This window comes from Rhodospirillaceae bacterium, from assembly GCA_002746255.1.
Classification (GTDB): Bacteria; Pseudomonadota; Alphaproteobacteria.
Genome location: NVWO01000002.1, coordinates 115,343 through 173,013, shown reverse-complemented (window position 1 = coordinate 173,013; position 57,671 = coordinate 115,343). Strand labels below are relative to the sequence as shown.

General features: G+C 59.0%; 49 protein-coding genes (2 of these 49 running past the window's edge). 27 read left to right on the top strand and 22 right to left on the bottom strand.

Features of this window, described 5'->3' with window-relative positions:
- Positions 1 to 989, top strand: partial view of a metalloprotease TldD gene (locus COA65_02740; protein ID PCJ61146.1) — the 3' portion only. 559 nt of this gene lie to the left of the window's left edge; 989 of the gene's 1,548 nt are visible here — the last part of the coding sequence; its start codon lies beyond the left edge, outside the window; the stop codon is at positions 987 to 989.
- A gap of 19 nt (positions 990 to 1,008) precedes the next feature.
- On the opposite strand, the gene COA65_02735 is transcribed toward COA65_02740, so the two are convergent.
- Entirely contained in the window at positions 1,009 to 2,376 is a 1,368-nt protein-coding gene (locus tag COA65_02735) for a glutamate--cysteine ligase (GenBank protein ID PCJ61188.1), read from the bottom strand.
- A 136-nt stretch (positions 2,377 to 2,512) separates the two neighbouring features.
- On the opposite strand from COA65_02735, the gene COA65_02730 reads away from it, so the two are divergent.
- Positions 2,513 to 3,433 (top strand): 4-hydroxybenzoate octaprenyltransferase, encoded by a 921-nt coding sequence (locus COA65_02730; GenBank protein PCJ61145.1) that lies wholly within the window; start codon positions 2,513 to 2,515, stop codon positions 3,431 to 3,433.
- Between the two features lie 4 nt (positions 3,434 to 3,437).
- Here COA65_02730 and COA65_02725 read toward each other — a convergent pair whose 3' ends face one another.
- Together COA65_02725 and COA65_02720 are read right to left on the bottom strand one after the other, a co-directional pair.
- Entirely contained in the window at positions 3,438 to 4,607 is a 1,170-nt protein-coding gene (locus COA65_02725; GenBank protein PCJ61187.1) for a cyclohexanecarboxyl-CoA dehydrogenase, read from the bottom strand.
- 22 nt (positions 4,608 to 4,629) lie between these two features.
- Positions 4,630 to 5,784 (bottom strand): acyl-CoA dehydrogenase, encoded by a 1,155-nt coding sequence (locus COA65_02720; GenBank protein ID PCJ61144.1) that lies wholly within the window; start codon positions 5,782 to 5,784, stop codon positions 4,630 to 4,632.
- A gap of 263 nt (positions 5,785 to 6,047) precedes the next feature.
- On the opposite strand from COA65_02720, the gene COA65_02715 reads away from it, so the two are divergent.
- The 6 genes from COA65_02715 to COA65_02690 all read left to right on the top strand — a co-directional run bounded on the left by COA65_02715 (position 6,048) and on the right by COA65_02690 (position 13,376).
- Positions 6,048 to 7,466 (top strand): hypothetical protein, encoded by a 1,419-nt coding sequence (locus COA65_02715; GenBank protein ID PCJ61143.1) that lies wholly within the window; start codon positions 6,048 to 6,050, stop codon positions 7,464 to 7,466.
- Between the two features lie 33 nt (positions 7,467 to 7,499).
- Complete coding sequence (gene fadH / locus COA65_02710; protein ID PCJ61142.1) at positions 7,500 to 9,533, top strand: NADPH-dependent 2,4-dienoyl-CoA reductase; 2,034 nt, start codon at positions 7,500 to 7,502, stop codon at positions 9,531 to 9,533.
- A gap of 137 nt (positions 9,534 to 9,670) precedes the next feature.
- The gene (locus COA65_02705) at positions 9,671 to 10,189 is read left to right on the top strand and encodes a dehydratase (GenBank protein ID PCJ61186.1); all 519 of its coding nucleotides are present in this window, start codon (positions 9,671 to 9,673) and stop codon (positions 10,187 to 10,189) included.
- A gap of 15 nt (positions 10,190 to 10,204) precedes the next feature.
- Positions 10,205 to 11,359: an acyl-CoA dehydrogenase gene (locus COA65_02700; protein PCJ61141.1), complete on the top strand. Its 1,155-nt coding sequence runs from the start codon at positions 10,205 to 10,207 to the stop codon at positions 11,357 to 11,359.
- 11 nt (positions 11,360 to 11,370) lie between these two features.
- Positions 11,371 to 12,561: a CoA transferase gene (locus COA65_02695; protein ID PCJ61140.1), complete on the top strand. Its 1,191-nt coding sequence runs from the start codon at positions 11,371 to 11,373 to the stop codon at positions 12,559 to 12,561.
- 8 nt (positions 12,562 to 12,569) lie between these two features.
- Positions 12,570 to 13,376, top strand: a complete 807-nt coding sequence (locus tag COA65_02690) for a GntR family transcriptional regulator (protein PCJ61139.1) — start codon at positions 12,570 to 12,572, stop codon at positions 13,374 to 13,376.
- Positions 13,377 to 13,400: 24 nt separating this feature from the next.
- Here COA65_02690 and COA65_02685 read toward each other — a convergent pair whose 3' ends face one another.
- The 3 genes from COA65_02685 to COA65_02675 are packed head-to-tail and all read right to left on the bottom strand — an operon-like array spanning position 13,401 to position 18,435.
- The gene (locus tag COA65_02685) at positions 13,401 to 15,569 is read right to left on the bottom strand and encodes a hydantoinase (protein PCJ61138.1); all 2,169 of its coding nucleotides are present in this window, start codon (positions 15,567 to 15,569) and stop codon (positions 13,401 to 13,403) included.
- Positions 15,570 to 15,626: 57 nt separating this feature from the next.
- The gene (locus tag COA65_02680) at positions 15,627 to 16,193 is read right to left on the bottom strand and encodes an acetone carboxylase subunit gamma (protein PCJ61137.1); all 567 of its coding nucleotides are present in this window, start codon (positions 16,191 to 16,193) and stop codon (positions 15,627 to 15,629) included.
- Between the two features lie 10 nt (positions 16,194 to 16,203).
- The gene (locus COA65_02675; GenBank protein PCJ61136.1) at positions 16,204 to 18,435 is read right to left on the bottom strand and encodes a hydantoinase; all 2,232 of its coding nucleotides are present in this window, start codon (positions 18,433 to 18,435) and stop codon (positions 16,204 to 16,206) included.
- 266 nt (positions 18,436 to 18,701) lie between these two features.
- On the opposite strand from COA65_02675, the gene COA65_02670 reads away from it, so the two are divergent.
- Positions 18,702 to 19,850, top strand: coding sequence for an NADH:flavin oxidoreductase / NADH oxidase (locus tag COA65_02670; GenBank protein ID PCJ61135.1), 1,149 nt, complete (start codon positions 18,702 to 18,704; stop codon positions 19,848 to 19,850).
- 15 nt (positions 19,851 to 19,865) lie between these two features.
- Here the strand turns inward: COA65_02670 and COA65_02665 are convergent, their stop codons facing one another.
- Both COA65_02665 and COA65_02660 read right to left on the bottom strand, forming a co-directional pair.
- Complete coding sequence (locus COA65_02665; protein PCJ61134.1) at positions 19,866 to 21,839, bottom strand: AMP-dependent synthetase; 1,974 nt, start codon at positions 21,837 to 21,839, stop codon at positions 19,866 to 19,868.
- A 59-nt stretch (positions 21,840 to 21,898) separates the two neighbouring features.
- On the bottom strand, positions 21,899 to 22,681 hold the full coding sequence (locus COA65_02660; GenBank protein ID PCJ61185.1) for a 1,4-dihydroxy-2-naphthoyl-CoA synthase: 783 nt from the start codon (positions 22,679 to 22,681) through the stop codon (positions 21,899 to 21,901).
- Positions 22,682 to 22,867: 186 nt separating this feature from the next.
- On the opposite strand from COA65_02660, the gene COA65_02655 reads away from it, so the two are divergent.
- The 10 genes from COA65_02655 (at position 22,868) to COA65_02610 (ending at position 33,863) form a co-directional block, all read left to right on the top strand.
- The gene (locus tag COA65_02655) at positions 22,868 to 23,491 is read left to right on the top strand and encodes a TetR family transcriptional regulator (protein PCJ61133.1); all 624 of its coding nucleotides are present in this window, start codon (positions 22,868 to 22,870) and stop codon (positions 23,489 to 23,491) included.
- Between the two features lie 70 nt (positions 23,492 to 23,561).
- On the top strand, positions 23,562 to 25,163 hold the full coding sequence (locus COA65_02650) for a methylcrotonoyl-CoA carboxylase (GenBank protein ID PCJ61132.1): 1,602 nt from the start codon (positions 23,562 to 23,564) through the stop codon (positions 25,161 to 25,163).
- Between the two features lie 6 nt (positions 25,164 to 25,169).
- Positions 25,170 to 25,967 carry an enoyl-CoA hydratase gene (locus COA65_02645; protein ID PCJ61131.1) on the top strand — a complete coding sequence of 266 codons (798 nt, stop codon included), beginning with the start codon at positions 25,170 to 25,172 and terminating at the stop codon, positions 25,965 to 25,967.
- Entirely contained in the window at positions 25,964 to 27,976 is a 2,013-nt protein-coding gene (locus COA65_02640) for a hypothetical protein (GenBank protein PCJ61130.1), read from the top strand. Before COA65_02645 ends, COA65_02640 begins: the two co-directional genes overlap by 4 nt.
- A gap of 21 nt (positions 27,977 to 27,997) precedes the next feature.
- Positions 27,998 to 29,149, top strand: a complete 1,152-nt coding sequence (locus tag COA65_02635) for an acyl-CoA dehydrogenase (protein PCJ61129.1) — start codon at positions 27,998 to 28,000, stop codon at positions 29,147 to 29,149.
- 54 nt (positions 29,150 to 29,203) lie between these two features.
- The gene (locus COA65_02630; protein ID PCJ61184.1) at positions 29,204 to 30,046 is read left to right on the top strand and encodes a short-chain dehydrogenase; all 843 of its coding nucleotides are present in this window, start codon (positions 29,204 to 29,206) and stop codon (positions 30,044 to 30,046) included.
- Complete coding sequence (locus COA65_02625) at positions 29,970 to 30,461, top strand: hypothetical protein (protein PCJ61128.1); 492 nt, start codon at positions 29,970 to 29,972, stop codon at positions 30,459 to 30,461. Before COA65_02630 ends, COA65_02625 begins: the two co-directional genes overlap by 77 nt.
- Positions 30,451 to 31,584 carry a carnitine dehydratase gene (locus tag COA65_02620; GenBank protein PCJ61127.1) on the top strand — a complete coding sequence of 378 codons (1,134 nt, stop codon included), beginning with the start codon at positions 30,451 to 30,453 and terminating at the stop codon, positions 31,582 to 31,584. The genes COA65_02625 and COA65_02620 overlap by 11 nt, the downstream gene beginning before the upstream one ends.
- Before the next feature lie 114 nt (positions 31,585 to 31,698).
- Entirely contained in the window at positions 31,699 to 32,895 is a 1,197-nt protein-coding gene (locus COA65_02615; protein ID PCJ61126.1) for a diguanylate phosphodiesterase, read from the top strand.
- 74 nt (positions 32,896 to 32,969) lie between these two features.
- Positions 32,970 to 33,863 (top strand): TIGR01459 family HAD-type hydrolase, encoded by an 894-nt coding sequence (locus COA65_02610; GenBank protein PCJ61125.1) that lies wholly within the window; start codon positions 32,970 to 32,972, stop codon positions 33,861 to 33,863.
- A 37-nt stretch (positions 33,864 to 33,900) separates the two neighbouring features.
- On the opposite strand, the gene COA65_02605 is transcribed toward COA65_02610, so the two are convergent.
- The 3 genes from COA65_02605 to COA65_02595 form a co-directional block, all read right to left on the bottom strand.
- Entirely contained in the window at positions 33,901 to 34,329 is a 429-nt protein-coding gene (locus COA65_02605; GenBank protein ID PCJ61124.1) for a hypothetical protein, read from the bottom strand.
- A gap of 194 nt (positions 34,330 to 34,523) precedes the next feature.
- Positions 34,524 to 34,964, bottom strand: a complete 441-nt coding sequence (locus tag COA65_02600; GenBank protein ID PCJ61123.1) for an 8-oxo-dGTP diphosphatase MutT — start codon at positions 34,962 to 34,964, stop codon at positions 34,524 to 34,526.
- Entirely contained in the window at positions 34,927 to 36,168 is a 1,242-nt protein-coding gene (locus COA65_02595; GenBank protein ID PCJ61122.1) for a bifunctional ornithine acetyltransferase/N-acetylglutamate synthase, read from the bottom strand. Before COA65_02595 ends, COA65_02600 begins: the two co-directional genes overlap by 38 nt.
- A gap of 251 nt (positions 36,169 to 36,419) precedes the next feature.
- Between COA65_02595 and COA65_02590 the strand changes: the two genes are divergently transcribed.
- Complete coding sequence (locus COA65_02590; protein PCJ61121.1) at positions 36,420 to 39,179, top strand: preprotein translocase subunit SecA; 2,760 nt, start codon at positions 36,420 to 36,422, stop codon at positions 39,177 to 39,179.
- 74 nt (positions 39,180 to 39,253) lie between these two features.
- On the opposite strand, the gene COA65_02585 is transcribed toward COA65_02590, so the two are convergent.
- The 4 genes from COA65_02585 to COA65_02570 form a co-directional block, all read right to left on the bottom strand.
- A complete protein-coding gene (locus tag COA65_02585; GenBank protein PCJ61120.1) occupies positions 39,254 to 40,210 on the bottom strand; it encodes an acetyl-CoA carboxylase carboxyl transferase subunit alpha in 957 nt (318 codons plus the stop codon).
- A gap of 86 nt (positions 40,211 to 40,296) precedes the next feature.
- Positions 40,297 to 41,274, bottom strand: a complete 978-nt coding sequence (locus tag COA65_02580; GenBank protein ID PCJ61119.1) for a CoA ester lyase — start codon at positions 41,272 to 41,274, stop codon at positions 40,297 to 40,299.
- 70 nt (positions 41,275 to 41,344) lie between these two features.
- Entirely contained in the window at positions 41,345 to 42,337 is a 993-nt protein-coding gene (locus tag COA65_02575; GenBank protein PCJ61118.1) for a recombinase XerD, read from the bottom strand.
- 5 nt (positions 42,338 to 42,342) lie between these two features.
- Entirely contained in the window at positions 42,343 to 44,193 is a 1,851-nt protein-coding gene (locus COA65_02570) for a hypothetical protein (protein PCJ61117.1), read from the bottom strand.
- A gap of 355 nt (positions 44,194 to 44,548) precedes the next feature.
- Here COA65_02570 and COA65_02565 point away from each other — a divergent pair, with 355 nt between their 5' ends.
- Genes COA65_02565 through COA65_02550 form a run of 4 tightly spaced genes read left to right on the top strand, consistent with a single transcriptional unit; the run spans position 44,549 to position 48,137 of the window.
- Positions 44,549 to 45,133, top strand: coding sequence for a shikimate kinase (locus COA65_02565; protein ID PCJ61116.1), 585 nt, complete (start codon positions 44,549 to 44,551; stop codon positions 45,131 to 45,133).
- On the top strand, positions 45,130 to 46,248 hold the full coding sequence (locus COA65_02560) for a 3-dehydroquinate synthase (protein ID PCJ61115.1): 1,119 nt from the start codon (positions 45,130 to 45,132) through the stop codon (positions 46,246 to 46,248). The genes COA65_02565 and COA65_02560 overlap by 4 nt, the downstream gene beginning before the upstream one ends.
- Positions 46,249 to 47,535, top strand: coding sequence for a hypothetical protein (locus COA65_02555; protein ID PCJ61114.1), 1,287 nt, complete (start codon positions 46,249 to 46,251; stop codon positions 47,533 to 47,535). It abuts the gene before it with no gap.
- 53 nt (positions 47,536 to 47,588) lie between these two features.
- Positions 47,589 to 48,137 (top strand): hypothetical protein, encoded by a 549-nt coding sequence (locus COA65_02550; GenBank protein PCJ61113.1) that lies wholly within the window; start codon positions 47,589 to 47,591, stop codon positions 48,135 to 48,137.
- Here the strand turns inward: COA65_02550 and COA65_02545 are convergent.
- A complete protein-coding gene (locus tag COA65_02545; GenBank protein ID PCJ61112.1) occupies positions 48,100 to 48,450 on the bottom strand; it encodes a hypothetical protein in 351 nt (116 codons plus the stop codon). The genes COA65_02550 and COA65_02545 overlap by 38 nt on opposite strands.
- Positions 48,451 to 48,639: 189 nt before the next feature.
- On the bottom strand, positions 48,640 to 48,924 hold the full coding sequence (locus COA65_02540; GenBank protein PCJ61111.1) for a BolA family transcriptional regulator: 285 nt from the start codon (positions 48,922 to 48,924) through the stop codon (positions 48,640 to 48,642).
- Between the two features lie 186 nt (positions 48,925 to 49,110).
- Between COA65_02540 and COA65_02535 the strand changes: the two genes are divergently transcribed.
- The 3 genes from COA65_02535 to COA65_02525 are packed head-to-tail and all read left to right on the top strand — an operon-like array spanning position 49,111 to position 52,659.
- Positions 49,111 to 49,674 (top strand): molecular chaperone DnaJ, encoded by a 564-nt coding sequence (locus tag COA65_02535; protein PCJ61183.1) that lies wholly within the window; start codon positions 49,111 to 49,113, stop codon positions 49,672 to 49,674.
- A 39-nt stretch (positions 49,675 to 49,713) separates the two neighbouring features.
- Positions 49,714 to 50,691 carry a cobaltochelatase subunit CobS gene (gene cobS / locus COA65_02530; GenBank protein PCJ61110.1) on the top strand — a complete coding sequence of 326 codons (978 nt, stop codon included), beginning with the start codon at positions 49,714 to 49,716 and terminating at the stop codon, positions 50,689 to 50,691.
- A gap of 33 nt (positions 50,692 to 50,724) precedes the next feature.
- Entirely contained in the window at positions 50,725 to 52,659 is a 1,935-nt protein-coding gene (locus COA65_02525; GenBank protein PCJ61109.1) for a cobaltochelatase subunit CobT, read from the top strand.
- A gap of 81 nt (positions 52,660 to 52,740) precedes the next feature.
- On the opposite strand, the gene COA65_02520 is transcribed toward COA65_02525, so the two are convergent.
- The 5 genes from COA65_02520 to COA65_02500 all read right to left on the bottom strand — a co-directional run.
- A complete protein-coding gene (locus COA65_02520; protein ID PCJ61108.1) occupies positions 52,741 to 53,034 on the bottom strand; it encodes a 50S ribosomal protein L28 in 294 nt (97 codons plus the stop codon).
- Positions 53,035 to 53,157: 123 nt separating this feature from the next.
- On the bottom strand, positions 53,158 to 55,305 hold the full coding sequence (locus tag COA65_02515; GenBank protein PCJ61107.1) for a methylmalonyl-CoA mutase: 2,148 nt from the start codon (positions 55,303 to 55,305) through the stop codon (positions 53,158 to 53,160).
- 59 nt (positions 55,306 to 55,364) lie between these two features.
- Positions 55,365 to 55,958 carry a recombination protein RecR gene (locus COA65_02510; protein PCJ61106.1) on the bottom strand — a complete coding sequence of 198 codons (594 nt, stop codon included), beginning with the start codon at positions 55,956 to 55,958 and terminating at the stop codon, positions 55,365 to 55,367.
- Positions 55,959 to 55,994: 36 nt separating this feature from the next.
- Entirely contained in the window at positions 55,995 to 56,318 is a 324-nt protein-coding gene (locus tag COA65_02505) for a YbaB/EbfC family nucleoid-associated protein (GenBank protein PCJ61105.1), read from the bottom strand.
- Positions 56,315 to 57,671: the 3' portion of a DNA polymerase III subunit gamma/tau gene (locus tag COA65_02500; protein PCJ61104.1), read on the bottom strand. Its footprint extends 395 nt past the window's final position; 1,357 of the gene's 1,752 nt are visible here — the last part of the coding sequence; its start codon lies beyond the right edge, outside the window — the gene reads right to left on this strand; it ends in the stop codon at positions 56,315 to 56,317. The genes COA65_02505 and COA65_02500 overlap by 4 nt, the downstream gene beginning before the upstream one ends.

The following is a 57,671-nucleotide window of genomic DNA, read 5'->3' as shown; positions in this document are numbered from 1 at the left end:
GCGTTCGCCAGGTCACGGTCTCGCTTACCGGCGAATGGCAGGCCATCCAGATCTTGCGCGCCGGTGGCGAGCGGGCCAGCGATTTGCGCCCGCTTGTGCGCCTGAACGTCAGCGTCGTTGTCGGCAAGGGCGACCGCATGGAGGCCGGCAGTTACGGCGTCGGGGGCCGAAGCGCCTATGACGCCTGGCTTGCCCCGGAGAACTGGCAGCATCAGGTGGACGAAGCCCTGCGCCAGGCGCTGGTGAACCTGGACTCCATCCCGGCACCCGCCGGTGAGATGGCGGTGGTTCTGGGGCCGGGCTGGCCCGGTATTCTTCTGCATGAAGCCATCGGCCATGGCCTTGAGGGTGACTTCAACCGCAAAAAAACGTCCGCCTTTTCAGGCCTGATCGGCGAGCGCGTTGCGAAGGAAGGCGTCACCATTGTTGACGACGGCACCATGGCGAACCGGCGCGGCTCGCTCACCATCGACGACGAAGGCACACCCACCGAGCGCACCGTTCTGATTGAGGACGGCATCCTTAAAGGCTACATGCAGGACCGTCAAAATGCCCGGCTGATGGGCGTGAAACCAACCGGCAATGGGCGGCGGGAAAGCTTTGCCCACCAACCCATGCCACGCATGACGAACACGTACATGCTGGCCGGCACCACGCCTCCGGAGGACATTCTCCGCTCGGTAAAAAAAGGCCTTTTTGCTGTCAATTTCGGCGGCGGTCAGGTGGACATCACGTCGGGAAAATTCGTCTTTTCGGCGACCGAGGCCTATCTGATCGAAGACGGCCGCATCACGGCGCCGGTCAAGGGCGCAACGCTGATCGGCAACGGCCCCGATGTGCTGAAACAGGTTTCAAAGATCGGCAATGATTTAAAACTCGACCCCGGCATCGGCACCTGCGGCAAGGAGGGCCAGGGCGTGCCCGTCGGCGTCGGTCAGCCAAGCCTGTTGATCGACAAGCTTACGGTCGGCGGCACGGCGTCCCAGTAAAAAAAGCACCCGCATTCTTCTAATAAGCGCATTCCTCATAGATTGATTCGATGCGCCCGCCCCAGCGATTGGCGTAACGGTCCAGCAGATCTTCGGCCAACGTCACGCCCCCTGCCACCGTCGCGTCCAGCACGTCGAGGAAATGGCTTTCGTCCCGGCCCTTGTGATCGCATCGCGCCCGGCGGCAAAGACCGGCGCGCGCAATTTTCAGCGCTTCGCCTGCCACGTCCCGCACTGCACGCCCATGGATGCGCGCAGCCATCGCCTTGCGCGCAACGTCTTCGCGAAGGTTTGCCTGTTCGTCCATCCCCCATCCGGAAACAAGGTCAAGCGCCGCGCGTTGTGCCTCCGCGTCGTAAAGCAGCCCCACCCAGAAAGCCGGAAGGGCGCAAAGATAAGGGCCGCCCCCGGCACCGGCACCGCGCATTTCAAGAAAGCGTTTCATGCGCACATCTGGAAACGCGGTTGTCAGATGGTCTTCCCAATCGTCAAGGGTTGGCGCTTCGCCCGGCAGGGCCGGCAATTTACGCGCCAGAAAATCGCGAAAGCTTTGCCCGGCGGCGTCGATGTATTTGCCCTGACGGCGAACAAAATACATCGGCACGTCGAGCATGTAATCGACGTAGCGCGCAAAGCCCATGTCCGCATCGAAGACGAAGGGCAGAAAGCCACAACGGTCGGGGTCCGTATCCGTCCACACATGGGAACGATAGCTTAAATAGCCGCTTGGGCGGCCTTCAACAAAGGGGGAGTTTGCGTACATCGCCGTCACAATCGGCTGCAACGCCATGGAGATTTGAAACTTCTCCACCATGTCCGCTTCCGAAGCAAAATCCAGATTTACCTGAACGGTGCAGGTGCGCAACATCATGTCGAGGCCAAGGGCCCCTTTCGTCGGCATGTAATCCCCCATGATGCCGTAGCGCGCCTTCGGCATCCACGGCACCGCATCGCGTGGCCATTTTGGGAGAAAACCCAAATTAAGCAGACCCAGACCAAGGGATTCCGTGACGGCATGAAGCTGGGTGCGATGTTCGGCAACTTCGACGCAGGTTTCATGCAACGTTTCCAGCGGCTCGCCGGAAAGTTCAATCTGGCCGCCCGGCTCCAGGGTGATCGAACCCGAACCAGGCCGTGTCAGCGCAATCAGGTGACCGTCTTCTTCGACCGGCTTCCAGCCAAAACGCTCCATGCCTTCAAGAACGTCGCGGATACCGCCAGGTCCTTCGTAAGGGACCGGCGCCAGATCCGATTTGCGGAACATAAATTTCTCATGCTCGGTGCCGATCCGCCAGGCGGTCGGCGGTTTGCACCCGGAGGCCAGAAAATCAACAAGCTGGGATATGTCGCTTAAGGGAGGGGCCGCCTGCGGCGAGGGTGCAGTCATGATTGGCGCGTTTTCCTTTCCGGTGATCTTCTGGGGTAACAAAGGGACATCTGCACAACACGTCAAGTTCGCAAACCGCTCACCCCCGACGTCCTCGCCCTTGAGGAAAACCGACGGAGCGACTAGACCTTAGCCGATGACAAGGCTTACGAAAACCGCCGTAACGGAACCGCCGGCCACCGGTTGGATCGACCGCTTCGCGCCCATTGCGATGCACCCCTATCTGAAGCTTGCGCGGCTGGACCGGCCCATCGGCATCTGGCTGCTGCTGTTTCCCTGCATCTGGAGCGTGGCCCTGGCATCAGATGGCGCGCCCGATCTTTCCCTGTTGCTGCTTTTTACCATCGGCGCTGTCCTTATGCGCAGCGCCGGTTGCACGCTGAACGACATCGTCGACCGCGATTTTGACGCCCGGGTCGAACGCACCCGCACCCGRCCGCTGGCAATGGGCACTATTTCCCTTCGCCACGCCTATRGGTTTTTGGGYGTGCTGCTGTTGCTTGGGCTTGGCGTCCTGCTTTTTTTCAATCCGTTCACAATTTTTCTCGGCATCGCTTCGCTGGGGCTGGTCGCTATTTACCCCTTTGCCAAGCGCGTCACCCATTGGCCGCAAGCGGTGCTTGGGCTGACCTTCACCTGGGGGACCTTGCTTGGCTGGACGGCGGTGAAAGGGAGCCTCGAAATCACGCCGCTGCTGCTATACGCGGGCGCCTTCATGTGGACCCTTGGCTATGACACGATCTATGCCCATCAGGACAAGGAAGACGATCTGCGGGTCGGCGTGAAATCGACGGCGATCCGTCTTGGCAAACGCACAAAACTTTTTCTATTTCTGTTCTATGGAACGGCGCTTCTTTTCTTCGCGGCGGCGGGCGAAGAAATGGGCCTGGGCTGGCCCTTCCACGCCGGCCTCGCGCTGCTTGGCGCGCATTTCTTCTGGCAGGTCGTAACCCTGAAGATCGATCAGCCGGACGATTGCCTGAGTAAATTCCGGTCGAACCAATGGGTCGGGGCCATCCTGGCGCTGGCCATCGTCGCGGGAAAGCTGCTTCCTTAAGCCATCACCACGGAACGGCAATCCGCCCGACCTTCTCGCGGGCAATGATGATTTTCTGAATCTGCGCCGTGCCATCGCCGATCTCAAGCCCCATCACATCGCGCATGCGCTGTTGATGGGGGGTCTCTTTCGAATAGCCGGTGTGGCCATGAAGCAACAGGCATTGGTGGATCATGTCGAAGCTGAGTTTCGGCGCCCACCATTTGCACATGGCAGCCTCTGCCGTATGGGGCCGGCCCTGATCGCGGAGCCAGAGCGTCTTGTAACAAAGCAGGCGCGCCGCTTCATACATCGTCTCTGCCTCGACCAGCGGAAAGGTCACGCCTTCATATTTCACCAATGGCGAGCCGAAGGCCTGGCGTTCCTTAACATAGGCCCATGTTTCATCCAGAGACGCGCGCGCGGCAGCCAGACATTGCAGGCCGATCAACGCGCGACTGAAATCAAACCCCTGCATGATTTGGGTGAAGCCGGCTCCTTCCTCGCCAAGCAGGGCATCGGTGCTGATTTTTACATCGTCAAAGAAAATCGAGCCCCGCCCGATGATGGTCGTACCGACGTCGTCAAGACGTGTTCGCGTAATGCCCGGGGCATCCAGTTCAACCAGAAAGGCACTGACGCCTTTGGCGCGCGCTTCCTCGCTGCCGGTGCGCGCAAACACGATGGCGATCTCGGCCTGATCCGCCGCCGAAATGGACGTCTTCTCGCCGTTCAACACATAGCCGTCGCCGTCACTGCCGTCGCCGTCGCGGCGCGCACGCAGGGTCAGCCTTGCGGCGTCGGAGCCGACGCCGGGCTCGGTCAGCCCAAGGGCGAGGATGGCCTCGCCCGCAGCAATCTTCGGCACCCATTTTTCAACAATTTCCGGCTTGCCATGCTTGGCCAGCAGCCCCCCCAGCAGCGAGCTTAGAAGCGGCAGGTACGAAAAATTGAAGTCACCATACGCCACCGCCTCGATGACCAGGCCGGTGGTGATCGAACAGGCATCCATGCCGCCGAGGGACGCCGGCAGGCTGACCCCCAACACCCCAAGCGCGCCCATCTCGCGAAGCAGGGCGCGGTCGATCACGCCTTCTTTTTCGCGCTTCATATAATCCGGCAACAGCCGCTCGCGCGAAAAACGCATCACCGCCTCGCGAAGCGCTTCCTGTTCCTCGGTAAACTGAAAATCCACTGCGCCCTCCTGCGGTGTCCTGTTAGCCTTCCGCGTCACGGATCATGTTGCGCGCGATGACAAGCTGCTGGATTTGCGAAGTGCCTTCGTAAATGCGGAACAGACGCACGTCGCGATAGAAACGTTCGACAGGATAGTCGGCGATGTAGCCGGCGCCGCCATGAATCTGCACCGCGCGATCCGCCACGCGGCCAACCATCTCGCTGGCAAAATATTTGCAGCACGATGCTTCCGTGCCGATCTTTTCGCCTGCATCCCTGCGCCGCGCCGCGTCCATCACCATCGACCGGGCGGCGTAGGTTTCGGTGCGGCTGTCGGCCAGCATCGCCTGAACAAGTTGGAAATTCGCGATGCGCTCGCCGAACTGCTTGCGGTCCATCGCGTAAGAGAGGGATTCTTCGATCAAACGCTCGGCAACACCGACACAGACAGCGGCGATGTGAATCCGCCCGCGATCGAGCACCTTCATCGCCGTTTTGAAACCGACGTTTTCTTTGCCACCAATAATCGCATCTGCCGGCACGCGGCAATCTTCGAAGATCACGTCACAAACATGGGTGCCCTGCTGGCCCATTTTTTTGTTGAGCTTGCCAAGGGAAATGCCCGGAAGGTCACGGTCAACAATAAAGGCAGAAACGCCGGAGGCCCCTTTTTTCGATGGGTCCGTCCGGGCCATCAGGGTAAAGGCATCGGCATGGGGGGCGTTCGTGATAAAACGCTTGGTGCCGTTAACAACATACACATCGCCGTCACGAATGGCCGTCGTACGCAACGATGCCGCGTCGGAACCCGAATCCGGTTCCGTCAGGGCAAAGGAAATAATCATCTCGCCGGAAGCGATCTTTGGAAGATAGGCCTGTTTCTGCGCTTCCGTACCGTCCAGCACGATGCCTTGCGACCCGATGCCAATGTTTGTGCCAATGACCGAGCGAAACGCCGGCGAGGCGCGGCAAAGTTCAAACAGGACCTTCGCCTCTTCCACATTCGTCAGACCAAGGCCCCCATAGGCTTCCGGCACTGTCAGGCCGAAAAGGCCGAGGGCGCGCATTTCCTCGATGATTTCCGGCGGCACGGCGTCCTCTGCGGAAACCCGCGCTTCGTTCGGAATCAATTTTTCATTTACGAAGCGGCGGATGGTATCGAGCAGTTGTTCAAGGGTTTCGGGATCGAGGGCCATGGCGCGTTCCGTTCCTGTTTTGCAAAGTCCCTCGCTACGGGACGCCTTTCCAGATATCCAGCGACAAGATTATGATAGATTGATCCCAGACTTGTTTCAATCTTACGTTAGTTAGATTTTACAATTACAGGCAAGCTCACCTGCACCAGTAGACGCCTTTGAACATAGCGAGGAGGTCTGGACACCCCCAGAATTTTCGAAATTCGATTATAGAGACCACCGGTATCAAGCGGACACACGGCTGACACAGGGGAGAAAATCTCATGGTTGCCCATCCACAATCCGAATGGCGTAAGCGTTATGAGCCGACCGACGACGGCTTACGCTTCATGAAGCTGACCTACACCGGCAATTTTACGGACCTGCCGCCAATTCCAGACGGCATTCTTGGCGACCGTGTCATACGGCAACGCATGAAAACAAAAATTATGGAGCCTTTGAGCGAGGCGGACGTCCTGCGTGATTCCCTCACGATTGACGAGCTCAACGATTTCAACAATTACATCGCCTGGTGCCTGTGGGATATGGTCGTCCTGCGGGCAACGGAAGGCGCATCCGGCATGATCCCCCGGCAGGAATACGAAATCCTTGCCTTCGCACAATGCTTTTACCGCTACCCGGAAATTATGGACGCCATCACCCGGGAAGTCGGAGCCAAAGGCGTGATTGAGATTGGCGCCAGCGCGCGCAAAGAAATCGGCACGAAAATCAACTGCGTCCATGACTTCTGCGTCGGCAGCGTGTCCTTTGGCATGGGGCGCTGTGCCTTGCTGGCGCTGGAAGCAATCGAGCCAAACGACTATGTCGAGGAAAGCAACACGCTGTTAAAATTCACGCAGCGCGTGTTATGGGGCAAACGGCAGGATGGCTATATCTTCAATTCGCAGAACCGCTATCGCTGCGCCATCCACGACCAGGATATTATCGACAGGCTGCTGGGCGAATGCATCGACTTCCGTGACGAAAAAGAAAAACACGACGCCTTTCTCGCCTTCAACGCCACTGCGGAATTGCTGGCGTTCTTCGATCATTACGACTGCCGGCTTGGCGTCGGCGACACCGGGCCTTACGAGCTGCCGGACGGTCGGGTTCTTCTGATCCGCGATATTTTCGTGAACGAGGACATCTACCACTGGAGCGATGCCTGCGAGGAGCTTCCCTATTGCTACACCCTGGCAATCATTCTCAACCTGGACGCCATCGGGTTGAAGGAAATTCGTCTCAACGACATCGGGACGACCTTCACCATTCCAAAAAATTACCTGGAAGCCCTTGAGGGCGGCGCTATTTTTGTCCGGGAAAAGTGGGATACGCCGATGGGCGAGCTGTATCCTCTGGCGATCAAGGACCTTGAATCCCATGTCGAAAAAATACGCAAGGCAACTTTCAAGCTGTACCTGAAAACGGCGCGTATGTCGCGTAATGAGTTGATTCTAAACGGTATTTATACATATTTTATCGGCTTTCTGCTTCCGCATCTACGGAAAAGCGGCCTCTATGACTATGCCTGCAAGGACCTGAAAATCTGGGAAATCGACCAGCGTATCGCGAACTACTATTACGAAATCCCCAAGCGGAATTTTGCCCAGGCCGTCGTGCCGCAAAAGGTCTTTTCGGGCATGGGCTATTTGCCTTTCCCGGACACTGCCAATCCAAAAGCTTCGAAATATTTCTGGCGCTAAAGACGGCGCTGCATTTTTAAGGATCGATATCCCATGCCGCAAACAAGCCCCTATCCGCATCTTTTAGCGCCCCTGGACCTTGGCTTTTACACGCTAAAAAACCGGGTTCTCATGGGCTCCATGCACACGCGTCTCGAATCCGAAGCACAGGGCTTTGAGAAGCTGGCAGCCTTTTACCGTGAACGCGCCCGGGGCCAGGTTGGGCTCATCATCACCGGCGGCGTTTCCCCCAATCCCGAAGGCGTCCTTGGCCCCGACTGCGGCAAGCTGACGACCCAAGAAGAAGTGGCCGAACACGCCAAGATCACAAAAGCCGTCCATGAAGAAGGCGGCGTCATCTGCATGCAGATTCTACACCCGGGCCGCTATTCCCAACTCGATACCGCTTTTGCGCCATCGGCCATCCGTTCACCGATCAGCAAGGTGACCCCAAAAGCGATGACGGAAGAGGAAATCGAAAAGACCATTGCCGACTTCGTCGATTGTGCCTTGCTTGCAAAACGGGCCGGCTATGACGGCGTTGAAATCATGGCCTCGGAAGGCTATCTGCTGAACCAGTTCACCACCCGGCACGTCAACCAGCGGACGGATCGCTGGGGCGGGGCAATCGAAAACCGCATTCGCCTGCCTCTTGAAATCACGCGCCGCACACGCCAGGCCGTCGGCGAGGACTTTATCCTTATCTACCGGCTTTCAATGATCGACCTGATTGAGGACGGCAACACCCGGGAAGAAGTCATTTTCCAGGGCAGGGAAGTCGAAAAGGCCGGCGCGACCCTGATTACGTCCGGCATCGGCTGGCACGAGGCGCGAATTCCGACGATCGCGCAAATGGTGCCGCGCGCCGCGTTCGTCGATATCGTCGCCGCCGTGAAGACGCATTTGTCCATTCCCGTCGTGGCGACGAACCGGATCAACACGCCCGAGGTGGCGGAAAATATCCTGGCAAAGGGCCTTGCCGATTGCGTCTCCATGGCCAGACCGTTTCTGGCGGACGCAAATTTTGTGCGCAAGGCGGCCGCTGGCAAGCCGGAAGAAATCAACACCTGCGTCGCCTGCAACGAGGCCTGTCTCGATTATATTTTCACCGAGCGTGTGGCGTCCTGCCTGGTCAATCCGCGCGCCTGCCACGAGACGGAAATTCCGATCACGCCTGCGCAAGAGATCAAGAAAATTGCCGTTGTCGGTGCCGGACCCGCAGGGCTGTCCTATGCCATCACGGCAGCCGAACGAGGACACAAGGTGACGCTTTTCGATGCTGGCCCGGAAATCGGCGGCCAGCTAAACCTGGCCGTAAAAATCCCCGGCAAGGAAGAGTTTCTTGAAACGCTTCGCTATTACCGCAACATGCTTGAAAAACACGGCGTCGATGTGCGGCTGAACCACCGCGTCAAGGCCGATGAATTGCGTTCCGGGAATTACATCGAGATTGTTCTTGCCACCGGCATCAAACCGCGCGTCCCGGAAATCGAGGGCATCGACCACCCCATCGTCCTGTCTTACACGGACGTAATCGAGGGGAAAAAAGAAATCGGATCACGGGTCGCCATCCTTGGTGCCGGCGGCATTGGCTTTGATGTCGCCGAATATCTGACAACCCCGGAAGGGCCGCCGGAAAGCCAGAACATCGACGCCTTCTTCGGCACCTGGGGCGTCGACAAAGCCGTCACCCATGGGGGCGGCCTTGCCGAACCGGCGACCAAGAAAGCCTACCGAGAAATCTATCTGCTGCAACGCAAGACGACGCCCCATGGCAGGGGGCTGGGCCGTTCGACCGGCTGGATCCATCGCACGACCCTTAAAAAACGCGGCATTCATAAAATCGGCGGTGTCACCTATCGCAAGATCGACAAGCACGGCCTGCACATTGCCGTCGACGGCGAGGACCGCCTTTTAGAGGTGGACAATGTCGTCGTCTGCACCGGCCAGGAACCGAACCGCGATCTTTACGACGCGCTGCGACACGCCGGCCTTTCGGCCACCCTGCTTGGTGGCGCCGAGAAAGCGCTGGAACTCGACGCCGCCACTGCCATCGCCGACGGCACACGGCGCGCCGCCACCGTCTAGACCCTCCCCTGATTCCCGCTCCTAAAACGACCCCGGTCAGGCCTTGCACGGCGCGCACCTTGCATGATGAAGCCCCGTCGGATAAAATTTGTCCGGACAAATTTTTTCGCAGAAACCCACCCTTTTTGGAGAAAACCATGGTCGCTGAGGCAAAACGCGTCGGACCAAATCGCACCCGCGAATCCTATGGCCGTTTTTTCGAGGAATTCCAGATCGGCGACATTTACGAGCACCGGCCGGGACGGACGATCACGGAATATGACAACACCGCCTTTACGCTGCTGACAATGAACACCCATCCCCTGCATTTTGACGCGGCCTATGCGGCAAAGAGCGAATTTGGAAAACCCCTTGTTAACAGCGCGCTGACCCTTGCCATTGTCCTTGGCATGAGCGTGAGCGACGTCAGCCAGAAGGCGATTGCAAATCTCGGCTGGAAAGATATCCGCCTGGTTGCGCCCGTCTTCATCGGCGACACGATCTATGCGGAATCCGAAGTGCTGGCGGCACGCGAAAGCAAAACGCGTCCCACGGCAGGTGTCGTTACCGTCCGCACAACCGGCAAAAAGGCCGATGGCACCGTTTTCATGGTCTTCGAACGAAGCGCCCTTGTCCCAAAGCGCGGGCATGGCATCGAGGACGACGCCAATTACTAAGCAGTAACAGGACCTATGGACATGGCGATGAATGAAAGCGACACCCTGATTCTGGACAGCATCGACAAATTCCTTGAACGGGATGTGCGGCCCCATGTCCTGGAACTGGATCAGAACGACATCTATCCAGAAGACATCGTGGAAAAGATGAAGGCGCTTGGCCTGTTCGGCGCGATGATCCCCGAGGAATATGGCGGCCTTGGTCTGAAGGCGACGCTCTATGCCGAGATTGTCGAACGCATCGCCAGCGTCTGGATGAGCCTTGCCGGCGTTTTCAACTCGCATCTGATCATGGCAAACGCCGTGCTTCGCTATGGCACCGACGAACAGAAAAAAACCTTCCTGCCGCGCTTTGCCACCGGGGAACTTCGCGGCGGTCTTGCCCTGACCGAACCCGATGGCGGCACGGACCTGCAGGCCATCCGCACGACGGCGACACGCGACGGCGACAGCTACATCGTCAACGGCACAAAAAGCTGGATTACGAACGGCCTCCACGGCACGTGCTTTGCCCTGCTTGTCAAGACGGACCCGAAGGCCGAGCCGCGTTCGCGCGGGATCAGCCTTTTCCTTGCCGAAAAGGGACCGGGGTTTCAGGTCGGCAAGAAGCTCAAGAAACTCGGCTATCGCGGTGTCGATACGGTCGAGATGCGCTTTGAGGATTACCGCATCCCCGCCGACCGTCTGATCGGCAGCGAAGAGGGCCAGGGGCTTAACCAAGCGCTGTCCGGGCTTGAAATCGGCCGCATCAACGTTGCTGCCCGCGGCGTCGGCGTTGCCAGGGCCGCCTTCGACGAGGCGCTGGCTTACGCGCAAACGCGCAAGACCTTCGGCAAGCCCATTGCCCAGCACCAGGCCATCCAGTTGAAGCTGGCCGACATGGCGACCCGGGTCGAGGCGGCCAGACTTTTGACCCAAAAGGCGGCAAAAGTTTTTGACGCTGGCGAACGTTGCGACATGGAAGTCGGCATGGCAAAACTTTTTGCCAGCGAAGCCGCGATTGAAAACTCCCTTGAAGCGATGCGCATTCACGGGGCTTATGGCTATTCCAAGGAATTCAATCTGGAGCGCTATTACCGCGACGCGCCGCTGCTGGTCATCGGCGAGGGAACAAACGAAATCCAGCGCCTGATTATCGCCCGACAGCTTGTCGAGCGGAACCCGGTTTAAGGGGCAACGCGATGCTGCCCCTGGACGGGTTTCGCATTCTCGCCGTCGAACAATATGGCGCCGGTCCCTTCGGCACGATGCTGCTGGGCGATCTTGGCGCCGAAATCATCAAAATCGAGAACCCCGCCGACGGCGGCGACATGGCGCGCGCCATCGGTCCCCATTTTCTCGATTCCGGCGACAGCGAGTTTTTTCAGAGCTTCAACCGCAACAAGAAAAGCCTGACATTGAACCTGAAGACAGCCGAGGGGCGCGAAACGCTACGCGATCTGGCACGCAGTGCGGACGGACTGCTCGACAATCTGCGCGGCGATTTGCCGGACAAACTGGGCCTGACCTATGCCAGCCTTCGCGACGTCAACCCGCGCATCGTCTGTGCCCACCTGACGGCCTATGGACGCGGGGGAAGCCGCGCCGCCTGGCCCGGCTACGATTATCTGATGCAGGCCGAGTCCGGCTATTTAAACCTGACCGGCGAGCCGGACGGGCCGCCGTCGCGCTGTGGCATTTCCATCATCGACATGATGACCGGCGTCATGGCCGGGTTCGCGCTTCTGTCCGGCATGCTGGGCGCACGCGCAAGGGGCCAGGGCTGTGATCTGGACACCAGTCTTTTCGACACGTCCCTTCACAACCTTTCCTATCTTGCCACCTGGTACCTGAACGAAGGTGTGAACCAGACCCGCGAAGCGCGCTCAAGCCATCCATCGCTGACGCCGAGCCAGCTTTACCGAACGAAAGACGGCTGGATTTTTATCATGTGCAACAAGGAAAAATTCTGGCCAATGCTGGCGCGCGCAGTCGGCCATCCGGAATGGGGCGACGACCCCGCCTTTCGCAGTTTCGCCGACCGCCTGAAACAACGGGAAAAACTGACGGACATGCTGGATGCCGCCTTGCAGGCGCGAACAACGACGGCATGGCTGGCCCATTTCGCGGGCCAAATCCCGGCGGCGCCCGTCTATGACGTTCGCCAGGCCCTCGACAATCCCTTCGTCCGGGAGAACGGCAACATCGGCCGTTTCCACCCAAAAACGGGGGAAAGCTTTGAGATGCTGCTTGGCCCCATCCGCGTCCCCGGCGAGACGCCACGCGCCGAACCGGCACCGGCGCTGGGCGCCGATACCGACGCGCTTCTCGAAGAACTTGGGTACGACAAGGCGCGGATTGCCGATTTACGTAAAAAAGGGGTGATTGGGTGACGCGCCGGATGGCCACGCCGAAGCCGACCACGCCGAAATCGGGCGTCCCTAAACCGGACATCTTGAAGCCGGGCATTCCCCGCTACCGCGCCGTCGCCGCCGCCCTCGACCAGGCAATTGCCAGCGGCGAACATGCCGTCGGCACGACGCTGCCGCCCGAAAAGACCCTTTGCGAAACCTTCGGCGTCAGCCGACATACAATCCGCGATGCCATCCGACTGATTGAGCGCGATGGCCTGGTTTCACGCCGTCAGGGTTCCGGCACAACCGTGTGTGACGCAACGCCCGATGCGCGCTACGTCCAGTCTCTCGATTCCCTTGATGAGATTTTACAATACGCCGCCGCAACGACGCTTTGCGTGCACGACATGCGTGAAATTACGGTCAGAGACGCGACGGAATGCAAGCTGCTTGGCGCCGCACCCGGTGAACGCTGGCTTCGCATCGAAGCCATGCGCCTTGCCGGCACCCGTATCGACGGCACCCGGAAAAACCAGCCGATTGCCTGGACAACCCTGTACCTGCCGGAAAGATTCTTCGCCCTACGCGACAAAATCGGGACCGTTTCCGAAGCCATCTATCGCCTGATCGAAAAACGTTTCGGCGCACGGATTGCTGAAATCGATCAGGAAATAAACGCCACTGTCATCATTGATGACATGGCGCGGCGGCTTTGCGTCGATCCCGGCACACCGGGGCTTCACATCACGCGGCGTTATCTCGACGTGGCGGGAAGGCCTCTGGAGGTGGCCGTCAACCTGCACCCGGCAAAACGCTTTGCCTACCGGATGCAGCTACGACGCACACACGCCTAGGTGCGCGCATCTAGGTGTGCGCATCTAGCGGTAGTGCAGGACGCGGTATTTGTCGAATTCGATCCGCTTGCCCGGCGGGATGACGACGGTCGTCATTGGGTCGCGGATAATGGCGGGGCCTTCGACGACGTTGCCGGCGGCAAGTTCCTCCATCTGCCAGACCTGAAAATCCTGCCAGACGCCTTTGTGGAACACCTTGCGCGTTTCAACATAGGCCGACGAGGAAGGCTTGGCCCCGGACATGGGATGTTCGCGGATTGCAGGCTTCGGCTTTGGCGCGACCGCCTGGATATAAATCTCGGTAATCGAATAGCCTGCATCCTGAAAGCGCGCACCCTCTGGATAGATTTTCGTATACATGTCTTCGAAGGCGGCGATGATACGGTCAACATCGGCGGCGGATTTCAGCACACCAAAATCAAGCGGCGTGTCGAAGCTTTCAAGCTGACCGAGATAACGGGCATATGCGCCATAGCGGAAGGAGATCTGTTTCGGATCAACGCCTTCCTGAGCCATCTCGTCCTTGGCGGTCTTTTCAAGGCCACGCCAGGCGGCATCCAGCTGCTTTGCCATTTCCGTTTTTGCGCTTTCCGCCATGCCGTTCGGCACCGTGCCGACAAAACTGCGGTGATAGCGGTGCATGTATTCCGCGCAGGCCGCCCCAAAGGCCGAGAACCCCGCCGCCCAGGGAAAGGTGATGACGTTCGCCAAATCGATCCCATCCGAATAGCCCCACATATGGACAGGCCCGGCGCCGCCATAACACAGCATGGTGAAGTCTCGGGGGTTGTAGCCCTTCGAGGTAATCATCGTCGAAGCAAGGTCACGCATTTGTGTGTTGATAACTTCGAGAACGCCGCTGCCCGCCTCATACACATCAAGGCCAAGCGGCTTTGCAATCACACGTTCCAGTTCGGTCAGGGCCCGATCCTTGTTGAGGCTGATCTTGCCGCCCAGGAAATAATCGGGATCGACATAACCGAGAGCGACGTTCACATCCGTCACGGTCAGGCGATCGTATTTGTAGCAGATGCCGACTTCGGCACCGGCGGATTCCGGCCCGACGCGCAGACGTTTATAAGCATCGACCTCAATCGCCGAACCGGCACCGGAACCGCCCGAATCAATCGCCACCATCGGCAGCGCCAGACGGTGGCCAGCAAAATCGGCGTCCTTACGAATGCCCAACATGCCATTGACGATCAGCCCCACATCAAAGCTGGTGCCGCCCATGTCCGCCGTGATCGCGTTCTTGATGCCAAGCTTCTCAGAAAAGACCTGGGCGCCCATCAGCCCGCCAATGGGGCCGGAGATAATTGTCTCGTAAAGGCGCGGGTAATCCATGTTGACGGCACCGCCGTAGGAAAGCAGCGTCAGCAACCGACCCTCATAGCCTTCCTTAATCGCGGCATTTTCGACGCCGCGAAGCGCTTCGCGCGTCAGCTCGGCAGCAAAGCACTGGATCAACAGACTCTTCAGGCGATTGTTTTCGCGTGAAACCGGCGCGACATCGGCAGACGTAACGACCGGCACCTTGCGACCGCTTTTTTCGATAACCGCCTCGGCGATCTGCCGCGCGGTATTCTCATTTTCCGGGTTGGCGTAGGAATTCAGGAACAGAATGCCGATCACTTCCACATTGCTGGCAAGCAGTTGTTCCACACCCTTGCGGACATGGGCCTCGTTCACCGGGATCATGACCTCGCCGGCGCCCATATGGGACTGCATGAAATAGCTGCCGCCGCAGATCCGTTCGCTAATGCCGACAACGTTGCGCGGATCGACCATCGGGCGCGTGTGTTCATGCAATTGCTGATGCAGGATTTCAGCCTGAGTCTGACCAAGATAGGTGAGCCCACCTTCCATGATGGTTGCATGTTCAAAGCCGCGCGTCACCAGAAGGCCCACCTTGCGGCCGGTGCCGGTGAGAAGCGTGTTCAACATGCCGGTCCCGGCATAGATGGCGACAGATGCCTGGCTGTGCACGTCTGTTGATTTCAGCCCCAGATTGCTCGCCGCGTCTTCAACGGATTCAAGGTAGCTCGATGCCTCGTCCTCCCGGTTCGTCAGCGACTTGCCAATCGTAAAATCGCCATCCGGCTTGACGAGAATCGTATCCGTCATCGTGCCCCCCGCGTCGAGCGCTAGGATGTAGTTTTTTTCGTTACCCGGTGACGCGGCGGCCTTCGCCATTAAAAAATCCCCCTGTTTTAATCGAACGCCCGAAAACCGGACGCGATCGAGCTTTTTTTAAGCCTTGGCTTTGGCCCAGCCGGCGGTGACCTCGCCCGTCCGGTCCTGGTACCAGTCCGGTTTTGCGTCAGGCAGGGGCTGGTCAACAAAATCCCGGTAGAAACGGTCAAGATCCGGCAACATCTCAAACACAATCGGATAGCCCGGGGGCACTATTTCAACCGCAAGCTGCGCGGCACAACCCGGGCAATAATATTCGCGGATAACAACCCACTCCGGATCGGGGCAGGCCTGGGCCGGATAATAGACTTCCTGAATTTCTTCCGGCGTCTCGCGCAGACGAATAAACGCGCCCAACTTCCAGTTTGACCGATAATCGCCAAACTCATGGCCGCAGTCGCATTTCACGACACGGTCACCGTTGTCCTTGCACACGATGTAAAGGTGGTCGGTAAGCCGAAGCATAATCTTATCTTTCCACGGCACGCGCGCCTGCAGGACTTCGAGATAGGTCCAGAATCGTTCCGGGTCTTTGTTGTCCATCTTGAGAAGCGACCGCGCGTCTTCATGGCTGATTGTGCCTTCGACCAGCTGTTCGACCAGGCCTTTATCCACCTTTGCCATCTTGCCTCTCCTAAATCACAAAGTCGGAATCGAGGGCCCAGAAACTGCGAAACTCGTTGTCGAATTTTGCAAAACTCATCGAACCTCGATACATGTCCGCAATCACCTCGCTGAAACCACGGTCCAGCACCTTGCGGCGCTCGTCCTGCCACCATTCGGAAACCGGGCGTCCCTTGGCAAGGCGCTGCTTGCGAATTTCAGCGCGCTTCTTCTCCGTCGCCGCCGCGTCAATCGTCCATGTGCCGTCGGCGTTTTTGTTTGCAACGACGCCATAAACCCGGGCCGCATGTTCATAAGGCACCCAGCCCATGTCGAGGTCTTCGCGGATCAGGTCCAGTTCGCGCTCGATCGGGTCGCCCCAACCGCCGGACGCGCCCGCCGCATTGGCCCATAAATCATTGTTCTGCATTTCCAGTTCCGGCGGATCGTAATTCCAGACCTTCAGGTCATCGACCTTAAGCGTGCCATCTGCAGCCTGTTCGATCAGTTCAAGGGCATTGCGCGGCGTCTCGCCGCTGTCCTTGATCACCGCGTCGATATTCGTGCCCCGGGCCGTCACGGTAAACGCATTTGGCGGCGGATAACCACCGCTCATGCCGATGCCCAGGAAGGTCGTGATGGCCGTGCCGCCGCCGCTGTGACTGACGCCCAGGCGCTGGCCCGGTTCGACAATCCAGTGGACCGAGGATTGGCCAAGGCCACCGCGATATTTCCCATGGCCACAGAAACCCGGAAGCAGCGACCGGCCGAGATAGAAGAAAGGCGGGATCAGATATTCGAATTCTTCGGCATTGCCGACATTCGAAAGCTGCGTCCACTCAGCCCAACACATGGGCTCGCCATCACGGTAGCAGAAGGCCCCCCGGGAAACGCCGCCAACCCACTCAAAATTCGTAAACCCGTGAGGGGTGCCATCGGCAAGCACGCCGGAACCCTGCACACCTTCCCAGTCACCGTCCGTCGTGAAGGCCTCTTCCATGTAACCGCGCGCAAACATGGCACGGTTCATGGCATTGAAGGCGAGGCTGTTCATCATGACGGATTGCGCCCAGATGACGGCGGTACTGGCAAATTCATTGTCCGGGTTGTAGAGGCAGCCTCTTGGATATTTGCTTTCAACGGCAAGGTTGATCGCCGCCGTTACCTTCGTGTTATGGGAAAAGGTGTTCACCATGCTGAGATAAAGCGCGCAATCGGCACCGCCCGGAAAACCGTTGAAGGCGTGATAGCCCCAGCGCGATGTCCCTTCCATGTCGACGACGACGCGACCGCGATCGTCGATCTCCAGGCTTTGACGCACATGGATCAGATGGTCCTTGTCGGCATGGGGCCATATCTGCTGCATGCCTTTGTATTTTGCGATCCGAAAGGCGCAGCCCTGCTGCATGCCTGGGATCATCAGGGCATGAATGTTGTCCATGATCCGCTGGCGGCTTTCTTCAATGATCTCGCGGATCGCGCGACGATAATAATCAAAGCCGAATTCCTCGACGATTTCGTGGATTGCCTTGTGAATCATCGCACAACCGGCAAGACGCATCTTGTCGTCGAGAATGTTCAGCGTCGCCGCCCGCGTGCGCCGTTTCCAAAGCGAATTCCACCAGGTCGCCTGACGGAGATTTTCCCCCGTCTTCATGGGCGGAAAAACGAATCCATCCATAAAGGTATCGACGCTAAAACTTGGCCAGCTGCCGGCAACCGGCGCGCCGGCCTCCATGATGTGGTTCAACCCAACCGCCCAGCCAACAACCTCGCCGGCAACAACGATCGGCACATAACAATAGGTGTCGCCCGGATGCGGCGCGCCACCCGTCAGGCCGTCATCCGTCATGAAGACATCGCCATCCCGGATGCCGGGGTTGTCCTCGTAGCCTTCATCGATCATGTAGCGCACGGCCACCGGCATCGCCGCACAATGGGAGAAGAAGCCGAGGGAAAGGGCAAGTGAGTCACCTTCCGGTGTCGTCAACGCCCAAAGGGATTCGCCCATTTCGCGGCCACCGGGAGACGCCGCGACGTAACGGGCCACCTCGCGTGCCGCCAGCACGCAGGAATGAATGCGTGAATAAAACCGTTCGTATTTTACCGGGTCTGAATCGCGAAGCGTAAGCTCGGTAACGCCACAATAATGGCCGGTGTCTTTTGTCAGCTGGYCCCGCTGCGCCAGCAATTCACGAAGCGTAAGACCGCCCGCCCCGGACGTTTCCTCTTCGCGCCGAACAGGCTTTCTAATGACGTTCATCCCCGCAACCCTCCGATCCTGGCGAGGCCGAAAGCATGGCCTCAAACGCACCGACCCTGCCAGACCGACGCGCAAAACCGTTGCAAAAAAACTCTGAAGCGTTCGTGTCCTTCCTCGCTCCGCATTCCGTCCCTTCGAGGCGGGGCACCGCCTAGCAGGATTTCTTTTAAGCCCATCAGCTTTTCACGTATCCATATTCGCGGCAAGTGCCGCGATATCTAGAAATTGCTTGCAAAGCAACAAAAACCTTCTCACCTTGGCCTGCAATGACCGAGGCAATCTCTCTTCTTCTCTCCCCCTACACGCTAGGCGGTCGGCGGTTTTCGAACCGACTCGTCCTTTCGCCGATGGTCGTCTATTACGCCAGGGACGGTTTCTCGAACGACCTGCTTTTTTCCCACCTTTCGAAATTCGTGATCGGCGGCTTTGGCCTCGTCTTTACGGAAGCCGCCGCAGTTGAAAAACGCGGGCGCATCAGCCACGGCGACCTTGGCATCTGGAAAGACGACCACATCGCGCCGTTGAAGCGCTTTACGGATTTTGCGCGCGCCCATGGGACGCTTTCCGGGGTACAGCTTGCCCATGCCGGCCACAAGGGAAGCTATCAACGCGCCTTTGAAGGATACCAGCCGTTGGGAGAAACGGACGCCGCGCGCGGCGATCCGCCATGGGAAACGATTGCGCCATCGGCCATGGCCTATGTGCCCGGCGGCCCGGCCCCGCGCGAGATGTCCCTAGACGACATCGAAGACGTGCAGGCGGCCTGGCAGGCGGCGGCGAAGCGCAGCGTCGAGGCAGGCTTCGACGTTCTGGAAATTCATGCCGCGCATGGCTATCTGCTGCACGAATTCCTTTCACCGTTGACGAACCACCGCAAAGACGCCTATGGCGGCGACCGCAAAGGGCGGATGCGTTTCTTGCTTGAAACCACCGCGCGCATACGCAGCGTCTGGCCGAAAGACCGGCCGCTTTTCGTCCGCCTGTCCGTCGTCGACGGCATAAGCAAGGGCTGGTCGATTGAGGATTCAATCGCCCTTACGGAAGCATTAAAAGCGGTCGGCGTCGATGCCATCGATTGTTCGTCCGGCGGCGCAGCAACGCTGGGACGCAAAGACGGGCTGCCCCGCGGACCAGGATTTCAGGTGCCGCTGGCAGAAGAGCTGCGCAAGACAACCAATGTGCCGACCGTTGCTGTCGGCCTGATTACCGAACCGGAACAGGCGGAAGCCATTTTGCAGGAAGGCCGCGCCGATCTGATTGCCATCGGGCGCGCCGCGCTGGACGACCCGAACTGGGCGCTTCACGCCACGCTGGCCCTTGGCGACCGGCTGGATTATTCGGCCTGGCCGCCGGAATATGGCTGGTGGCTGGAACGTCGCGCCCGAACCGCCGCAAAGGCGGGTCAAAAGAAGTAACCGTTCGCGTTTTCTTTACACGCCTTCCCCGCCGGCCTTCGCACGCAATTCCACCAGCGTGTCCGGGTTGACCAGGGATGACAGATCGCCGGGGTCGATCCCAAGATAGGCGGCGCGCACAACGCGGCGCATGATTTTCATGGACCGGGTCTTGGGAAGGTCGGCGACGAAGACAATGTCTTTCGGCAGAAAGGCCTTGCCATGACCGCCGACAACCGCGTCGGAAACTTTTTTCTTCAGGGCCTCGTCCGCTGTTTCGCCCACAGCCGGCACGCAAACGCAAACGACGACCGACCCCTTGATTTCATCCGGCACGCCGACGGCGGCGGCCTCGGCAACCAGGCCAGTCTCAAGAATGACGCCTTCGATCTCGGCCGGGCCTGTCCGCTTGCCCGCAACTTTTAACGTGTCGTCCGAACGGCCCAGGATGTACCACATGCCGTCTTCGTCGATGGCCGCCCAGTCGCCCTGGCGCCAAAGATTGGGGAAGGTGCTCCAATAGGTTTCGATGTAGCGATCCGCGTCCTTCCACAAGCCCCGTGACAATCCGATAGAGGGCAGACGCAACACCAGTTCGCCGACCTGGCCGGGCATGATTGCCTTGCCCGCGTCGTCCACGACATCGGCCCCCATCGCCGGCATCGGCGCGTTGAAAGAACAGGGCTTTAAGGGCAGCGTCACAATGCTGCCGATGATCGCGCCGCCAATTTCGGTGCCGCCGCAAATATTCAGGATCGGCACTTTTTCCTTGCAGATGTGGTGGAAAAACCACCGCCAGGAATCCGGCGTCCACGGCTCGCCGGTCGAGACCGTGATGCGCAGGGAAGAAAGATCATATTGTTCGGCAAATTCCGCGCCATGGGCCATAAAGATACGAACGATCGTCGGCGCGATGCCGAGAAAACTTGCCTTGTGGTCCTGAACCAGGCGCCAGATGCGGCCCTTGTCCGGGTAATCCGGCGTGCCTTCCACCAGCACCATCGTCGCACCGGCAAACCCTGCCAGCAGCACCTCAAGGGGACCAACCACCCAACCCATGTCGCTGATCCAGAGAATGCGGTCGCTTTGTTTGAAATCCTGACAGAGCACAAAATCGGCAATGACCTTTGTCAGAAAACCACAATGGGAATGCACCGTCCCCTTCGGCTTGCCCGTCGTGCCGGACGTATAAACAACCATGAAGGGCGCTTCAGCGTCCATGACCTCTGTCGGCAAATCCGTCGGCATGTCGGCTGTCAGTTCCGACCACCAATGGTCGCGTGCCGCATTCCACGGAACCGTCTCGTCGAACTGTTTCAGAACGACGACACTGTGAACGGAGGGCGTATCATCAAGGGCCTCGTCAAGGGTGGCTTTCATCGGCACGCGTTTGCCGCGACGGATGGCCGCGTCCACCGTGATAACTGCTTTCGCCTCACAATCGTTCAGGCGCACGGCGATTGCCTGCTTTCCAAAACCGGAGAAAAGCGGCACGACAATGCCGCCGATCTTGGCGACGGCAAGAAACGCAGCGGCAACTTCCGGTACCATCGGCATGAAGAGGCCGACGGCATCCCCCTTGCCAATGCCCAGCTTTTTCAAGCCGGCTGCAAGGCGCGAGACCTCTGCGTCATATTCCGCGAAGGTCCATTTGCGCTGCTTGCCGTCTTCGGCTTCCCAGACAACAGCGTCCTTCTGCCAGATCGACGTATCGCGGTGACGGTCCAGCGCGTTCAACACGACATTTGTCGTGCCACCGACGCACCAGCGCGCCCATTCGATCCCGTCCGAAGTATCGAGAACACGTTCATAGGGTTTGTAAAAGCGGATGTCGTAATGGCGGATCAACGCATTCCAGAACCATTCCGGGTCCGCGTTCGAACGGTCAAGCAGGGCAGCAAAATCGGGCAGATTCTCGCTACGGAGAAACGCCGTCAAATTGCTTTTCTCTTTAATCTCGGGCGAAGGGCGCCAGAGAATTTCTCCGGTTGGAATTTTCCCCTCTGCCATCGCCCTTCCCCTGGTTTCACCGCGTCCGCGTTACTTCTGATTTCACAGCATCCGCAACGTTACTTAACGAATTTGCGGAAATCAGGCTTGCGCTTTTCCATAAACGCATTCACGCCCTCGCGGGATTCATCGGTATCGTAGTAAAGGGCAAGCGCCTGCATGCCCAGATTGCCAATGCCGCCGATGTGGTCCGTATCGGCATTAAAGGATCGCTTGGCAATGGCAAGGGCCGTTGGGCTTTTTTCCAGAATCTCGGTGCACCACGTGGCAACCTCTTCATCCAGCTTGTCATGGGGTACAACAACGTTTGCCAGGCCCATCGCGCAGGCCTCATCGGCCTTGTAGCGCCGACAAAGATACCAGATTTCACGCGCCTTCTTCTCGCCAACGGCCCGGGCAAGATAGGCGGTCCCATAGCCGGGATCGACAGAACCCACCTTCGGCCCCACCTGGCCGAATTGCGCCTTGTCCGAAGCAATCGTTAAATCGCACAGCAGGGCAAGTACGTTGCCACCGCCGATGGCGTACCCCTGAACCCGGGCGATAACCGGCTGCGGCGCGAGGCGGATCGCCGCCTGCAATTGTTCGATCTGCATGCCGAGCGTGCCCTTGGCCCCGTAACTGCCGCTATGACCCGACTGGTCGCCGCCGGTACAGAACGCGCGGTCGCCCGCCCCGGCGAGCACAATGACACCGACGTCACGGTTCCAGCTGGCATCCGCAAAGGCGTCCAAAAGTTCGTCTACGGTCTGCGCCCGAAACGCGTTCATTTTGTCCGGGCGGTTGATGGTAATCCGCGCAACGCCTTCTTTTACTTCGTAGAGAATGTCTTCATAGGCCATAATGGCTGCCCTTCCCCGTCCTTGTTCTAATTGCACCAGCACCGCCAGCATAACCGCCACGATAAATCGCCAAAAAAGCCAGTTTTTCAGCTGTTTTTTTATCAAATGCAGAACGGTAAGCTTGACAGGCCCGCGCGCAAAAGCCTAGCTAATGCTAGTTAGAAAAAAAGTGAAAAGCAAACAAAAATGATGGCAACCGCTGCCCCCAGCCCGGCCCGCAAATCCGCCATCTCGCGGCAGGAAATACTGGGCGCCGCCGCGGCGCTTTTCCGCCAGAAGGGCTATTACGCAACGACGCTGCGCGACATCGCCAGCGCCGTCGGCATGAAGGCCGGCAGCGTCTATTACCATTTTGATTCAAAGGAACAGATTCTCGAAGCGGTCCTCGACATCGGCATCGAAGCCGTCTTTAAAGACGTTCGCCACAAGGTCGAAAACATGGCCGAAAACGCCTCCTGGCGCGAGCGTTTTCACGTCGCCATAGGGGCCCACCTGGCTTCGCTTGTTCAGCACGGCGATTACATGTCAGCAAATGTTCGCGTCTTTAGCCAGGCCCCCGAACACATTCGCAACCGTCACATGAAAATTCGCCGGGCCTATGAAGATTACTGGGCCGATTTGTACCACCGCGCGCAAAAAGCCGGCGCGGTCCGGGGCAACATCAATCTAACAGCCTTGCAGGCCCTTGTTTTCGGTGCCATGAACTGGACAATCGAATGGTACCAACCTGGCCGGGAGAAGATCGAGACCCTTGCCGAGGCGTATACAGACATCCTCATGAACGGCATTCAGCCAGCGGGAACGGGATGACAACGCAAATGCAAGATCCACCCAGCCCTCTCCGGGCGCCCCCGCAACAGACCCGACGACGGAAAAGCGAATGGCATTGATTGCATCAAAAATCGACACAGCCTCGGAAGCCTTCCTGGAAAACAAGGCGTTCTATGAGGAAAGGATTCAAACCCTTCGCGAACGCCAGGCGCACGCCGTTGATGGCGGCCGCGATCGCCAGATCGCGCGCAACCGTTCGCGCAATAAATTTCTTCCCCGCGAGCGGATCAACATGCTGATTGATCCCCACACGCCTTTTCTGGAACTTTCAACCCTCGCCGCCTGGGGAAAATACGACAACGCCGCCCAGGGTGCGACCATCGTCACCGGCATCGGCATCGTTGCCGGAACGCCCTGCGTCATCATTGCCAATGACCCCACCGTCAAAGGCGGCACCTTCTTCCCGGAAACGGTGACAAAACATATCCGCGCCCAGGAAATTGCGTTGCAGAACAAATTGCCGGTCATCTACCTTGTCGACAGCGGCGGCGCCTTCCTGCCCCATCAGGACGAAGTCTTCTCGGGCCCGCGGCATTTCGGCCATACCTTCTATTTGCAGGCCCGCCTGTCCGGCCAGGGGCTGACGCAGCTTGCCGCCGTCTTCGGTGGTTCGACGGCGGGCGGCGCGTACATTCCGGTTCTTTGCGATTATGTCGTCATGGTCCGGGGATCGGGCCGCATTTTTCTGGGTGGCCCGCCGATTGTGAAAGCGGCCATCAAAGAAATCGTCGATCCGGAAGCCCTGGGCGGCGCCGACATGCACACACGGGTTTCCGGCGTTTCCGACGATTTTGCCGACAGCGAACCGGAAGCCCTGGGGAAATTGCGCGCCACCATCGCCCGACTGAACTGGACGCGGCCGGCCCATGCAAAAAAGCAGCCCACGAAGCCGCCACGTTATCCGGCAGACGAATTGCTTGGCATCGTGCCGAAGGACCGCAAAAAAGGTTTTGACATGTACGAAGTCATTGCCCGCCTGGTGGACGACAGCGACTTTGAGGACTTCAAACCGCATTTCGGCGAAGAACTGATTTGCGGGATTGCCCATCTGCACGGCTATCCCGTCGGCATCCTCGCCAACAACGGCATCCTGTTTGCCGATTGCGCGCTAAAGGGCGCCCATTTCATTGAAAAATGCTGTCAGCGGAACATTCCATTGCTGTTCCTGCACAACGTCACCGGCTTTATCGTTGGCCGGGAGGCCGAGGAAGGTGGCATCGCGAAACACAGCTCGAAGCTTGTTTACGCCGTCGCCAATGCGCGCGTGCCGAAATATTCCGTCATCGTCAGCAATTCCTGCGGTGCCGGAAATTACGGAATGTGCGGCGCAGGCCTGATGCCGAACTTCCTGTTCACCTGGCCCACGTCCTACATCGCGACGATGGCCGGCGACACCGCCGTCGTCGTCATGACGGAAGTCAAAAAAGCAGGCATCGGCGGCGGCAAGGTGACTCAGAAGGAACTGGATGACATCGCCGAACGCACCCAGGCGCTTTATGCCAAACAGGGCGACCCCTATCACATCACGGCGCGGGTCTGGGACGACGGCCTGATCGAACCGACGAAGACGCGCGACACGCTGGGCCTGTGCCTGGCCCTTGGCGACGCGCTTGAACCCGAGACGGGCTATCACCCCGTCTACCGGATGTAAGAGAACATGGTTTACGAAACGCTCAAAGTTGCAACCGACGACCGTGGCGTCTGCCAGGTGACGCTTGCACGCCCGGACGTTCACAACGCAATGAACAAAGCGCTGATCGCCGAAATGCGGGACGCGGTACGCAACATCGCCGGGGACCAGAAAATCCGTGTCGTCGTGTTGACGGGCGAGGGAAAAAGTTTCTGTGCCGGTGGCGATTTGCGCTGGATGGAGGCCAATGCCGCCATGACGCGCAAAGGCCGCATCAAGGAGGCCGGTGAACTTGCCGACATGCTTTACGAATTGGACAGCCTGCCAAAACCCGTGATCGGGCGGATCAACGGGTCCGCCTATGGCGGCGGCACGGGCATGATGTCCGTCTGCGACCTTGCCATCGGCGTCAACACCGCCCGCTTTGGCCTGACGGAAGTGCGCCTCGGCCTTATACCGGCGACCATTTCGCCCTATGTCGTACGGCGGATGGGCCCAGGAAATGCACGCACGGTTTTTTTCAGCGGCCGGCTTTTCTCCGCCGAGGAAGCCCATGGGCTGAACCTTCTAAGCCAGGTGGTGGCCCCGGAAGATCTGGACGCGGCGATCGAAAAAGAGGTCGCGGAATTTTTACAGGCCGCGCCGGGCGCGATTGCCGCGACAAAACGGCTGGTCCATTTCGTGGCCGCGCACGACCATAAAGAAAACCGCGATTACACGCTGAACGCGCTTGCCGATGCCTGGGAAACCGAGGAGGGCCAGCAAGGAATTGCCGCCTTCCTGAACAAACAGGCCCCCTGGTGGCGAAAAGGAAAAAAACAATGAAATGCCTGCTGATCGCCAACCGGGGCGAAATTGCCGTTCGCATCCTGAAGACTTGTCAAAAGCTTGGCATTCGCACCGCCGTCACCTATTCCGAGGCCGACGCCGACGCACTCCACGTGCGCCTTGCCGACAAAGCCTATTGCATCGGCCCTAAGGAAGCGGCGGCCAGCTATCTCAACATCGACGCTATTCTAAAAGCGGCAAAGCGGGCGAACGCGGACGCCATCCATCCCGGCTATGGCTTTCTGGCCGAAAGCCCCGCCCTGGCCCAGGCCTGCGCGGAGGCGAACATCGGCTTCGTCGGGCCGAAGGCCGACGTCATACAAAAAATGGGGTCGAAGGTCGAAGCGAAGAAAATCGCCGAGGAAGCCGGGGTCCCGGTCGTCCCCGGCCATTACGGAACCCAGGACGGTGCCACGTTGCAAAAAGCGGCAAAGCGTATCGGCTTCCCGGTTTTCATCAAGGCCTCGGCCGGTGGCGGCGGCAAGGGCATGCGCCTGGTTGAAGACGAAAAAACCTTTCTGGAAACCCTGTCGCTCGCACGCCAGGAAGCAAAAGCCGCCTTTGGTGACGAAACCATCCTGCTGGAAAAAGCAATCCTCAACCCGCGCCACATTGAAGTGCAGGTCGCCGGCGATAAGCATGGAAACGTCGTTCACCTGTTCGAACGGGAATGTTCCATCCAGCGCCGCCATCAGAAAATCATCGAAGAAGCCCCGGCAGGTTTTCTGGACGAAAAAATGCGCGCGGCGCTTTTCGATTACGCCATTCGTATCACCAAGGCCATTGGCTATGATTCCCTCGGCACGATCGAATTTCTTTATGACGAGGACACCGGCGAAGCCTATTTCCTGGAAATGAACACGCGCCTTCAGGTCGAACATCCGGTGACGGAAATGATCACCGGCCTGGACCTTGTCGCATTACAGATCGGGATCGCCACGGGCGACGCTATCCCCTTCGCACAAAGCGACCTTGCCGTTTCCGGCTGGGCGATTGAGGCGCGCATAAACGCCGAAGCCCCGGCCGATAATTTCCGCCCCGAGATCGGCCCGGTGTATCTCTATGACGAACCCCAAGGCGACGGCGTGCGCGTCGATAGCGGCGTTGCCGCAGGCAGCGAGGTCATGCCCTGGTACGACCCGATGCTGGCCAAGGTGATTGCCCATGGCAAAGACCGCGAGGAGGCCCGCCAGCGTTTAATCGCCGCCCTTGCCAATTACGCCCTGGCCGGGGTGACGACGAACATCGCCTTTCTGGGCGACGTGCTGGCGCATCCGAATTTTTCGGAACGACCCCTGACGACCCGGTTTCTGGTCGAAAGCTTTCCCGATGGCTGGAAAGAGGCCCCGGCAGAGGCAGACGCAGTTCTGGCCGGCATTGCCTATGTGCTGCATGTGGAAACCGGCGCACCGGAGCCCGGCACAAACGCCGCGTCCCCCTGGCAATCCCTTGGCCCCTGGCGGGTGATGGACCAAAGCATCAACCCCGGCGTGACCCATCTGCGCCTGCAACGCCAGGACGCGGCCGAAGACGTCAAAATCGCCGGCCATGACGGCAATTATTACGTCACCCGGGGCGAGCAAAGCGTCGATGTCCGCGCCAAACGGCTGCCCGACAATCGAATATGTCTGTGGATGGATGGCGAACGGCACGAATTTCGCGCCGTTATTACCGAAGATCAAATCGTCATCGCCGGCGATGGTCACAACACCGTCTTCACGCTGGAATCCCACCTTGCCGCCGAACAGAGCGCCAGCGCCCCGCAAACAACCCACCACACCCTTTACGCGCCCATGCCGGGGCTGATCACGGCCCTTTCCATCACGAAGGGGGACCGCGTAAAAACGGGTGACGTTCTGGTTGTCATGGAAGCCATGAAGCTGGTCCACAATCTGGTCGCCGAAACAGATGGCATCGTCGAAGACGTCCATTGCAAACAGGGTGCCACCGTCGCGCACAAAGCCCCCCTCGTCGAGATCGGCCCCGAAGAAAAAATAGCCGAATAACCCCACAGAGCAGGCCCGGCCATGGAATCCATCTACGCCACCGAAGAACTCGACCTTTTCCGCGAGCAAATTCGCCGCTTCCTGGTGGAAGAAGTCGAACCCTTTGGCGAGCAGTGGGAAGAAGACGGCATGGTCCCCCGCGAGACACTCCACAAGATGGGCGCCCTTGGCTTTTTCGGCCTCACTTACCCCGAAAAACATGGCGGTGCCGACCTCGACACCCTTGCCACCACCGTTCTTGCCGAAGAACTTGGCCGCTGCACCTTCGGCGGCTTTACGGCCACCGTTCTGGTGCACACAGACATGGGCTCGCCCCATCTGGCCAACGCCGGCAATGCGGCGCAGATGGCGAAATACATGCCGAAAATTACGACGGGCGAATGGATTACGGCCATCGCCGTGACGGAACCGGACGCCGGGTCCGATGTCGCCGGCCTGCGCATGCGCGCCGTGCGCGAAGGCAACGATTACGTCCTGAACGGAACGAAGATGTTCATCACCAACGGGATCCACGCCGACCTTTTCTTTGTGGCCGCGCGAACGGACCCAAGCGCGAAAGGGTCGCGCGGCATTTCAATGTTTATCGTCGAAAAGGGAACGCCGGGCTTTCGCGCCGGACGCGCCCTGAAGAAACAGGGCTGGCTGTGCTCCGACACTGCCGAACTGATCTTCGAAGACTGCCGCGTGCCGGTCGAAAACCTTCTCGGCGAGGAAAACAAAGGCTTCTACGCCATCATGAAAAATTTTCAGAACGAACGCATCGTCCTTGGCGGCATGTCCATCGGTGCCTGCGACAAGGCGCTGGAACTGACCCTCGATTACGTCACCACGCGCAAGGCCTTTGGCGGCGTGCTGTTCGACTTACAAGCCATCCGCCAGAAACTTGCCGAACTGGCCGGCAAAGTCGAAGCCGGACGCCAGCTTGTCTACCACGCCGCATGGCTGGACGCCCAGGGGCGCGACTGCATCAAAGAAGTCTCGATGGTGAAAGCCTTTTGCGGCGAGCTTGCAAATGAAGTGCTGTACGCCTGCCAGCAATTTCACGGTGGCGCCGGCTATCTTCGCGAAACGCCGATCGAACGCATGTTCCGCGACGTTCGCATCCTGTCAATCGGCGGCGGCGCGACGGAAGTCATGCTGGAAGAAGTCGCAAAGCGAATGGCAACGAATTAAGAACGAAGGAACGCAACCGTGCCGAAAGAACCATCGGATCCAAATGTCTGGCGCATCGGCCAGTCCGACGAGGACCTGCGCAACGCGCCGACCGTGTACCGGAACGACCTTTTCAAGGACAAGGTGGTGCTGGTTTCCGGCGCCGGAAGCGGCCTTGGGCGCAGCATTGCGGCGCTTTTTGCCCGCCTTGGGGCGACGCTGGCCATTTGCGGGCGCGACGAGGAACGCGTTACCTCCGCCGCCAGATTTTTCGAATCCCTTGGCGCCAAGGTGCACATGCAATTGATGTCCATTCGCGACCCGGACCAGGTCGAAAACCTGATGGATGGAATTTGGGAACGCTTTGGCCGCCTCGACGTTCTGGTCAACAACGCCGGTGGCCAGTTCCCCCAAGAAGCGATCGAATTTTCAGACAAGGGCTGGAAGGCGGTCGTCGATACGAATCTGAACGGCACCTGGTACATGATGCAACGCGCGGCGCGGCGCTGGCGCGACAAAAAACAGCAGGGAAATATTATCAACATCATCGCCGTCCACGACCGTGGCATGCCGGGCATTGCCCACACCGGCGCGGCACGAGCCGCCGTCGAAAATTTGGCAAAGTCCATGGCCGTCGAATGGGCGCCTTATGGCATTCGCGTCAATTGCGTTGCGCCGGGCACCATCTCGACCCCGGGCTTTCGCCAATATCCGAAAGAAGGCGTCGCAAGCTTCAGCCATGCCAATGTCCAGAAACACCCCGGCGACATGCACGACGTTGCCCAGGCGGTTGTTTTCCTGGCTGCCGAAAGCGGCAAGTTCATCACCGGCGATGTAGTCCATGTGGATGCCGGCCAACGCCTGTGGGGGGAATGTTGGCCCGCCGGCAAGCCCGATTATTACAAGCTTGAAGACTGAACCCATGGAAACCAAGGACGCCAAATCCCGCAGCCCTTTTCAGGCCCTTGTCGGCTATGAACATGTCGGTCGGCACGAAAACGGTGTTGTCCTTGAATTGATGGTCGGGGAACAGCATTTGGGCTCGCGCAATAGAATTCATGGCGGTGCCGTCGCCACCCTGCTTGATGCGGCGGCGGGAAACGCCTTCTTTGACCTGATTGAGGACGTCGAACGCACCGTCACGATCGAATTGTCGGTTCGTTACCTCGATACCATCTCCGAAGGCCTGATTACCGCCGTCAGCCGCATCGATTTTGCAGGCAAGACCATCGGCCACGCCTCGGTCAATTTGTACAAAGGCCCCGAGGGCGGGAAGCTGATGGCCACCGCCAACGGCGTCTTCCGGCTTTATCGCAAGAGCCATGCTGTTTAACGCCCTTGCCGGAACCCGTGTCCTTGACCTGTCCCAATACCTTCCAGGACCGCTTGCCACACTAACGCTCGCCGATTTTGGTGCCGATGTTCTGAAAATTGAGCCACCCCTTGGCGATCCGATGCGTGGGATGCCGCCCCTTGGACCCGATGGCATCTCGCGCATTTACAAGGCCTGCAACCGTAACAAGACGACCCTTCGCCTTGATTTGAAAAGTGCGGCTGGCAAGGCAAGTTTCGAGCGCCTGTTAAAACAGGCCGACGTGCTGCTTGAATCTTTTCGTCCCGACGTGCTGACCCGTCTTGGTTTTCCACGCGAACGCATCAACGCCCTCAATCCCCGCCTCATCCATTGCGCGCTGACCGGCTATGGCCAGGACGGGCCCCTTGCATCCACGCCCGGCCACGATTTGAATTACATGGCGTTGGCAGGCGGGCTGGCCACGTCAGGCAGCGCGGAAAGGCCGGGGTTTTCCTTCCCCCCTGTCGCCGATCACGCCGCCGCGCTTCACGCCGCCATGGCCATGCTGGCGGCCCTGCTTGAGCGTACAAATTCCGGACGCGGCGTTTTTCTGGACATCAGCATCGCCGAATCCGTCCTGCCCTGGCAGCGCCTGTCGCTGGCAGTGGCGGAAGCCGATGGCGCGGACATTTCCCGGACCGGCCATGAATTGAACGGCGGTGCCGCCTATTACCAAATCTATGAGACAAAAGACGGCGCGTTTGTCACCCTTGGCTGCATCGAAGAAAAATTCTGGAAGAATTTCTGCGAAGCCGTCGGCCAGCCGGACTGGATTCACCGCCAGGGCGAAGCAATCCCTCAAACGGACCTGATCGCAGCCTTGCGGGAAAAATTCGCCACCGCCACACTGGCCGAATGGCTGAAAACCCTTGGCGACGTCGATTGCTGCTTTCAGGCGATTGTCAGCACCACCGGGCTGGTCACGCATCCCCATTTGCACAGCCGCGGGTTCCTGCAACGCGCGCAACAGGACGGCGAAGCCTTCACGGAAATTCTGTTCCCCGCCCGAGCCAATGACGCCGCCCCAGCGACACGCCGGGAATGGCGGGAAACGGATGCCAAGACAGCGTTGGAAAAATGGGATTTGCGGGACGGCCCATAAACCGACACCGGGGCGGCATCCTGAAGGCGACCGCAACCCTTTATTAACCTCATTTAAAGACCTTCCATAAGAGAGTGAACGCAAAACCTAGCGGAGCTTTCCAAGCTTTTACGAATGACTGTGCTTCGACATCTTCTTATCGCGCTGATCTACACGACATTCGCGGCAGCCTTGGCCGTGACCCTTCCCCTTGGGTTTTCAAACCTTGCCAATAGCGATGCGCGGATCATCGCCGCGCTGGTCCTGGGTGCGTCCGCCCTTCTCCATGAAATTTTCGCCCGCTTTGAGCGCGACGCAACGATGACCCGCCAATTCACCGCCATCGAGAAGCGGAGCGATGCATTGGAGAAAAAAGTGACCCGGGTACAGAAAGATGCCCGGCGTATCCAGGCCCTTGTCGCAGACGGCCAGGGCAGGTCCCCGCAAAAGATGGGGGACATCGTCGCCGAAGTCCGCGTCCTGCAAAAGCTTGTCGAACAGCTCTCAAAGGTGCCAAAGGGCAAAGCCGAACCGAAGCCCAAGAAAGCAACCGCCGCACCCGCACAGGCCAGCATGGCCGCCGCCGCGTCGAACATGCGACCCGAAGCCATGCTCGATCTGGTGCAGGACGCGCTACGCCGTGACCGGATTGATCTCTTCCTGCAGCCCATCGTCGGCCTGCCGACGCGTCAGGTAAAATTCTACGAGGCTTTTTCTCGCATCCGGGCCGATGACGGTTCTTTCATCACCCCCGACCGCTACCTGGACGTCGCCGAAAAGGAAGGGCTGATCACGCCCATCGACAATCTGCTCTTGTTCCGCTGTGTCCAGATCGTTCGCGCCCAGCGCAATCAGGCGCGCACAGGTTTCTTCATCAACATTTCCAAGCACACCCTTGCCGATCAGACCTTTTTCCGCGAATTTATCGACTTCATGGAGTTAAATTCCGAACTGGCACCGCATCTTATTTTCGAATTTTCCCAGGCCGATCTGCCCCTGCACCGGCCCGAGATTGCAAGCGAACTGCAACGCCTGGCACGCCTTGGCTTCCGTTTCTCCATCGACAAGGTGACCTCGCTGAATTTCGATCTGGACGAGCTGCACGCGCGGCGATTTAAATTCGTCAAGATCGGCATCAAAACCCTGCTTTCGGAAAAGCGGGAAAAAGGCCACCCCCATGCAATCAAAGCCATTCGGGATGCCTTCTTCCGCAACGGCATCGATCTGATCGTCGAAAAAATCGAGGATGAAGCAACCCTCGTTGACCTGTTGGAAGATCGCATCGATTACGGCCAGGGCTATCTTTTCGGCGAACCGAAGCTCCGCCGCTAACGCATCTTCTTTTCTTTTCCGGCCACCCATGGCAAAACGGGCCGCACCCGCCGCTTTCAGCGAGGCCCGTCCCGATGCCCACAACGCGCGCACCCGTTCGTCTTCTTTCCGGTATCGGGGAACTTGTCCCCGCCTATGACGGTTTTATTTTTGACCTTTGGGGCGTTGTTCACGATGGCTTCGCCCCCTTTCCAGGGGTCCTCGACGTTCTGGAACGTCTGCGCGTGACAGGTAAAAAAACGCTTTTTCTCTCAAACGCCCCCCGCCGCCAGGCGGTGGTTGCCGCCGCCCTGACAGACATGGGGATCCCGCCGGATCTTTATGGCGGCATCCATTCGTCCGGCGAAGAGACGTGGCAGGCGCTGTTTACGCGCCGCGACCCCTGGTATGCCGCCCTGGGTTCGGCCTGCCTGCATCTTGGGCCGGAACGCGACCGCAACATGCTGGAAGGGCTGGACCTGACCGAGGTGACGACACCGGAGGCGGCGGATTTTATCCTCAACACCGGCATCGACCGCGACGAGGAAACGGTCGCCGATTACGAAGACCTGCTGGCCCGCGGCGCGGCCAGAGGCGTGCCGATGATCTGCGCAAACGCCGACCGCGAAGCCTTGCGCGGGAAAACCCGGGTGATTTGCGCCGGCGCACTCGCCCAGCGTTATGAAACGCTTGGCGGCAAGGTTCGCACCCACGGCAAACCCGACCCGGCAATTTTCAAACACGCGCTTGGGCTTCTCGGCATCGCGGATCCCCAGCGCGCGCTGGTCATCGGAGATTCCCTCGACACCGACATTCGCGGCGCCGAACGCGCGCATATCGACGCCGTGCTGGTCACCAGCGGCCTTCACGCCGCCGAGCTTGCCCTGGAACCCCCCCACGAAACCTTGCCCGAAGCGCGCGCGCTTCACACCCTTCTCAAGCGCAAAGACCGCCACCCGGTTGCCGTCATCCCAAGTCTTGCCTGGTAGGGACAGGGCGAAAGGCGACGCACCCGCGCCGGCGGATCTAACCCAGGAACCGAGCCAACAATAGCGGCACTTCCGGCACGCCGATTTGCACAAGCATCGCCACCTCGGCCCCAATGCCGACGAAAAAGGCGATCGTGCGAACCCAGGAAATGCCGAAGATGTGGACAATGGCCTGGACAAGCCGCGCCACGACGAAGACTTCCGCGCCAAGCTGCGTAATTTCATCGGAAACGCCAAACATCGTTCCGGCGACAATGACGGCGAAGGGGATCATGTTCTCCATTAAATTGAGATGCGCGCGCTCGGCACGCAGCACCCAGGCCGGAAGGGCCGCATCCTCTGGAGTCGGATGCCCGACAAAACGGATGATCCCCCAAGTCTGAATCTTTCCAACGGCAGGGATCAACGCCATCACAATGGCGACGACCGCAAGTTGCAACAGGCAGATAAATTCAACAGGTGCCATCGTGCGTTCCTCCAGTTGTTTAAATTTTAAAGCCCCACCAAAAGGCAAGCCGCCACCACATCATGACCGATTGTGGCCAGACGGCAAAAATTCCGGGCAAGGATGGCAGCAAAAGGAAAGGGTGGGCAAGCCTTATCGAAGCCCCGGCGTCACAACGCCGTGACCAAAAGACGCCAAGCGTGGACCCGGCGACGTTAAAGCGTCTCTTGCAACCGCGTCACCAGTGGCACGTCTGCCGGAAGCATCGGAAAACCCCCAAGATCCCGGGGCAAGACCCATTGCACCGCCTGCCCTTCCATAGGGACCACCTGCCCCTGCCAATGGCGGCACAGGTAAAGCGGCATCAAAAGGTGAAAATCATCATAGGCATGGGACGCGAAGGCAAAGGGGGCAAGATCGTGGACCGCAACCCCGATGCCGAGTTCTTCCTGAAGCTCGCGGACAAGCGCCGCTTCGGGCGCCTCCCCGGCGTGAAGCTTGCCGCCCGGAAACTCCCATTGACCGGCGAAGGCTTTTCCCTCGGGACGCTGGGCGATCAGCACGCGCGCGCGCGCGTCCACCAGCGCCGCTGCCACAACGAGAAGCAGCGGTCGCGCGTTAGGAACGATAATCGGCGTTGATATCGATGTAGCCATGGGTGAGATCGCAGGTCCAGACCGTCGCCGAGCCCTGGCCAATGCCAAGGTCAACTGCGATGGCAACGTTGCGCCCCTTCATGTGCCGGGCAACGCGCGGTTCTCTATAGGCGGGGTCGCGCGCACCCCGTTCCGTAATTCGCACCCCGCCGATACGAATGTCGAGCTTGTTCTGGCGAACCCGTTCGCCCGATTTGCCAACCGCCATGACGATCCGCCCCCAATTCGCATCTTCCCCGGCAATCGCCGTCTTCACGAGGGGCGAGTTTGCAATCGCAAGACCAACGCGGCGCGCCGCCTTTTCAGATGCCGCGCCGGAAATGGCAACGGTTATGAATTTGGTAGCCCCTTCGCCGTCTCGAACGATTTGCTGCGCGAGGTCGATCATCACCGCACCAAGGGCCTCTTTAAAGGCCTGCAAATGTGGGTCCTTTGCCGTGCGCACCGGCTTGTGCGTCTTGCCGGCCCCGGTGGCGCACAGAAAAACGCTGTCACTTGTCGAGGTATCGCTATCGACCGTGATCGAATTAAACGAACGCGCGTTCAGCTCGGACAGCAATTTCTGCAAAACGCCGGCAGGAATTTTTGCGTCTGTAAAAAGGAACCCCAACATCGTCGCCATGTTTGGCGCGATCATGCCGGACCCTTTCGCAATCCCGTTAATCGTCACCGGTACGCCGCCAATCTGCGTCTTGGCACCGGCCCCCTTGGGAAACGTATCCGTCGTCAGAATGGCGTTGGCCGCCGCCTTCCAGCCGGAAGGCTTTAACTGCGTTGCCAGATCCGGCAGCGCCGCTTCGATGCGTTCAACCGTCAGCATTTCACCAATGACGCCGGTCGATGCGATGAAGATTTCCGAGGCCGAACAGCCAAGCGCGCGCGCCGCCGCCTTTGCCGTCCGCGCCACCGCCTTGACACCAACCGCCCCGGTGAACGCATTCGCATTGCCGGAATTGACGACAAGCCCCCGGGCGCGGCGCCCTGAAAGCTGTTTGCGGCACCATTCGACGGGGGCCGACGCCGTCGTCGACAACGTAAAGACACCAGCCAGCGTCGTCCCCGGCACCAGGGCGACAAGCATTAGATCGTCACGACCGCGATAGCGGATACCGCTGGCCGCCGCCCCCAGGCACACGCCGGGAACGGGAGAAAGTCTTGGAAAGCCCCTGGGAGCCAGGGGCGAGGGCTTTAACTTTCGGGCCATGTCGCTATCGGGCTCATATGCATCAGGCTTATATGCAAAAGCAGAAGGGTTGGTTTTGCCGGAACCTGGCCCGACATCGAGGCCATCCTACAGATCGCGAACCCAAGAACAAGGGCACAATGCGACCCGGCGGACCGGGTTTCCAAAGAACTTTCCCGGCGCGCCGCCGTTGACAGCCCCCACCATGCGCCCTATCTCTCGTAGGGAAAACCAGCAATGCCCGTCCCCCAATCCCATTTGAGAGAATTCCTATGCTCGGTGTTCTGACCCGACGATTCCTTGGTTCGGCAAATGACCGCTTTCTTCGCAAGCTTGACCCGCTTGTCCAGGCCATCAATGGGGAAGAAGCCGCCCTTGTCGAGCTTTCCGATGATGCCTTGCGCGCCCGCACCCAGGCCTTCCGCGACCGGATCACGGCAGGGGAAACCCTGGACGACCTTCTTGTCGAGGCCTTTGCTACCGTACGGGAAGCCGCCAAGCGCGCCCTTGGCCAGCGCCATTTCGACGTCCAGCTCATGGGCGGCATCATTCTCCACCGGGGCATGATTGCCGAAATGAAGACGGGCGAAGGGAAAACCCTTGTCGCCACCCTGCCGGTTTACCTCAACGCGCTATCGGGCAAAGGCACCCATGTCGTCACCGTCAACGACTACCTCGCCCGGCGCGACGCGGAATGGATGGGCACCATCTATCGCTTCCTCGGCCTTACGGTGGGATGCATCGTCCACGGGTTAGACGATGCGGAGCGCCAGGAAGCCTATGGCGCCGACGTGACCTATGGCACGAACAACGAGTTCGGCTTCGATTACCTGCGCGACAACATGAAATACCGGCTGGAGGACATGGTCCAGCGTGCCTTTAACTTTGCCATCGTGGACGAAGTCGACAGCATCCTTGTCGATGAAGCGCGCACGCCGCTGATTATTTCCGGCCCCACCGAAGACAACTCCGATCTTTACGTCACCGCCGACAAGCTGATTCCGAAGCTTGGCGAAGAGGATTACGAAAAGGACGAGAAAGCGCGCGTCGTATCCTTCACGGATGCGGGGGTCGAAAAGATTGAAGGCTGGCTTCGCGAAGCCGACCTGATTGAAGAGGGCGCCTCTCTCTACGACATCCGCAACGTCGCCCTTGTCCACCACATCAATCAGGCACTTCGCGCGCATACGCTGTTTACCCGGGACACGGACTACATCGTCAAAGACGATCACGTCGTCATCATCGACGAGTTTACCGGACGCATGATGGAAGGACGGCGTTACGCCGAAGGCCTGCATCAGGCCCTGGAGGCAAAGGAAAACGCCAAAATTCAGAATGAGAATCAGACCCTTGCGTCGATTACCTTTCAGAATTACTTCCGCCTTTATCCGAAGCTTTCCGGCATGACAGGCACGGCGATGACCGAAGCCGCCGAGTTTGGCGACATCTACAAGCTTCTCGTCGTCGAGGTTACAACGAACGTTCCTTGCGCGCGCATCGATCACGACGATGAAATTTTCCGGCTGGAAACGGAAAAATTTTCAGAAATTATCGCGCTGATCGAGGACTGCCGGAAACGCAAACAACCGGTTCTTGTCGGCACCGTCAGCATCGAAAAATCCGAAACACTCGCCGCGTTGCTGAAGAAAAAGAAAATCACGCACCGGGTGCTCAACGCGCGCTATCACGAAGAAGAGGCCCAGATCATCGCCCAGGCCGGTCGGGCGGGTGCCGTGACAATCGCCACAAACATGGCCGGTCGGGGCACGGATATTCAGCTTGGCGGCAATCTCGACATGTGGCTTGAAGAGAGCCTCGCCGGCATTGAAGACGATGCGGCAAAGGCCAAAAAGAGAGAAGCGATCGAAAAACAGCACGCCGAAAACAAAGAAACGGCAATCGCGGCAGGTGGGCTTTACGTTGTCGGCACGGAACGTCACGAAAGCCGTCGCATCGACAATCAGCTTCGCGGGCGAACCGGGCGTCAGGGCGATCCGGGGGCTTCGAAATTCTTCCTTTCCCTCGAAGACGATCTGATGCGGATTTTTGGGTCCGAGCGCATGGACAGCATGCTGAAGAAATTCGGACTTCCCGAAGGCGAAGCGATCATTCACCCATGGATCAACAAGGCCATCGAAAAGGCGCAGCAGAAAGTCGAAACCCGAAACTACGACATTCGAAAAAATCTGCTTCGCTTCGACGATGTGATGAACGATCAGCGCACGGTGATTTACGAACAGCGCCGCGACCTGATGGTGACGGACAACGTTTCCGAAACGATCACGGACATGCGCCAGGACGTCATCGAAGACCTGGTCCAGCGCATGATCCCGGAAAAATCCTATGCGGAAAAATGGGACATAAAAGGGCTACACGAGGAATGCCGGCGGCTGCTTGCCCTTGACCTTCCGATCGCCGAGTGGGCGAAGGAGGAAGGGATTGCCGATGAAGAAATCCGCACGCGCCTGACGGAAGCTGCCGACCGAAAAATGGCGGAGAAGCTGGCAACCTATGGGCCAGATATTTTTCAGACCGCCGAGAAAAGCGTCCTTCTGCAACTGCTTGACCAGGCGTGGAAAGACCATTTGCTGACCCTGGATCACTTGCGCCAAGGCATCAGCCTGCGCGCCTATGGTCAGCGCGACCCCCTAAGCGAGTACAAGCGCGAAGCGTTCAATCTCTTCGAGTCGCTGCTTAGCCGCCTGCGCGAAACGGTCACCGCCATCCTGAGCCATCTGGAAGTGCAGGTCACCTCCCCCAAGGAAGCGGAGATCGAACGCAAGCCACAAGCCATGCAGGAAAGCCGGACGGATCCGGCGCTCGGCCACCCGGCCTTCGGCCAGGGGGCGCAAGCCGACGCCGCCCCAGGCGGCCCTCCAGACGTACAGACCGGCGGCCCCATCCGTCGACGCGAGGCGGCAGCCGTCATCGATCCGAACGATGCAGCGACCTGGGGACGGGTGGCGCGGAACGCCACCTGCCCATGCGGATCGGGACGCAAATACAAGCACTGCCACGGGCGCAACACCTGATTTAAAGCCCCTGATTCAAAGCCAATAAAAAAAACCTAGTGGCAGGCGACCTGCGGACGGGTACCGGCAAGCGGTCAATCGAAGCCTTTTGTCCCCATCGCCAGAAATTTTTCGCGACGGCGCGCACGAAGAACGCCGCCTTCGATTGCAACCAGGGCTTCCAATTCCTTCTCAATGGTATTGCCCACCGCATGGATAACCTGACGTTGCTGACGGTGCGCGCCACCAACGGGCTCGCGCACGATCTTGTCGATCAGGCCAAACCCAAGAAGATCCTGGGCGGTGAGACGCAGGGCTTCCGATGCCGTTTTTGCCTCTTCCCCGTTGCGCCAGAGAATCGAGGCACAGCCTTCCGGGGAAATGACCGAATAAATGGAATGTTCCAACATCAAGATCGTATCAGCGGTGGCGATCGCAATGGCACCACCGGACCCCCCCTCGCCGATCACGACGCTGATAAAAGGCACGTGCAGATTAAGCCCCGCTTCGATGCTGCGCGCGATGGCCTCGGCCTGGCCGCGCTCTTCCGCGTCCACGCCCGGATACGCGCCCGGCGTATCAACAAGGCTAAGCACCGGAAGTTTGAAACGATCCGCTATCTGGAAAAGGCGCTGCGCTTTCCGATACCCTTCGGGCCGCGCCATGCCGAAATTATGCTGCACACGGGAATCCGTGTCCGACCCTTTCTCGTGGCCCATCACGACGACGGCGCGCCCACGAAACCGTCCAAGGCCCCCGATAATCGCCGTGTCCTCACCAAATATCCGGTCCCCGGCAAGGGGCGTCCATTCCTCGATCATCTCGGCCAAATAATCGGAAAAATGCGGCCGTTGCGGGTGTCGCGCAACCTGCACCTTTTGCCACGGCGTCAGCTTCGCATAGACCTGCTGCAAAAGCCGTTCGGCTTTGGACTGAAGTTTCGCGATCTCTTCAGAAGGGTTGACGCCATCGTCGCCCGTGCGATGACGAAGCACTTCAATGGCCCCTTCAAGTTCGGCGACCGGCTTCTCGAAATCGAGAAAATGTTGCATTCGCTTATCCTAGCATGTGCCGCGACAACCGCAGAAACCGGTCGCATCGCTTCGCAAAAACGCAGAAAAAGTCACCCACCTGCGCGTCAGTCCGTCGCGACCTGCTCTGCCTTTTTCACGAGAACCTGAGCCTGTTTGATAGAGGCGATGTCGATCAATTTGCCATCCAGTGCCACGGCACCCTGACCTTCTTTCTGGGCCGCTGCCATCGCCTCAAGAATGCGCTTCGCCTTTACGACCTCGGCCTCGGAAGGGCTGAAGACGTCGTTTGCCAAGGGAATCTGTGAGGGATGAATGGCCCATTTGCCCTCGCAACCAAGAACGGAAGCGCGGCTGGCCTGGGCACGGTACCCGTCCGAGTCCGAAAAGTCGCCAAACGGCCCATCGACCGGGCGCAACCCGTTCGCACGCGCCGCCACCACCATGCGCGAGGTCGCGTAATGCCACATGTCGCCCCAATGCACGTCACGGTTCCCGCCATCATCCGCATCCGTCAACACGACGTAATTCGGGTTGGGGCCGCCGATGTTCGTCGTCTTCGCCTTTGTTGAAGCCGCGTAATCGGCCACGCCGAAATGCAGGGATTCGTTTCGCGAACTGGCCGCCGCAATCGCGTCGATGTTCATCATCCCCATTGCGGTTTCAATGATCAGCTCGAAGCCGATCCTGTTCGTGAAACCCTTCGCCTGGGCGATCTGCGTCACCAGCATGTCCACGGCGTAAACGTCTGCCGCGTTGCCGACTTTCGGGATCATGATAAGGTCCAGCTTGTCGCCCGCGCGTTCGACGATTTCGACAACGTCACGGTACATGTAATACGTGTCGAGGCCGTTGATGCGAACGGAAACGGTCTTGCCGCTCCAATCAATATCGTTGAGCGCCTGAATGATGTTTTCCCGTGCCTGGGCCTTGTCATCGGGTGCGACCGAATCCTCCAGATCCAGAAAAATAACGTCGGCGCTTCCTTTTGCCGCTTTCTCAAAAAATTTCGGCGAGCTGCCGGGCACGGCAAGCTCGCTGCGATTGAGACGGGGGGTTGCTTCTTCAACAATTGTAAAGCTCATGACGTCCTCGTTCGATTAAATAGCGGCTGGGATGGCTTCATAGCACCCGCCCACACAGGCGATGAGCGGATTAATTCCGTTCCTTGCCGGAAATGTCAACTCCATCGCGTCGATTTTCGCCTGGGCGGGCCTTGCCGGAAGAGGCCGCCAGGGGGTGGCGCGTGTCCACAAGGTGCTTCAGACGCGCCTGAAGCACATGGGTATAGATTTGCGTCGTCGCAATATCTGCATGCCCCAGCATCTGCTGAACGCTGCGAAGGTCCGCACCATGGGCCAATAAATGGCTGGCAAAGGCGTGGCGCAACACATGGGGGGAAACCTTCGCCGGGTCGAGGCCGGCGTCTGCTGCCAGCGCCTTTAGAAGCTGGAGAAAGCGCTGGCGCGTCAAATGGCCGGTGCCGGCGCGGGAGGGAAAGAGCCATGGCGCGCCGCCGCCGCCCAAAAAAACCTTGCGCACCGCCTGATAGGCGGCAAGGGCTTTGACCGCAGGTGCCCCCAAAGGCACCATCCGTTCCTTGCCCCCCTTGCCACAAACGATGAGAAAGCGCGCGTCGCGGGTCATCGCCGCCAGGGGAAGCGAAACAAGTTCCGAGACCCGAAGCCCGGTCGCATAAAGAATTTCCAGCAGCGCCTGAACACGAAGGCCCCGTGGCCCCTGCTGGCGACGCGCCGCTTTAAGCAGAGCCTCGACGTCTTCTTCCGTCAGATATTTTGGAAGCCGCCTTCCCTGTTTCGGACTGTCGAGGACCGAACTTGGATCGTCGGCGCGCAAACCTTCGGCAAAAAGAAATTGGTAAAACTGCCGCAACGCCGAAAGACGCCGCGCCGCCGTCCGTGGCGAAAATCCGGATTTTTCCAGGGCATGAAAATAGGCGCGCAGCTTGTCGCTGGTCGCGGTAGCAAGGCCATCCTCCTTGCCAAGAAAACGCGCAAAATCCTTCAAATCCCGCGCATAGGCATCAAGCGTATTGCGCGCAACGCCGCGCTCGGCCAACAACATTTCAAGAAAAAGCTCGACCCAACGCCCCCCTGGCGGCCCCTGTTGGCACCGCCTTGCCGCCATCGCCGTCAGAACCCCTGGGTCATGGCCGCCTCAACAGCGAGGCGGCGGGCTTCAACGCCAAGCCCGACACCGCGCAAGGCTGCAAGAACGCCATCCAGCGTCATTGGTGCCACCTGACCGGGCCCGTCCTCGCCCATGCTCAAAAGTACCAGCAGGACGGTTTCGCCCATACGTCCCTGGGTTGAAGCTTCGCCAAGCGCGTTCCAGATTGCCACCGACGGAACGACCATCGTCGTGCGTGGCGCATCGGGTAAGACCCGCGCCCATCCGGCACCGCCCACCGGGTTCCCCATCGCCGCAAGCAGGCCAAACAGGCGCGCCGCCTTCGCATTTCCTGCCACCGGGCCGGCGATCTTCCACCAGGCGTCGAGACGCGCCGCGTCCCAGGCAAGTGCGCCATCAGCATCGGCCAGCTTGACAAAGGGCCAAAGCGCATCGCGCGCACGCGCAGCCGCCGCCTCGTTGAACGCTTCGCCCTGAACAAGGGCAAGCCAGGCCGACGCCTCTTGCGTATGGCCACCCAGCAAAAGTGCCCTGCCGGCTTCGTCCGCAAACCAGGCAAGGGAAAGGCTTGGGGTAATTTCCAGCAGCATCGGCAACGTCACCCGCACGACCGTGCCGTAGGTTCCCGCCGCATCCACCGCCGCCGCTTCTTTCCAGAGACGATGGAGAAGCCGCGCCTGACCTTCCGGGTCCGTTCGCATCTTTGCCGCACGCACGAGAAGGGCCCGGCCCAGCACACCGTCCGTCTCGGTGTTGTCGATGTCGCGGAACGCTTCCGAACGCAAATGGACCAACCGATACAACCCGGCCAATTCATCTGCGGCGAAGGTTCCCATCGCTTCGGCGCGCTCGCCCGCGTCAAGACGCAACGCCAAAGGCGCCTTTTCATATCTCGCAATCGCGCGAAGAATAGCGGGATGCGTCGTCACGCCGGCATCCGGCGGCAATTGCTGTTTTGTCGCCTTGATCATGGCGAACTCAAACCCCGTTGGGTCCGGCAAATTGAAAATTTGCACGTCGTCCCTGCCGAGCACCGCATCAATCAATTGAAAGAAGGCCGGCTTGCTCTTTCCCGGCATCTCGCGCAAAAGCAAAAGCCCAAGCCGCGCCGCTTCGGCTTCTCCCGCCAGCGCCTCGCAGAAAATCTGCATCCGCTGCCAATGGGCCCCCTGGTAATCACGGATGTGGCTGCGAACGTCCTTGCACGCGAGCTCGATATCACCGGAAAGAAAACGGCTTTCAATCCGGGAAAGGGCGATCGATTCATCCATCGCGTGCGTCGGAACAATCCGCGCAAGTTCGATGACCGCCTTCGTCTCACCCATCGCTGCCAGGCGATCGATCCGAAGGGGCAAAAGATTTGCCTGCAACACGCCATTGCCAGGCGCCGTCGCCGTCGAAAGCAACAAGCGGCGCTGCAACGCGCGCAGGGTCGGCGAACGCGGCGCGGCGGGAAGTCTGGGCAGCAATTGCGCGACCAGGCCACCATCCGTCCCCTGCCACATATCGACCCCGAAACCGCCCGCATCCGCGTCGAGAAGACCAATGGAATTTGGGTTTACCGTCTCCAGCGGCGCGATATCCACCGCCGTCGGATCGCGCGTTTCAGCGACCGGTTTGACGACCGGCACAACCGTTGCTTCGCTCGCCGCCGGTTCGATCAGCGATTCAACCACCGCTTGGGTTGCGGGTTCGGAGGTCCCCTGCGAAACGTCCCCCTTTTTATCCGACGATTGCGGAACGGCCAGCGAGGCCGGCAGCCCAAGCGAGATCGGTTCGGCGCCCATCACGGCACCCGAAGCCACAAAAAAACCCAGGATCAGGCCAAGAACACTTCCGGAGCGGACAAGCATGCCGTCCCGTCTAGTTTGGAAAGCGCGCATCTGGCAGCACTTTCTCGACCGCAACGGCAGGCGGCGGAATGTCCCAATTCGCAAAGGCCATGAACCCGCCAAGGACCGCCAGCAGGATCAACAGCAAAATGCCCCGTGATATTCGATTCATAAACGACGATGTACCCACGTCTTTTCTTTCTCCGGTTTCTTATCTCCGGGTCGAAATGCCCCCAAGCACCACCAGAAAAGAAGGGCGGCTTCCACTGGCGACAGGTTTTCCCCATGTGATAGGCTTCACAGATAGCGATATTGCGACATCGCAGCCCTTATTTCAACGCTACCCCCGCCGCGACAGCCTGGATTTCCTAGAAAAATGACAAAGGAAACTTCTCAAGCCAGAGATAGGACGGCCAGCGGCCAGACAATCGTCCTCATCGGCATGATGGGCGTCGGGAAGTCGTCCGTGGGCCGGCGGCTGGCAGCACGCCTTGGGCTGCCCTTCCTCGACGCCGATGCGGAGATCGAAAAAGCGGCAAACGCGACGATTGAGGAGATTTTTACGACCCATGGCGAGGCCTTTTTCCGCGAAGGTGAGCGCCGGGTGATTGCGCGGCTACTTTCCGACCCCCCCCATGTGCTGGCAACGGGCGGCGGCGCCTTCCTTGACCCGGAAACCCGGGCCACAATCCGGACACAGGGCATTTCTATCTGGCTAAAAGCGACACTGGACCTTCTGGCCGCACGAGTCAGCCGACGCACGGATCGGCCCCTGTTGAAAAAGGGCGAGCCGCACGACATCCTTGCGAAGCTGATGACGGAGCGTTACCCCATTTATGGGCAGGCGGATCTCACAATCGAGGTTCAGGAGGAACCCATCGAAATCACCGTCGACCGAGTGGCTGCGGCCCTTGCCGATTATCAAAAAACCATATTGCAATCGAAAAAGACGCCCACATGAACCACCCGGAAAATGAACCCGCCAGCGTCCGAGTCGAACTTGGCGAACGAAGCTACGATATTCTTATTGGACCGAACCTGCTGACAACAGCCGGGAAATATTTGCGGCCGCTGACCCGCGAGGCCCCTGTCTTTATCGTCACCGATGAAACGGTCGCCGCCCTTCACCTAAAGCCCTTTGAGGCAGGCTTGGCCGCCGCAAACCTTACCGCAACGTCCATCGTCCTGCCGCCGGGCGAGCAGACGAAGTCACTTTCGCAGCTTCAATCCCTAACCGCGCGTCTGCTTGACGCCCGGGTGGAGCGGGATTCGGTGCTGATCGCCCTTGGCGGCGGGGTCATCGGCGACCTGACTGGCTTTGCCGCCAGCATCACGCTGCGCGGCATTCCCTTCGTGCAAGTGCCAACCACGCTTCTTGCCCAGGTGGACAGCGCCATCGGCGGCAAAACCGGCATCAACACCGCCCAGGGGAAAAATCTTCTGGGAAGTTTTTATCAGCCGCGCCTGGTGCTTTCGGACACCGCAACCCTTGCGACGCTGCCACCCAGAGAATTTCTTTCCGGTTACGCGGAAGTCGTCAAATACGGCCTTATCAAGGACGCCGCTTTCTTTCGCTGGCTGGAAAAAAACGGACCCGCGATTCTTGAACGAACGCCCGAAGCCCTGACCCACGCCATCGTCACAGCCTGCAAGGCAAAGGCTAAGATCGTGACGGCGGACGAGCGCGAGGCGGGCAACCGCGCCCTTCTCAACCTTGGCCACACATTTGGCCACGCCTTTGAGGCGGCAAACGCCTTTGGCCCCGATTTGCAACATGGCGAGGCGGTTTCGCTCGGCATGTGCCTGGCCTTTGCGTTTTGCGTGCGCCTTGGGCTTTGCCCAGCCGAAGATGCCAAGCGCGTCCATCGCCACCTGGCCGCCATCGGCCTGCCGACGACACCCGGCGAAGCCGGTGCCGGCAAATGGGACCCTAAGGTTCTGGTAGACCTCATGCGCCAGGACAAGAAAGTTCGCGGGGGCCGGCTTCGTTTCATCCTGACCCGAGGAATTGGCAAAGCGTTTCTGCACGAAGACCTTGCCGCCGAGGAAATCCAGAACTTTCTGGAAGAGGCTTAGATGACGGACATCGCCCTTCTCTTGCTCGGCGCGATTTTAATTCTTCTTATCCTTTCCGCCTTCTTTTCCGGGGCCGAGACCGCCATCACCGCCGCCTCGCGGCTACGCCTCTATCAATTAGAGCGCACCGGCAATCCCCGCGCCAAAATCGTCAATCGGCTGCGCGAACGCAAAGAACGGCTGATTGGCACGATCCTGCTTGGCAACAATCTGGTGAACATTCTGGCCTCCGCGTTAGCGACAAGCCTGCTGATCGGCTGGTTCGGCGATACCGGTGTCGTCTATGCCACCATTATCATGACAACCCTGGTGCTGATTTTTGCCGAAGTGCTTCCCAAGACCTACGCCATTCATAACGCCACACGAACCGCCCTTTGGGCCGCGCCGGCCTTGCGCTGGATTGTTCGCGCCTTCTCGCCCATCGTCCACGCCGTACAATGGGTCGTGACGGGCACGCTTCGCATCTTCGGCGTTCGCATTTCTGCCGATCTAAGCCTTACCGCCACAACGGAAGAATTGCTGGGCGCCATTGAACTTCGCGGCGGAAAAGGTGCAAGCCTGCGCCAGGAACGCGCAATGCTGCGCAGCATTCTTGATCTGGCAAGCGTCGCCGTAGACGAAATTCTGATCCACCGGAAAAACGTCTTCACGGTGAACGCGGACGATGAACCAAGCCTTCTTCTTTCCCAGGTGCTTTCCAGCAACCACACACGCATTCCGTTGTGGCGCGATTCAACAGACAACATTGTCGGCATCCTGCACACCAAGGCGATGTTGCGCGCCGTCCATGAACGCAAAGGAAATCTTGGCGACCTTGATATCGTTGCGGTTGCCGCAAAGCCCTGGTTTATACCGGAATCGACGACCTTGCTTGCGCAATTGCAAGCCTTTCGTCAACGCCATGAACATATGGCGCTTGTCATCGACGAATATGGCGCCCTTATGGGAATCGTGACCCTGGAAGACATCCTTGAAGAAATCGTGGGCGAAATATCCGATGAACATGACGCAACCATTCCCGGCATCCGCCCCCAACCCGACGGATCAATCACCGTCCGGGGCACGACGACACTCCGCGATCTAAATCGCGAATTCGACTGGGAATTGCCCGACGAGCCGGCCGCCACCCTCGCCGGCCTGCTGCTTCACGAGGCGCGCCAGATTCCAAGTGTTGGCCAGACTTTTGAGTTTCACGGATTTCGCTTTGAAATTTTGAGACGCTATCGCAACCAGATCACGTCCGTGCGCATCGTGCCACCCGGCACCTCGTCCACAACAAAAAAATAAGCGCCTCGCTTTTTATATCGCAACCTGTTTTTAAAGAAAGGCGGGCCATCTTCATGCCGCTTCCCCTCCCCTCCCCAAGAAAGCGAATACATACCCGGAAAATCGAAATCCACGGCTTTGAACGTGAAGACGGTCTTTGGGAAATCGAAGGGCACCTTACGGACAGAAAAAGCTATGCGTTTCCCAATCAATACCGTGGCGAAATTCCGGCAGGGGAACCCATCCACGACATGTCCCTGCGGATGACCGTGGATGACAACTTCGTCATCCAGACCATCACGGCGGTTTCAGACAGCACACCTTTTGCGATCTGCCCCGGAGCGGCAGCGTCTTACGAGGGACTGAAAGGCCTTTGCATCGCATCCGGCTGGCGGCGGGAAATTCGAAAGCACGTCGGCGACGTGAAGGGATGCACGCATTTGACCGCCCTTCTTAACGAAGCGGCGACGGTTGCCTTTCAGACGATCTATCCGATCCGCCATCGTGAAAAACTCGACAAACCGGCCACAGGAAAACCGGGTTTGCTGAACAGCTGCCGTGCCTTTGCTTCCGACAGCGATGTCGTCAAAGCGCATTGGCCCGATTTCTATAGCGGTTCGTGAAGCGAAGATTTCTTCGCCACTCCTGCAAACCGGAATCGGAAAGCGACCGCACGGTTTCCGATAGGCCATGGCCAGCCTTCGCATGGCCATCTTCCGTCGCCGCCACGCGGAAATAAAGAACGATAAAGGCACGAAGGGCCGCCGTCAGAGCCGATTCGTGGCGCTGAAAATCCACATCGCTGCACACGTCATGAATTGTTCTGCCCTCGCGGCGACAGATTTCTCCAAGTGCGTCCCACATGCTCGGCTCAAGCCGCATGCTCGTCCGATGGCCGGCGACCGTTACGTTGCGATTGACCAATGTGCTTGCCATTTACCAACTCCCTGCGCGTCTTCCACGTATACAAGTAAAGGTTGTTTTTTAGAGCCAGAATGGCACAAGTAATAAACCCTGCTATCGCAGTCATAACAACCTAAAATTGTTTAATAAGGTGTTAATACTCAATTTATAGGTATTGTACACCCACGCGACAAGGACAAATTTTGAGGCCACATAAAGGCTTCAGCCGGCCTGATCCTCCTCAGGCGCCAGAGCCTTTAGGCGGAGCGCATGCAGAGCGGCGGCAAACTCCCCGGCAAGAACCCGGTTGATCAGGCGTTGCCGGTCGAGGCGGGATTTGCCGATAAAAGCCGCCGAGACAATTTCAACCCTGAAATGCGTCTCGCCCTCGGGCCGACTGCCGGCATGGCCGGCATGGGAGGCAGATTCATCAACAATTTCCAGCCGTAACGGCTGAAAGGCCTCTTCAAGCTTGGCAGACATCCGTTCCCGGCGCGAAGGCAACATGGCAAATCCCCTGAATTCCGTGACGTCACCCCACGCATAGGCGCGCACGCGAGCGCCGTCAAGACGCCGTCACGAACCCGGCACCGAAGACCCATAACGAACTTGCAAAACCTGTAGGTGCTTGCCACTGGAGAGGAAAATCTCCATATTTTCCTGATGCGCAGACGCAAAGATTTTCGACTTTCAATGCCGCGTAAATCCGCGACGACACGGACATCGGAAGGGACGGGCCAGCGCACCTGTGACCGGGCCGACTGCCTGGCCGAGGGGTGCTATCGCGCGCCACGCTCCCGCGAGAACCTTCGGCACTATTACTGGTTTTGCCTTGCCCATGTGCGCGAATACAACCGCGCCTGGAATTTTTACGCCGGCCTGACGGAATCCGAGGTCGAAGCGATCACCCGTCACGACACCGTCTGGCAACGACCGTCCTGGCCCTTTGGCGAGAACCACGCCCGGCGTTTCCATAATCCGGACAAGATGCGCAACAAAGTACATGACGCCTTCTATTTTTTTAAGGAAGAGACCATGGCACGACCGGGGCCGGCCAGCCCGGAGACGGAAGAAGAAAAAGCCTTTCGCGTTCTGGAACTGACACCGCCAACGACGCTGGAAAAGCTGAAAGAGCGATACAAGACGCTGGCAAAACGCCACCACCCGGACATCCATGGCGGCGACAAAGCCGGCGAAGACCGGCTAAAGGAAATCAACCTTGCCTACCAGATGCTTGTCAGTGCTCATGGTTCATAAAATGGGCATCTTTGACCGAACAAAGGAGACCTTGGCGCGATGACCTCACCGGATATGCCCAACGCAACGCTCAATCATTCCTCCCGTGTGCCCGACATCAAAATCTCGGTGCGGCAAATATTCGGACTCGACACGGATTGGGAAGTGCCTGCCTTCAGCACGCCGGAGGAACATGTCCCGGAAATAGAAGAAAGCTATCGCTTTGACCACGATACGACCCTTGCCATCCTCGCCGGCTTTGCTTTTAACCGCCGCGTCATGATCCAGGGCTATCACGGAACCGGCAAATCGACGCATATCGAACAGGTAGCAGCGCGCCTGAACTGGCCCTGCGTACGCATTAACCTCGACAGCCATGTCAGCCGCATCGACCTGGTCGGCAAGGATGCCATTGTCATCCGCGACGGGAAACAGGTAACGGAATTTCGCGAAGGCATGCTGCCCTGGGCCTTGCAGAATCCAATCGCGCTGGTCTTCGACGAATATGATGCCGGGCGCCCCGACGTGATGTTCGTCATCCAGCGGGTTCTTGAAGTCGATGGCAAAATGACGCTGCTTGACCAAAGCAAGGTCATCCACCCCCACCCGGCCTTCCGGCTGTTTTCGACAACAAACACAATCGGCCTTGGCGACACAACCGGCCTTTATCACGGCACCCAGCAGATCAACCAGGGACAGATGGACCGTTGGAACATCGTCGCGGCGCTGAACTACCTGCCGCCGGAGGCCGAAGAAGATATCGTGCTGGCAAAGGCCCCGTCCTACGACAACGAAGAAGGCCGCAAGACGGTCAAGGCCATGGTTGCCGTCGCGAATTTGTCCCGGGCCGGCTTCGTCAATGGCGACATTTCGACGGTCATGTCACCTAGAACCGTCATCACCTGGGCCGAGAACGCCAAAATATTCAACGACATCGCCTTTGCTTTCAAGGTGACTTTTGTCAACAAATGCGATGACCTTGAACGCATGAATGTTGCCGAATATTACCAGCGCTGTTTCGGCGACGAGTTGCAATGATGACCGGACGTCCCAACCTGAAATCGCGCCCCCATGCCTGACGATATGGGCAACGATTCCAATCTTGTTGAAACCTTCCGCCGCGCGCTTGGCGCGGCCATGCGGGCCATTTCCAAAAAGGACACGGTCACCGTCCAGTTCACGTCGGGCAGCACGGCGATGGAGGGTGCGACCGCGCGCATTGCCCAGCCATCCCCGAACCTGCACGATTGGGAAGTCATGAAGATCCGGGGGCAGGCAGATGCCATGGCGCTTCGTCTGCGCTACCACAATGAGAAAACCCATCGGCGCTTCGCGCCCACAGGCGGCGAGGCGCGCACCGTCTTCGAGGCCCTCGAACAGGCCCGCATCGAGGCCCTGGGCGCCAACCAGATGAAGGGCATCTCCCAAAACCTAGCCATCGCCCTTGAAGACCATTGTGTAAGCCACGGCTACCCGACCCTTGAAAAACGCGAACAAGCCCCCCTTGCCGAGGCCGTCCGCTGCCTGGCGCGGGAGCATTTCACCGGCGCGCCCACCCCAAAGCCGGGTCAAAAAATGGTGAATTTCTGGCGTTCGACGATCGAATCAAAGGCGGGTGCGGATTTGCTGGCGCTTTCAAATACGCTCTTCAATCAGGTGGCCTTTGCAAAAAAGGCACGGCGCTTTCTTTCCGATCTGGACCTTATCGAAGAAAGCGAAATCGATGAAGAAGAGCCCGGGGAAGACACCGAGGCGAGTTCCGGCACAGAGGCGAGCCCCGACGAAAGCGATACGGAAGAGGAAGACCAGGAATCGCTTCTTCAGGCCCAGGACGAAGACGGCGAAGACGGCGAAGGCAGCACAACGGGGACGGGCGACGAGGCGGGCGAAGCCTGCGACACGGATTTCGACCCCGAGGCCCATGCCAGCGATTTTGAAAAAAATCCCGGCGAGCCTGGGCGTCCGCGTCCACCAACGGAGAACGCCAGCGCAGACACAGCCCCCTACACCCCCTACACGGCAGAGTTTGACGCCATTGTCACCGCCGACACCCTTTGCACGCCTGAGGAGCGCCAACAGCTTCGCACCCAGCTTGACCACAAACTCTCCCTGTTGAAAGAAGGCGCAACCACCCAGCTCGCCAACCGTCTGCAGCGCCTGCTGCAAGCAAAGCAAACCCGTTCCTGGACCTTCGATCTGGAAGAGGGAATTCTGGACGCGGCGCGACTGGCACGCGCCATCGCCAACCCGAATTATCCAATTTCCTTCAAGCAGGAAACCGAAACAAATTTCCGCGACACGGTGGTTTCACTTCTGATCGACAATTCCGGTTCCATGCGTGGCCGACCGATTGCCGTCGCCGCCATGAGCGCAGAGGTGCTTTCACGCACCCTGGAGCGATGCGGCGTGCGAACGGAAGTCCTTGGCTTTACCACCCGCGCCTGGAAGGGCGGCCAATCGCGCGAGAAGTGGCTGAAAGATGGCAGCCCTGCCACGCCGGGGCGTCTGAACGACCTTTTGCACATCGTCTATAAATCCGCCGACGAACCCTGGCGCCGGGCGCGAAACAATTTCGGCATCATGCTGAAGGAAGGCCTTCTCAAAGAGAACATCGACGGCGAGGCACTGCTTTGGGCGCATCAACGCCTGATGGCCAGGTCGGAACAGCGGCGCATTTTGATGATTATTTCAGACGGCGCGCCGGTCGATGACGCAACCCTGACCCATAATTCCAGCAACTGCCTCGAACACCATTTGCGCGAGGTCATTGCCTGGATCGAAACCCGGTCGGACGTGCAGCTGCTTGCCATCGGCATCGCCCATGACGTCACCCGCTATTACAAGCGCGCCGTCACCATTTTCGATGCCAACCAGCTTGGCGGAGCGATGGTTGCGAATCTGGCGGAACTTTTCGAAGATCCCTCGGACCCCAGCATGGCCCGGCGGCGAACCATGCGGCGGGCCAGGCGTGGCGGCTTGCGGGGCGGCATCGCTACCCACAGATAAGACAGCGTGCCATCGGTGACATGGCACCGATGCCGGTTTTTCAAAGATAAATCAAAAAGGAATGGAAAAGAATTCGCGCGTCTAGCTTGCGATGGCGGCAACCGCCTTCTTGATCAGGGTTTTGACGCGGCGAACATTCGGATCCAGCTTTGAATCCGACGTTTTCAGAAGGTAAGCGTCAAGGCCGCCGCTATGTTCGATCGTACGAATGGCGCGCGCCGAAACTTTCAGCCGGATGGCCCTTCCCAGAACATCGCTCATGATCGATGCCATCTGGATGTTCGGCAGAAACCGCCGCCGGGAGCGGTTGTTCGCCTTGCTCACATTGTTACCAGTGGCAGGCCCCTTGCCGGTGAGGGCGCAACGTCGCGTCATGATCTGTCCTTAATATCCTGAAACAGCTATGTCCTAGCCAAGGCCGTCCAAGCCCAAGCAGAGGCGCGTTCTATAAGCCAGCCACCCCCCTTTCGTCAAGCCGGAAGACCGCTTTCGGGGGTGTCAGTTTGGTTCTTGCGCCTGGCGAACCAGGCGGAGAACCTCCGCCGCAGACGCCAGAATGTTGCTGCCAGGCCCAAAAATCGCCCCGACACCGGCCTTGTGGAGAAAATCGTGGTCTTTTGCCGGAATGACCCCACCGCAAACGATGAGGATATCCTGGTTGCCAAGGGCCTGGATTTCCTTAATCAGCATCGGTACCAGGGTTCGGTGCCCGGCGGCCTGGGAGGAGACACCAACGACGTGAACGTCGTTTTCAACGGCGATGCGCGCGGCTTCCTCCGGCGTCAGAAACATGGGCCCGATATCAACCTCGAAGCCAAGATCGGCGAAGGAGGTGGCGATTACCTTGGCACCACGATCGTGCCCATCCTGACCCATCTTCACCACCAGCATGCGCGGACGTCGGCCGGTTTCGGCAAAAAAATCTTCGACCTCGTTGCGGACTTTTTTGAATTCTTCCTCGCCCTGATAGGCCGCCCCATACACGCCGCTGACGCTTCGCTGCTCGGCCTGATGACGGGAAAAAACGTCTTCAAGCGCATCGGAAATTTCGCCGACGGTGGCACGCGCGCGCGTCGCGTCGATGGCAAGGGCCAGCAGATTGGCGTCCCCCTTCGCCCCCTCGCGAAGGGCCGACAAGGTGGCCTCGCAACGGGACGCATCGCGCTCACTTCGTACTTTTTTCAGACGGGCGATCTGGCTGGCGCGCACTTCGACGTTGTCGATGTCGAGGATGTCGAGTTCGCTCGCATCCGCCTCCGGCTGATATTTGTTCACGCCGACGATGGTTTCCTCGCCACGGTCGATCCGCGCCTGACGCCGGGTCGCGGCTTCTTCAATCCGCAGTTTTGGCATGCCCTCGGCAACCGCCTTTGTCATGCCGCCCATTTCTTCAATTTCATTGATCAATTCGAGGGCGGCGGCAGCAACACTTGCCGTCAGGCTTTCAACGTAATAGCTGCCCGCCAGAGGATCGACGACATCGGTGATGCCGGTTTCCTCGGCCAGGATAAGCTGTGTGTTGCGCGCGATGCGGGCGGAAAAGGGTGTTGGCAGGGCAATCGCTTCATCCAGTGCGTTTGTGTGAAGCGACTGGGTGCCGCCAAAAACCGCCGCCATCGCCTCGACCGTCGTGCGCACCACGTTGTTGTAGGGGTCTTGTTCCGTCAGGCTGACGCCAGAGGTCTGGCAATGGGTGCGCAACGCCAGGCTCATCGGGTTCTTTGGATTGAACTCCGCCATCAGATGCGCCCAGAGATAACGTCCGGCACGCATCTTGGCGATTTCCATGAAGAAATTCATGCCGATCCCCCAGAAGAAGGAAAGGCGCGGGGCAAAGGCGTCAACGTCGAGGCCCTTGGAAAGGGCGGCCCGGACATATTCGAGACCGTCGGCAAGGGTAAAGGCAAGTTCCTGGACCGCCGTCGCACCCGCCTCCAGCATGTGGTAACCGGAGATCGAAATCGAATTGAACCGCGGCATGTTCTGCGCCGTGTATTCAATAATGTCCGCAACGATCCGCATGCTTGGTTCCGGCGGGTAGATATAGGTGTTGCGAACCATGAACTCTTTTAGAATGTCGTTCTGAATGGTTCCGGAAAGATCCGCCAGCTTCACGCCCTGCTCTTCAGCGGCAACAATGTAGCCCGCCAGAACGGGAAGGACGGCGCCGTTCATGGTCATCGACACGCTCATCTTGTCGAGCGGGATGCCGCCAAAAAGAATCTTCATGTCTTCGACGGAATCAATGGCCACACCCGCCTTACCAACGTCGCCAACAACCCGCGCATGGTCCGAATCATAGCCGCGATGCGTCGCAAGATCGAAAGCGACGGAAAGCCCCATCTGACCGGCCGCCAGATTCTTCCGATAAAAGGCGTTCGACGCTTCGGCGGTTGAAAAACCGGCATATTGACGAATGGTCCACGGCCGGTTCGCATACATCGTCGCCCGTGGTCCGCGCGTATAAGGCGGAAAGCCTGGAAAGGGCGCCATGTGTTCGAGCCCTTCGAGGTCCTCCGCCGTGTAAAGGGGCTTGATCTCAATCCCTTCCGGCGTTTGCCGGCGCAAGCCATCAAGAGGTTYGCCCCGCAGTTCCTTGCCGGCAAGCTGCGCCCATTCATCAAGGGTCTTTTTTGGAAATTTCATGCTTATCCACGCTCTTCTTGTCTATAAAACGCCCGCAAAATAATATAGCAAGCAATGCCCTAGAAAGGGCGTCTGGCCTTGACCGCCGTGCCAAGGGTGCCATCGTCGAGATAGTCCAGTTCGCCCCCCACCGGGACGCCATGAGCCAGCCGCGAGACGGTCAACCCATGCGTCTTCAAGCGGTCGCCAATGTAATGCGCCGTCGTCTGACCATCCACCGTCGCGTTCAAGGCCAAAATGACTTCGTGAAGTTCCGGCGCGTGGGCGCGTTCGATCAAATTCACAATCCGCAAATCCTCGGGACCAACCCCGTCCAGCGCCGAAAGCACGCCGCCCAGCACATGGTAAATGCCGTGAAAAACCTGGGCGCGTTCCAGCGCCCAAAGATCGGCGACTTCCTCAACAACGCAAAGAAGGGACCGGTCGCGTTGCGGATCGGCACAAATTCCACAAGGGTCGCAAAGATCGAAATTGCCGCAAACCGTACATTCCCGAACGTTTTCCGATGCCTCTTCAAGAGCCTTTACCAGAGGCACCAGCCGGGATTCCCGGTGGCGAAGAAGGTCAAGCGCGACCCGGCGCGCCGAACGGCGGCCCAGGCCGGGCAAGCGGCCCAGCAATTGGATAAGGTGGTCGATTGCGGATCCAGACATGGTCAACGATCAAAATGGCAATACGATAAGCAACAATCAGAACGGCAGGTTCATCCCCGGTGGCAATTGCATGCCGCCGGTCATTTCCGACATGCGTTTTGCGATTTCCGATTCTGCCTTCGCCTTGCCGTCGTTCATGGCGGCGACCAGAAGGTCTTCAAGGATTTCCGTTTCCTCCGGATTAACGAGGGTCGGGTCGATTTTCAAACGACGCAACACGCCCCTTAAATTCATCGTCACCGTCACCATGCCACCGCCGGACTGCCCTTCAATCTCAACATTTTCGAAGTCTTTTTGCATGGCCGCCATCTTGGCCTGCATGTCCTGGGCGGTTTTCATCATCTTGCCAAGGTTCGTCATGATGTCGCATCTCCATTTTGTTCCGACGACGGTGCGGCGTCGGCCTCCGTCTCCTGCAAAGTTTCTTTTGCATCGCGCACAGCTTCGATCGTCGCGCCGGGAAAAACATCGCGTACCGCACACACCAACGGGTGCTTTGCGGCCTGCGTAAATTTTTCTTTTTCCGTCGCCGCCGCCTGCTCCCGCAAGGTGGGCTCGCCACCCTCGCGAGAGACAATCACGATCCAGCGCGTCGCCGTCCACTCTGAAAGCAATTCCCCCAATCGGTTGGCGAGATTTGCCGAGGCGCGCGCATCAAGATGGATTTCAACCCTGCCCGGCTCAAAACGAACAAGGTGTACATTGCTGACAAGCTGCGTGTGCAGCAAACCTTCGCGCCTGTCCCGAAAAAGAGCCACCATTTCCGAAAAGCTCGTCGGCATCGGGCATGGTGCGTCGGCCGCAGGCGCAAGCTCGGCCACAGGTGCGACGGCGGTCGCGGTCGCGGCCGATGTCGCAAGACGCGGGCTTGCCGTCGCAACCGTTGGCGAAGCTGGGGACGGCGCAGCGCTTTTACGAAGGCTGGGGGCGTTGGTGTTTTTTTCGCCAAGTTTTTTGACGAGTTCCGCCGGGTCCGGCAAATCGGCGGCGTAGACCAGGCGTATGAAGATCATCTCTGCCGCCTGCAGGGCGGACGTCGCCACCCTCGCTTCGCCCACGCCTTTCAGCAACATCTGCCAGATGCGCGCAAGCTGGGCGAGGGACAGTTTTTCGGCCATCAAGGTGCCCCGGCTTCGTTCTGCCTCCGGCACGCCAAAGCCCGCCGCCGTTGCCGGGACGACCTTGATACGGGTCAGCCAATGGGTCAGTTCCAACAAATCCTGAAGCAGGGAAACTGGATCGGCACCGGCCGCATACGCCTGGCCAAGTTCGTCCAACGCGCGCGCGATATCGCCGACCATAAGCGCGTCGAAAATATCGAAATGGCGCATGCGGTCAGCAAGCCCCAGCATTTCGCGAACCATCTCGGCCGTCACGTCCAACGCGCCAAAAGCGATGGCCTGATCGAGCAGCGAAAGCCCGTCGCGAACGGACCCATCCGCCACGCGTGCGATCAGTTGCAGCGCTTCGGCTTCAACCGTCGCCCCTTCTTTCTCGGCAATGGTTTTGAAATGCTGAACAAGGCGTTCCGCATCGACACGGCGGAGATCAAAACGCTGACAGCGGGAAAGCACCGTTACCGGCACTTTTCGGGTCTCTGTCGTCGCGAAAATAAAGGTGACATGGGGTGGCGGCTCTTCCAGAGTCTTCAACAATGCGTTGAAGGCCTGCGTTGAGAGCATGTGCACTTCGTCGATGATGTAAACCTTCATG

Bases quoted from the DNA above. Each gene is read 5' to 3' on its own strand.
- COA65_02735 (PCJ61188.1), bottom strand. From the start codon at position 2,376: ATGACTGCACCCTCGCCGCAGGCGGCCCCTCCCTTAAGCGACATATCC.
- COA65_02720 (PCJ61144.1), bottom strand. From the start codon at position 5,784: ATGGCCCTCGATCCCGAAACCCTTGAACAACTGCTCGATACCATCCGC.
- COA65_02715 (PCJ61143.1), top strand. From the start codon at position 6,048: ATGGTTGCCCATCCACAATCCGAATGGCGTAAGCGTTATGAGCCGACC.
- fadH (PCJ61142.1), top strand. From the start codon at position 7,500: ATGCCGCAAACAAGCCCCTATCCGCATCTTTTAGCGCCCCTGGACCTT.
- COA65_02705 (PCJ61186.1), top strand. From the start codon at position 9,671: ATGGTCGCTGAGGCAAAACGCGTCGGACCAAATCGCACCCGCGAATCC.
- COA65_02700 (PCJ61141.1), top strand. From the start codon at position 10,205: ATGGACATGGCGATGAATGAAAGCGACACCCTGATTCTGGACAGCATC.
- COA65_02695 (PCJ61140.1), top strand. From the start codon at position 11,371: ATGCTGCCCCTGGACGGGTTTCGCATTCTCGCCGTCGAACAATATGGC.
- COA65_02690 (PCJ61139.1), top strand. From the start codon at position 12,570: ATGGCCACGCCGAAGCCGACCACGCCGAAATCGGGCGTCCCTAAACCG.
- COA65_02685 (PCJ61138.1), bottom strand. From the start codon at position 15,569: ATGGCGAAGGCCGCCGCGTCACCGGGTAACGAAAAAAACTACATCCTA.
- COA65_02680 (PCJ61137.1), bottom strand. From the start codon at position 16,193: ATGGCAAAGGTGGATAAAGGCCTGGTCGAACAGCTGGTCGAAGGCACA.
- COA65_02670 (PCJ61135.1), top strand. From the start codon at position 18,702: ATGACCGAGGCAATCTCTCTTCTTCTCTCCCCCTACACGCTAGGCGGT.
- COA65_02665 (PCJ61134.1), bottom strand. From the start codon at position 21,839: ATGGCAGAGGGGAAAATTCCAACCGGAGAAATTCTCTGGCGCCCTTCG.
- COA65_02660 (PCJ61185.1), bottom strand. From the start codon at position 22,681: ATGGCCTATGAAGACATTCTCTACGAAGTAAAAGAAGGCGTTGCGCGG.
- COA65_02655 (PCJ61133.1), top strand. From the start codon at position 22,868: ATGATGGCAACCGCTGCCCCCAGCCCGGCCCGCAAATCCGCCATCTCG.
- COA65_02650 (PCJ61132.1), top strand. From the start codon at position 23,562: ATGGCATTGATTGCATCAAAAATCGACACAGCCTCGGAAGCCTTCCTG.
- COA65_02645 (PCJ61131.1), top strand. From the start codon at position 25,170: ATGGTTTACGAAACGCTCAAAGTTGCAACCGACGACCGTGGCGTCTGC.
- COA65_02640 (PCJ61130.1), top strand. From the start codon at position 25,964: ATGAAATGCCTGCTGATCGCCAACCGGGGCGAAATTGCCGTTCGCATC.
- COA65_02635 (PCJ61129.1), top strand. From the start codon at position 27,998: ATGGAATCCATCTACGCCACCGAAGAACTCGACCTTTTCCGCGAGCAA.
- COA65_02625 (PCJ61128.1), top strand. From the start codon at position 29,970: ATGTGGATGCCGGCCAACGCCTGTGGGGGGAATGTTGGCCCGCCGGCA.
- COA65_02620 (PCJ61127.1), top strand. From the start codon at position 30,451: ATGCTGTTTAACGCCCTTGCCGGAACCCGTGTCCTTGACCTGTCCCAA.
- COA65_02615 (PCJ61126.1), top strand. From the start codon at position 31,699: ATGACTGTGCTTCGACATCTTCTTATCGCGCTGATCTACACGACATTC.
- COA65_02610 (PCJ61125.1), top strand. From the start codon at position 32,970: ATGCCCACAACGCGCGCACCCGTTCGTCTTCTTTCCGGTATCGGGGAA.
- COA65_02605 (PCJ61124.1), bottom strand. From the start codon at position 34,329: ATGGCACCTGTTGAATTTATCTGCCTGTTGCAACTTGCGGTCGTCGCC.
- COA65_02600 (PCJ61123.1), bottom strand. From the start codon at position 34,964: ATGGCTACATCGATATCAACGCCGATTATCGTTCCTAACGCGCGACCG.
- COA65_02595 (PCJ61122.1), bottom strand. From the start codon at position 36,168: ATGGCCCGAAAGTTAAAGCCCTCGCCCCTGGCTCCCAGGGGCTTTCCA.
- COA65_02590 (PCJ61121.1), top strand. From the start codon at position 36,420: ATGCTCGGTGTTCTGACCCGACGATTCCTTGGTTCGGCAAATGACCGC.
- COA65_02585 (PCJ61120.1), bottom strand. From the start codon at position 40,210: ATGCAACATTTTCTCGATTTCGAGAAGCCGGTCGCCGAACTTGAAGGG.
- COA65_02580 (PCJ61119.1), bottom strand. From the start codon at position 41,274: ATGAGCTTTACAATTGTTGAAGAAGCAACCCCCCGTCTCAATCGCAGC.
- COA65_02575 (PCJ61118.1), bottom strand. From the start codon at position 42,337: ATGGCGGCAAGGCGGTGCCAACAGGGGCCGCCAGGGGGGCGTTGGGTC.
- COA65_02570 (PCJ61117.1), bottom strand. From the start codon at position 44,193: ATGCTTGTCCGCTCCGGAAGTGTTCTTGGCCTGATCCTGGGTTTTTTT.
- COA65_02565 (PCJ61116.1), top strand. From the start codon at position 44,549: ATGACAAAGGAAACTTCTCAAGCCAGAGATAGGACGGCCAGCGGCCAG.
- COA65_02560 (PCJ61115.1), top strand. From the start codon at position 45,130: ATGAACCACCCGGAAAATGAACCCGCCAGCGTCCGAGTCGAACTTGGC.
- COA65_02555 (PCJ61114.1), top strand. From the start codon at position 46,249: ATGACGGACATCGCCCTTCTCTTGCTCGGCGCGATTTTAATTCTTCTT.
- COA65_02550 (PCJ61113.1), top strand. From the start codon at position 47,589: ATGCCGCTTCCCCTCCCCTCCCCAAGAAAGCGAATACATACCCGGAAA.
- COA65_02545 (PCJ61112.1), bottom strand. From the start codon at position 48,450: ATGGCAAGCACATTGGTCAATCGCAACGTAACGGTCGCCGGCCATCGG.
- COA65_02540 (PCJ61111.1), bottom strand. From the start codon at position 48,924: ATGTTGCCTTCGCGCCGGGAACGGATGTCTGCCAAGCTTGAAGAGGCC.
- COA65_02535 (PCJ61183.1), top strand. From the start codon at position 49,111: ATGCCGCGTAAATCCGCGACGACACGGACATCGGAAGGGACGGGCCAG.
- cobS (PCJ61110.1), top strand. From the start codon at position 49,714: ATGACCTCACCGGATATGCCCAACGCAACGCTCAATCATTCCTCCCGT.
- COA65_02525 (PCJ61109.1), top strand. From the start codon at position 50,725: ATGCCTGACGATATGGGCAACGATTCCAATCTTGTTGAAACCTTCCGC.
- COA65_02520 (PCJ61108.1), bottom strand. From the start codon at position 53,034: ATGACGCGACGTTGCGCCCTCACCGGCAAGGGGCCTGCCACTGGTAAC.
- COA65_02510 (PCJ61106.1), bottom strand. From the start codon at position 55,958: ATGTCTGGATCCGCAATCGACCACCTTATCCAATTGCTGGGCCGCTTG.
- COA65_02505 (PCJ61105.1), bottom strand. From the start codon at position 56,318: ATGACGAACCTTGGCAAGATGATGAAAACCGCCCAGGACATGCAGGCC.